We start from the raw sequence: 42,004 nt of genomic DNA on the forward strand, positions 1-42,004 counted from the left end.
CGCCGCCGCCCCCACACCCCCCCCGCCCCCCCCCCCCCCCCCAACCCCCCCCCCCCCCCCCGGGGGGCCCCCCCCCCCCCGCGGGGGCCGCGATGTGCTTTTCTTCCCTGGTGGTGCGGCCGGCCATGGCGTTGCGGCGGCCGCCAGGGAGGATGCCATGACGCTTGGGACCATCCTGATCATCCTGGTGATCATTTATCTCGTCGGCGGCTTGTCGGGCCGCATCGGTGGCTACGGCTACGGAATGGGTCATTCCGGCATGGGGATCGGCGGCCTCGTCCTGGTGGTGCTGCTCGTGCTGCTGCTCCTTGGCAAGCTATAAACCATCCAAGCAACTGATATTATTGCAATTTTCCGAGTTGCGGAGCTGCCATGCGCGGATTCATCATCTCGCATCGCGGGGGTCGCAATTTTGTCAAAACGAGCTATATTAGAGGACGAAAATGACATGTGCGGCGCCCACTCAATGGTGGCCTCTGCCCGTCCCAACCCCACGCGCTTAAAGCCCCAGAGAGATCACGAGGTCTTTGACCATGCGTCCATTGCGTCCGTTCAACTTCAACACTTCCGCCGAACTCTTCCCCGCTGCGATCCGCAAGAAGAAGCGTGCAGGCTTCACCTATCGCCGGTTCGGCACCGCGGCCGAAGCCGTGCAGTTCGCGATGGAGCAGTTGCCGACGGACTCGCTGAACGGCGCCTATCTTCAGGTCGAGGAAGCGCGCTTCGACCAGAACGGCATCCGCTCGCTCTATGAGAGCGAAGCCTTCCCGCTGCCCCGTCACCGCAAGCCGGTGGAAGCCAGCACCGACGCCGCCGACGCGGCGTAAATTTTCGTAAAGCACCTCCGATGTCCGCTGAAAGCGCGGTGGCCGAAAGGCCGCCGCGCTTTTTGCATTTTCGGGAGTGTCAGATGCGCGGCTGCTTGTCGAGCCAGCGGCGCAGCAGGCGCACGTTGCGCATGTTGGCCCGGAACATGACGTCAAAGGCGTCGCCCGCGAACGGGACGATGCCGACGACGCCGTCGAGGGCGACATTGCCGAGCATGCGCGCGGTGATGTACCAGGGCGCCCCGAGCGCCCTCGCCTCTCGCACCAGCCAGAGCGAGATCGCGGTGGTGATGATGTCACCGACGACGGGGATCAGTCCGATCAAGCCGTCGATGCCATAGCGGATATTGGTTCCGGGCAGCACGAAGGCCACGTCGAGCAGCTTTGCGATCGCCTCGATCCGCGCGATCCGCTGCTCGCGCGTCAGATTGCCGAACGGGTTGCCGGCGAAGGGACTGTCCTTGCCGAACTCGAAGCGAAACTCGCGAAAGCCCTGCTCCAGTGTTTCGGGCCGGATCTCACGACCGTCCTGATCGATGATCGGCCCACGCCCCTCGCTGCCCGAAGAGGCCGCACCCGGGCGGCTTCCCGAATGGGATCGACGCGGGGCAAGAATATCGTCATCGGACATGGTCATGGCCTGTAGGGAACGCACCAGCACGGCGGAGGTTGCTGCGGCGTGATCGAAGGTCGCGCCCTCAAGTCGGTGCCGCCGCCGGCTGCGGCTCCGCGACATATCTGTGCACGAGCCAGGATGAAATCACCGCCGGCACGAACCCGACGAGGCCGTACAGGATGAACTGCACCGCGCCCGAGTCCGGCCCGCGCGAGCTATAGGTCAACGAGGCCAGGATGAAGGCGAACACGCCGACCAGCAGCATCCGCAGCACCGGGCCGATCCGCCGGATGTGGACCAGGATGTCGTCGACCGCCCCGATCATCAGCGAGGGCAGGAAGCCGAACAGATAGCTGTATTGCAGGGATTTGAAGAACACCGCGAACAGCTTGCCGACCTCAGCGAGACTGGTCTGGGTCCAATAGCCGGACTGATAGGTCGTCGTCAGCAGCAGCAGGAACCCGCCTACGAACGGGCCAACCAGCGCAAACACGAGATAGCGTTTCATCAGGCACCCTCATCCTTCGCCCCGTTATAGCAGCGCCGCAGGAACCTTGAATAGCGGCGGCGCGGGCTCTGCCCTGGGAACAAGCCGCATAGCGACGAGTTCAGACAGGACCTGAAACTCACCTGTCAGATTTGGAGCCGCCGATGTCCCGCAAACTGTTCTTCCTGGCGACGATCGCGCTGACGGCCGTGAGCGGCCTGTCGAACGCGCCCGCTCTCGCACAAGGCCATATGGGTTCGCCGCAGGAGCAGCAAGCCTGTTCGCGGGACGCCTCGCGCTTCTGCCGCAAGGACCTCGGCAATGACGGTGCGGTGCAGAATTGCCTGCAAGCCAACCGAGCCAAACTGTCGCGGTCTTGCAGCAAGGTCTTTCAGAGTCACGGCATGTGAGGACCGGAACCATCCCCGGCGAACGGAGAGTGAAGCCATGTTGCGCGACGAACAGCTCTCGATCCTGAGGGACATCAGCCAATCCATCGCCTTTGCCGACGACCGGCACGGCAAGATAGGCGAGCTGATCGCCGACGGTTACGTAATGAAGGACGGCGATCTGTTCGAGCTCACGGCAAAGGGCGTTACGGCGGTCGAAGAGCACGCAGCCCTTGGCGCAAGCGATGCGGAACCAGCGAGCGCATCCTCCGATCGGTTGATCTGATCGCATGCGAGTCGCATTGTGCGTGACGTGCGCGCAACAATTGCGAATTCCTTTTCGCTTGGCATTGCGGCCGCGCGACAATGGCGCATACTTGATTCGGGCGGCGCAGCACTTTTCGATTCGAACATCACGAGAGATCGAGCAACCACATGCGGGATTGAGGTCCCGGCGTGATGGCTGAGACATGCGGCAGGTCAAGCCGCGTGCGGCGCCCCAAAATCAAGTGGCTCAAGCCCACGGAACTCGGGGACGCACTCTGCATGACACGCAATCAGATGATCGCAACTCTCTTCGCCCTCGCCACCACCATCGCAATCCCGACCTCGCCGGGCTTCGCGTTCTCGTCCGAAGCGCAGCAGATGTGCTCGGGCGATGCGATGCGGCTGTGCTCCAGTGAGATCCCCGACATCCCCAGGATCACCGCCTGCATGGTACGGAACAGGTCGCAGGTCAGCCCCGGCTGCCGCGCCGTGATGGACCGCGAGCACGCCGCCGCGACATCGCGCAAGCGGGAAGCCACGGCGCAGTAGAGAGAGAGCGTACCTGCGGCCATCCTTCGAGACGCCCGCCCAAGGGGCGGGCCCGCAGGATGAGGTCTCATTTCGCGGCGAGATATCAAACCCTCATGGTGAGGAGCCCGCCGAGGCGGGCGTCTCGAACCATGCAGAGGTCTCGCGGAGTAGAGATCTAGTCGCCCCACTGCGCGAAGGCGTCGTTGAAGGCGCGCTCGCCGGGAGCGCCCTTCTCGATGGCGATGATGGCGCGGCGCTGGTTGGCGTAGACCAGGGGCACGTCGAACCAGGAGCGCTCCTTCAGCAGCTGGACGTTGCGGCTGCGATCGGCGTCGACGTTGGAGAGGCCGACCAGGAAGAAGCCGTCGGTGACCTTGACCGCGAGGCCTGCGAGCGGCGTGCCGCGTGCCTGCTCGTTCGACTTCATCAGGATGCCCGGCACGTTGGCGACGCCGCCGCCTGAAAAGTCCGCCGGCAGGACGAAGGTCAGCTCCGCGGTGTGGCTCGCCGGCAGCGAGGAGTCGGTGTTGCGGCGGAACGACATCGTCATCCTGAACTTGCGATCGGGGATCTCGATGTCGGCGCGCACGGCGACGTCGGCCTTTTGGTTGCCCGACGCCTTGATCGGCTCGAGCCGCCACACCACCGAGCCGACATATTGCTTGCCCTTCGGATCGGATGGATCCTCGTCGTAGAGCACGACCTTCTGCGCCACCGGCGCGACCGGCTGGTCGCTGGCCGAGGGCTGGCCGACGCGATCCGGGATCTTGGGCTTGCTCTGCGGCTGAGACGAATCCTTGGGCGCCTCCACCACTTGCGTCGGCGAAGACTTCAACAGGTTGGTCGCGGTCTGGACCAGTTGCTTGCCCCACAGGATGCCGGCACCGACCAGGATCAGCACGATGCCGACGGCGATCGCGCTCTTGAACGGAAACACGGAGCCGGTGCGGGCGCGGGCGCGCTTCTTCTTCGGTTCGCGGTCGAGAACGGGGATGTGCGGACGCTGCGGCTGCGACTGCGGCGCGTAGCGCTCAGCTTCCTCGATCGATTCGTCGTAGGAATACGGCGCGTCCGCTCCGGCGGCGCGATTTTCCAGGCTCGGCTCGAGCCGATCGAATTCCGGCGAGGGCGAGGGCACGTTGGCGTAGGTCCGGCGCGCCGCGCGGTTGGCCTGCGCGGCGGCGCCGCCGAGATCGTTGGCGTCGGCCGTGATGTCGCGGAAGCCGCGCACGCCCGGTGCCGGAGGCAGCGGCGGCGGAGGTCCCATGTCGGGCGGACGGCGCCCACCGGCGCGATCACGTCCGGCCGGCGGAGGCTCTGGCATCGACGGCGGTGCCGACGGACCCGGCTGCCGCGGCGCGTCGAAACGCGGAGCCCGCGGCGCACGCGGGGCGTCGCCCTGGTCATCGACGTTGAAGGAGGGTCGGTCCGCGCGCGGCGGCGGCGGAGCCGGACGGGTGCGCGGCGGGGCAGCAGTTTGGGGCGCGGGCGCGTTGCCCTCGGTGGCGCGGGTGCTGGCGCGGCGGAAGGCATCGCCGCTGCCGCTGCTGCGGGCGCTGCCACCGGGGCGCGAGGCCTCGCGGGCACGCTGGGCAGCCTCTGATTCGACCTTGCGGACGGCCTCTTCCAGCGAAAGCCGCTCGCGGGTGATCTCGGATTCGGAGAGCGGCGGCTGCACGCTGCGGAGCTGCGCGATCAGCGCCGTGCGCGCCCGCTCGTAGAGCGCGCGACGGCTCTCGCCGGGAGCGTTGGGGTCCAGGGCGGCAATAGCGCGGGCGATCAGCGGATAGTAATCAGCCATTTCTACTCAATTATACGCGCGTCCCGGTAAGAGATCGTTAAGCCTCAAACGGATTTTGTACCAGGATAGTATCCTCGCGTTCAGGGCTCGTGGAAAGCAGTGCGACCGGGCACCCCACCAATTCCTCGATCCGGCGGACATATTTGATCGCCTGGGCCGGCAGCTGGGCCCAGGACCGCGCATTGGCGGTCGGCTCCTTCCAGCCCTCGATGGTCTCGTAGATCGGCTCGACCCGGGCCTGGGCCCCCTCGCCCGCCGGGAAATGATCGATCTCCTTGCCGTCCAGCTTGTAGCCGGTGCAGACCTCGATCGTGTCGAAGCCGTCGAGAATGTCGAGCTTGGTCAGCGCCAGACCGTTGATGCCGCAGGTCCGGACCGCCTGGCGAACCAGAACCGCATCGAACCAGCCGCAGCGGCGCGGGCGCCCGGTATTGGTGCCGAACTCGCGGCCGCGCTCGCCGATTTTGCGGCCGGTCTCGTTGTCCTGCTCGGTCGGGAACGGGCCCTGGCCGACGCGGGTCGTATAGGCCTTGCAGAGGCCGAGCACATAGCCGACCGCGGCGGGGCCGAGCCCCGAGCCGGTCGCGGCCTGCGCCGCCACCGTGTTGGACGAGGTGACGTAAGGGTAGGTGCCGTGATCGACGTCGAGCAGCGCGCCTTGCGCGCCCTCGAACAGCATGCGCTTGCCGGCGCGCCGTTCGATGTCGAGCAACCGCCACACGGTCTCGGCATAAGGCAGCAGCTGAGGTGCCAGCGCGGTCAATTCCTTCAGGATCTCCTTGCCGTCGAACTCCGGCAGGCCGAGGCCGCGGCGCAATGCGTTGTGATGCGCCAGCAGCCGGTCGATCTTGTGCGGCAGCGTGTCGAGATCCGCGAGGTCCATCAGGCGGATGGCACGGCGGCCGACCTTGTCCTCGTAGGCCGGGCCGATGCCGCGGCGGGTGGTGCCGATCGCGGTCGCCGCATTGGCGGATTCGCGATGCGCGTCGAGTTCGCGATGGAGCGGCAGGATCAGGGTGACGTTCTCGGCGACCCGAAGATTGTCCGGGCTGACCGCGACACCCTGCGACCGCAGCTTGGTGACCTCGTCGAGGAAGGCGGCGGGATCGAACACGACGCCGTTGCCGATCACCGACAGCTTCTGCTCGCGCAGCACGCCCGAGGGCAGCAGCGCCAGCTTGTAGGTCTTGCCGTTGATCACCAGCGTGTGGCCGGCGTTATGGCCGCCCTGGAAACGGACGACGATGTCCGCCTGCTCCGACAACCAGTCGACGATCTTGCCCTTTCCTTCGTCGCCCCACTGGGCGCCGACGACGACAACATTGGCCATTCGCGGGTAATCCCTATGCAATCTGTTAGATGCGCCCAGCCCAATCACGGCCGGGGCCGCTCGAACGCGAGGCAGCCAACCGGATAAAGGATGCAGCCTCTGTAAGCAAGCAAGAACGGGGCTTTTTCGGGGCCCAATGCGCTATCCAAGCCCTTGATATCCCCTAAAAATCCGCTTTGTCGGACGGGCTCTACGACGTTAGGCCCGGATGCGGCCGTCGACCACTTCGATGATGCGGTCGCAGCAATGGTCGAGCTCGAGGTCAATGCCGTGCAGCACGCCGTTTCAGTCGGCGGATGCCAACGAAGCCAGGCGCTCGCGGCCATCCAAATTGCGGTAGGTCAACAGGTTACACCGAATTTCGAGGCATTTGCCTGACGAGACAATTCGAATCGGGGGCCTTGCTTGTCGGACAGTCCAGCGCACGCCGACGACCGCTTCTGGCATCTTTCACCCGATCAATTATGCAAGCGACTGGGCTGCGGCCTCACCGGCCTGACCGCCGCGGACGCCTCCGAGCGCCTCGATCGCTTTGGGCCGAACAGCGACGCGCGGCCACGCGTCGAGGGGGCGGCGCGCGCGATCATGCGCCGGCTGCTGGAGCCGCTGTCTCTGATTCTGCTGGTTGCCGGCATCGTCTCGATGCTCACCGGCGACGATATCGGCGGGCTCATCATTGTCCTGATACTCGCGCTCTCGATCGGGCTCGACACCGTCCAGGAAGGCCATGCGTTGCAGGCCGCGGAAGTGCTCCGCCGATCGGTTGCGCTCAAGGCCGAAGTCAGACGTGACAACAACTTCCGCGAGATCGACGTCGATCGGCTGGTGCCGGGCGACATCCTGCGCGTCCGTTCAGGCGACATCATTCCCGCGGACGCGCTCATCCTGGAGTGCACAGCCTTCACCGCGGGCGAAGCGGCGCTCACTGGCGAACCCTATCCGGTACAGAAGCGCGCCGGCGCCACCACCGACCCAGACGACACGTCGAATGCACTGTTTCGCGGCGTCGTCGCGCAAACCGGCGAGGCGATCGCGCTCGTCGTCAGGACCGGACGCGACACAGTGTTCGGAGCGGCGGCCTCCGCGCTTGCCGAGGCCCAGACGCCTTCGCCGTTCGAACGCGACTTGCGCGAATTCGGCCTCGTGATCGCGCGCGCCACACTGGCGTTGGTGCTGGTCGTGCTCAGCGTCCGCGTGGTGTTCGGCCGCCCCGTGATGGACTCGCTGCTGTTTGCCGTCGCGCTCGCGGTCGGGCTGACGCCGGAACTGCTGCCGATGATCACCACGGTGACGCTGTCGCGCGGCGCGCGGCGCATGGCCGGCCGCAAGGTGATCGTCAAGCGCCTCGCCGCGATCCACGATCTTGGCGCCATGACCGTCTTGTGCACGGACAAGACGGGCACGCTGACCTCGGCCGAGATCACGCTGGCCAAGAGCCTCGATGCCGCCGGCAAGGACGATGCCCGCGCCGCGCGGCTCGGCGCCATCGCCGCGAAACTCGGCGGCGATCGCGGCTCGCTCGACGCGGCGCTGGTTGCCGGCCAGTCGAATGCCGCACAGGGCTGGACCCTCGCCGGCAGGCAAGCGTTCGACTTTTCACGGCGGCTGGGATCCGTGCTCGCGACCGGTCCCGAAGGCGCGCTGCTCATCGTCAAGGGCGCGCCTGAGGCGGTGCTCGAGCTGTGCGTGATGGATGACGGCGCCCGGACCCGCGCGATCGCCCGCGTGCACGAGCTCGCGAGCGAAGGGCTCCGCAGCATCGCGATCGCCTCGCGCCCGTGGACCGGCGCAACGCGCGAGGTCGAGACCGAAGACGAGACCGATCTCGTCTTCGAAGGTTTTTGCGCCTTCGCCGATCCGCCGAAGCCGACGGCCGCAGCCGCCATCGCACGGCTCGCGGCAACCGGCATCACGCTGAAGATCCTGTCAGGCGACGATCCGGTGGTGGTGAAGCGGCTCGCCGGCCTGGTCGGGCTGAACGCCGATCGCGTCCTATCGGGAGCCGACATCGCCGAGCTCAGCGACGAAGCACTGGCAGTCCAGGTTCAATCGACCGACGCCTACGGCCGGCTAGCACCCGATCAGAAGTCGCGCGTCGTGAAGGCCCTTCAGGCCGGCGGCGCGGTGGTCGGCTTCCTGGGCGACGGCATCAACGACGCTCCGGCGCTGAAGGCCGCCGATATCGGCCTGTCGGTCGAAGGCGCGACCGGCGTGGCGCAGGCCGCCGCCGACATCATCCTGCTCGCCTCGGATCTCGAAGTCGTCGCCGACGGCGTCGAAGAGGGCCGGCGCACCTTCGCCAACATCATGAAATATGTCCGGATGGGCGCGAGCTCGAATTTCGGCAACATGCTGTCGATGGCGATCGCCTCGATGGCGCTGCCGTTCTTGCCGATGCTGCCGACGCAGATTCTGCTCAACAACCTGCTCTACGATCTCTCCGAGCTCGGCATTCCCTTCGACCAGGTCTCGCGCGCGGCCACCGCGCAGCCGCAGGTCTGGAGCATGACTCGGCTGGTGCGTTTCGCCGCGATCATGGGGCCGCTGTCCTCGGTCTTCGACTTCCTGACCTTCGGCGCCCTCATCCTGCTGTTTCAAGCGTCGCCGGACGAATTCCGCACCGCCTGGTTCATCGAATCCATGGCGACGCAGATCCTCGTGATCTTCATCATTCGCACCAACGGCCGACCGTGGCGCAGCTGGCCCGATCCGGTGCTGTCCGTCTCATCGCTGGTCGCCTTGCTGGTCGCAATGGTGGTGCCTTTCACGCCGGTCGGCGCCTGGTTCGGCTTTGTTGCGCCGCCACCGCTCATGATGGCCGGCATCGCGCTTCTGGTTGTCGTCTATCTCGCCTGCGCCGAACTGTTGAAGCCGTTTGCGATCCGTGCCGGACTGAAGGGCTGAGCGGGTTCCGGCCGCCGCCGTGCATGGACGCGATGCGCCTCGCGCCATTGATATCGGCCGGATTTCCGTGTCTTTGAACGGGCCGGGTTTGAACCGGCCCGGATGCCGCCGGGCCGGAGGCTCGGCGCATGACGCGGGGCCACAACGATCACAATGTCCGCCACCGACGAGACCACCGGCACTGCGACGACCGGCCACAACTGGGTCGCCAATCAGCCTTACCTGCTGCTCAGCATCACCGCGCTGTGCTGGGCCGGCAATGCCATCGTCGGGCGGCTCGCCGCCGGTCACATCCCGCCGGTGACGCTGTCGTTCCTGCGCTGGTTCTTCGCCTTCCTGCTGGTGCTGCCGTTCGCCTGGAAACACCTTGCGCAGGACTGGCCCGCGATCCGCGGCAAGCTCGGCCTGATGGTCACGCTCTCGATCACCGGCATCGGCGCCTTCAACACGCTGCAATATTGGGCGCTGGAGCATACGCAGGCGCTCAACACGCTGCTACTTCAGTCAGCCGCGCCGCTGGTCGTGGCGCTGTGGTCGCTCGCCATCCTCGGTATCAGGCTCACCGCGGCGCAGGCCTTCGGCGTGCTGCTGTCGATGTGCGGCGTGCTGATCATCCTGCTGCATGGCGATTTCATCACGCTGTCGAATATCGATTTCAACAAGGGCGACCTCATCTTCGTCGTCGCGCTGATCATCTTCGCGCTCTATTCGGTGCTGACCTTGAAGCGGCCGCCGATGCACGGCCTGTCGTTCCTCGCCTTCACGTTCGGCTGCGGTGCTGCCTGTCTCATTCCCTTGGAGATCTGGGAGCTGTCCGCGCGCCCCATGATGAAGCTCGACGGGCCGAACCTCCTGACCCTGTTCTATGTCGCGGTGTTCCCCTCGACGCTCGCCTATCTCTGCTTCAATCGCGGAGTCCGGCTGATCGGCGCCAACCGCGCCGCGCCCTTCTTCCATGTCGTGCCGGTGTTCGGCTCGATCATGGCAATGGTGTTTCTGGGCGAGCACCCCCAGGCGTTCCATTTCATCGGCTTCGCGCTGGTGCTGGCCGGCGTGTTCGTGGCGTCACGGAAGCAGGCGGCATAGGTCCTCCTTCTCCGTCGTAGGAGAAGGAAAGCGCCGTGCCGCGCGGCAGCCAAGGCTACTTCACCTTGAACTTGCTGTACGCTTCGCTGGTCGCAATGATGACGTGCTCGGCGCAGGCGTTGACGCGGTGCGGATCGGCCTCGGTCTCGTAGGCCTCCGACGTCATCATGTCGATGAAAGCCGCAACCGTGGGATAATAGACCAGCGCCGCGAAATCCCAGTCGTTGCCCTGCTGCGGGCCGAGCGCGACCGCCTTGGCGTCGCCGGTCCAGAGCAGCGTGCCGCCGCGCGCCTTGATCATCGGCACTGTGACCGCACTGTAGCGCAAATAGGCGTCCCAGCCGGAACCGTCGCCGTCGCCCGAGCGCGCGTGGAAGCGCATCAGGTTCAACATCACCACCGGTGCATGCCGATCGAGCCGATCCAGGCCGTCGATGTTCAACATATTAACCGCCAATGCCGCCTCCTCTGGTCATGCCTGCATTGTAGCATTGCGGCCGCGTGACTTGTGTCACGACTTAAATCCGGCGCAAGCTCGCGTCGAACGCCAATGACGATCGCTTCGCCCGCGCCACCCGCCTCCAATCCGGCCAGCTGGCTCAACAACCAGCCTTATCTGCTGCTCAGCCTGAGCTCGCTGTTCTGGGCCGGCAACATCGTGCTCGCGCGCCACGTCGGTGCGCATGTGCCGCCGCTGACGGTGACCACGATCCGCTGGTTCGGCGTGTTCCTGATCCTGCTGCCGTTCGCCTGGCCGCATCTGAAGCGCGACTGGCCGAACTTGCGCAAGAGCCTGCCGCTGATGCTGTTCCTGTCGCTGGTGGGCTTTGCCTTCAACAACGCGATCTCGTACTGGGCGATGCAGTACACGGAGGCGCTGAACGCGCTGCTGATCCAGTCGGCCGGACCGCTGTTCGTGGCGCTGTGGTCGCTGGTGCTGTTCGGCGTGCGGCTGACCGGTGCGCAGCTCGCCGGCATCGGGATCTCGCTTCTCGGCGTGCTGATCATCATCCTGCGCGGCGATCTCGCCGCGCTCGCGAGTATCAGCTTCAACAGGGGCGACATCATGTTCGCCTCCTCGCTGGTGGCGTTCGGGATCTACTCTGCCTTCATCCCGCGGCGACCGAAGATCCACCAACTCTCATTTCTCTCCTTCACCACCTGCTGCGGCGCGACGATGCTGCTGCCGACCGCGATCTGGGAAGCCTGGAGCGGCCGCGTTCTGCAACTCGACGGGGTGACGCTGGCGACGCTGGGCTACATCCTGATTTTTCCCTCGACGCTGGCCTATCTGTTCTTCAACCGGGGCGTGGCGCTGATCGGCCCGAACCGCGCCGCGCCGTTCTTCCATCTGGTGCCGGTGTTCGGTTCGGCGATGGCGATCCTGCTGCTCGGCGAAAAGATCCAGCCGTTCCACCTGATCGGCTACCTGCTGGTGCTCGCCGGCGTCGTGATCGCCTCGCGCCAAGGGTCTGCGGTGAAGTAATTCCGCACCGCGAGACGAGGCGACAAACTCGCGCCTTCCGATTTCGACGAGGAGACGCTAGGTTCCCCGCCAACGAAAAAAGAGGGAACGACCAGACATGCTTTCAGCGTTGATCCGAAACTTGCGTGCCATCGGCACGGCCGCCCTTTGTCTCGCTGGCGCATCCGCTGCGCAGGCCGACAATTATCCGAGCCGCAACATCACGCTGGTGCTGCCGTTCGCGGCCGGCAGCGGCACCGACACCACGACGCGGCTGATCTCGCAGCATTTGTCGCAGGCCCTCGGCGTCGGCATCGTCATCGAGAACAAGGCGGGCGCCAACGGCATGATCGCCGCCACCTATGTCGCGCGCGCCGCGCCCGACGGCTACACGCTGCTGGTGACCACCAACACCACGCATTCGGCCAATCCCTATCTGCTCAAAAGCCTGACCTACGATCCGGTCAAGGACTTCACCCCGATCGCGCGCACCGGCGACCTGCCCTTCATGCTGGTGATCCACCCGGAGGTGCCGGCCAAGACCGTCGGCGAACTCATCGCCTACGGCAAGGCCAATCCCGGCAAGCTGAGCTACGCCTCGGGCTCGTCCTCGGCGATCGTGTCGGGCGCGACCTTTGCGCACAATGCCGGGCTCGACCTCCTGCACGTGCCCTACAAGAGCTCGCCGCCGGCGCTCAACGACGTCATGGGCGGCCGCGTCTCGATGATGTTCGTAGACATCCTGACCGGCCTGCCGCATGTCCAGGGCAACGCTTTACGCGCGCTTGCCGTCACGACAAAGGACCGCTCATCGCTGGTGCCGAACCTGCCCTCGATGCAGGAGGCCGGCGTGCCGGACTTCGACATCTCGTCGTGGCAGGGCTATTTCGGCCCCGCCGGCATGCCCAAGGAGATCGTGACGCGACTCAACGCCGAGATCCGGAAGATCGTCGAGAAGCCGGAGATCAAGGCCCAGCTCGCCACCCTCGGCATGGACGCGTTTTCAGGCACGCCGGAACAGCTCGGCACGTTCGTGAACGAACAGCTGGTGTTGTGGGAGAAGCTGATCCGCGAGGCGGGGATCGAGAAGCAGTAGGGCGGTCTCGTAGGGTGGGCAAAGCGAAGCGTGCCCACCGAGAAGTTACCGCGAACTCAAAAAGAAAAGGTGGGCACGACGCCTCGCGTCTTTGCCCACCCTACGAATTCAGTGCAAGCCTTACGCCGCGCGCACCTTGGCGAGGAAGCCGTCGACTGCGCTGCGCAGCGCGCCCGACTGGCTGTCGAGCTCGCGGGCGTTGGTGAGCACGTCGCTTGCCGCCGTGCCGGTCGCTTCCGCGGCCGAGGTGACGCTGCCGATATTGGCGTTGATCTCGTTCGATCCGGCCGCGACCGACTGAATGTTGCGGGCGATCTCGCGGGTCGCCTCACCCTGCTGCTCGATCGACGCGGAAATGCCCGCGGTGATCTCGCTCATCTCGGCGATGGTCTGGGTGATGCCGCCGATGGCGGCGACCGCATCGCTGGTCGAAGTCTGCATCGCCGCGACCTGGGCGGAGATTTCCTCGGTCGCCTTGGCGGTCTGGTTGGCGAGGGCCTTGACCTCGGAAGCGACGACGGCGAAGCCGCGGCCGGACTCACCGGCACGCGCCGCCTCGATGGTGGCGTTGAGGGCGAGCAGATTGGTCTGCGCCGCGATCGAGTGGATCAGCTTGACCACCTCGCCGATCTTCTCGGCGCCGGTGGAGAGTTCCTGCACCGTGGCATTGGTGCGCTCGGCGTCGTTGACGGCGCGGCTCGCCACTTCGGTCGAGCGGGTGACCTGGCGCGAGATTTCCGCAACCGAGCTCGATAGCTCTTCGGCAGCCGCGGCAACCGTGCCGACGTTGCCCGACGCTCTCTGCGAGGCCGCGCCGACCGTCGCCGCACGCGAAGAGGCGTCGCTGGCGGTCGCGGTCATCGATTGCGCCGTGGCTTGCATGCCCGTCGCGGCCGAGGAGACCGAGCGGACGATGCCGTTGACGCTGCGTTCGAAATCGCTGGCGATACCCTCCATCGCGCTGCGACGTTCCGTCGCGACACGATCCTTGGCATCGGCTTCGGTTTTCTCGAGGTCGCGAATGCGCAGTGCGTTGTCCTTGAAGATCTGGACGGTCGACGCCATTGCGCCGACCTCGTCGCCACGGCCGACGCCGGGAATGTCGCCCTCAAGCTTGCCCTCGGCGAGATCCTTCATGCGGGCGCCGAGCAGCGCCAAGGGACGGCTGATGCTGCGGCCAAGCCCCCAAGCGACGCTGCCCGCGACGACGACGATGCCGAGCATGGCAAGCCCGAGCAGCCAGTAGATCGGGACCATCTTGGCGTCGATATCGTCGAGATAGCCACCGGTGCCGAGATACATGTCGAAGCCGGGCACGGCCACCGCGTAGCCGATCTTGCGGATCGGCGTTTCCTGGCCGGGCTTCATGAACTCGTAGAAGAGCAGCAGTTCGCCGTTGGCCTTGACGCCATCCATCCATTCCTTGGAAAGATTGCGACCGTTGGTCAGATTGCTCATGCGGTTCAGGCCGACCTGCTTGGGGTCGGGCGCAAGCTGCGTGATGCCGTCATACGAAGTGCCGAAGAGGTAGCCCGCGCCCTTGTCGTAGGTCATCGCGTTGCCAAGCAGACGAAACTCGGCCATCGCCGCGTCCTTCGTCATCTCGCCGGCATCGACTCGTTTCTTGAGAGCGAGGGCCATGTTGCGGGCAACCTCGACGATGGCCTTGGTCTGCTCGACGCGTGCATTCACCATCTCGCGCTTCATCAGATAGCCTGCGAGAAATCCGGAGATGCACAGGCCGAACAAGGTGACGCCGACGAGAATGCCGAGCTTGGGGGCGATCTTCAGATTGCTCAATTTCACGGGATGGCTCCGGCAACAAAGGGACAAGGACGCACGAGCGAATCGATCGCAATTGAAACAACTTTTAGTGGCGACCCCTTAGCAACCTGTTACGGAGCGCCCCGTAAAGGCACGGAGGAAACGTCGGGGCCGTCGCACAATCGCCGTCACGGCAACCGCCGATTGTACGCACCCGCCCCGATTTCGCGTAAAAGACGCACAGGCCCGCGCAAAGTCCGGGTCACAACAAGAAACCAAATCGGGAGCTGGATATGCCGAAATACAGGGTGGTGACGCCGAAGGGCGCGAGCTTCACGGTCGCGAGCAGCGATTATTCCTACGAGCGTGAGGCGCTCGATCCGATCGACGCCGAGATCGTCGAGGCGCCGGCCGACGAGGCCGGGTTCATCGCCGCCGCCAAGACTGCGGACGCCATCTACGCCAAGGGCATCCCGATCACCAAGACCATTATCGACGCGCTGGAGACCTGCAAGGTCATTACGCTCGGCTCGGTCGGCGTCGACAGCGTCGACATCAAGGCCGCGACCGCGCGTGGCATTCCCGTCACCAACATCCCCGACACCTTCATCGAGGAGGTCGCCGACCACGCCATGATGCTGCTGCTCGCGGGCTTCCGCCGCCTGGTCGAGCAGGACCGGATGGTGCGCAGCGGCCGCTGGGCCGAGGGCCGGCCGGCATTGTCGAAGATTCCGCGGCTGATGGGCCAGACGCTTGGCTTCATCTCGTTCGGCCGCGTCGCGCGTGCAGTTGCGAAGCGCGCAGCTCCCTTCGGCCTGCGAATGATGGCCTACGATCCCTTCATCCAGGAAACGCTGATGTCCGACCACGGCGTGATTCCGGCGACGCTGAACGAGGTGTTGTCGCAATCCGACTTCGTCTCAATGCATGCCCCCGCCCGGCCCGAGGTGCATCACATGCTCACCGAGAAGCACTTCCGGCAGATGAAGAAGGGCTCGGTCTTCATCAACACCGGCCGCGGCGCCACCGTGCACGAGGAAAGCTTGATCAAGGCGCTTCAGGAGGGCTGGATTGCCCATGCCGCCCTCGACGTGCTGGAGAAGGAGCCGCCCTCGCACAACAACCCCATCCTCGGCATGGAGAATGTGACCCTGACCGCCCACGTCGCCTCCGCCTCGGCACGGTTCGACGAGGCGCGCAAGCGCCGGGTGGGCTACGAATTGTCACTGGTGCTTCAGGGCATGTGGCCGGTAAGCTGCGTCAATCCGTCGGTGCTGCAAGACACCGCGCTCCGCCGCTGGCAACCTGTCAGCATGGACCGCGGCCCGAACAGCTAGGCGGGCGGCCGCGAAGGCGCGCCGGCAACCGGAAAGACCCTTCACCGGCGATCAACGCCGGGAAGGGAAAAACATAGGGAGGAACCGATGAGGAACGACATCACACGTCGTGATGCCTTGGCGCTGGGCCTGTCCGCTGCGACAATCGCGGCAACCGGTGCTCCGGCGAATGCCCAATCCACGATCAAGGCCGCGGACGTCCCCGCACCGAAACTGCCGATCGAGAAAGGCGCATCCCTGCGCATGCTGCGACCGGTACGTTTCGTCCAGGCCGACGAGGATGTGTTCCGCGCCAATGCGGCGAAATTCACCAAGGAGACCGGCGTCGAGGTCAAGGTCGATTTCGTCGGCTGGGAGGACATCAACCAGCAAACCGCGGTGACCTCGAATTCCGGCGCCGGTCCCGACATCATCATCGGCTTCTCCGACGCACCGCACATTTACGTCGACAAGCTGATCGAACTGACCGATGTGGCCGACTACCTCGGCAAACGGTACGGCGGCTGGCTGCCGCTGGCGCAGCGCTACGGCAAGAAGAACAAGAGCCCCATTTGGATCGGGCTGCCGTTCGGAGCCACCGCGGGTCCCGTGATCTATCGCAAGTCGATCCTGCAATCGGTCGGCTTCGACAAGGTGCCGGAAGACCATGCCGGAATCCTCGACCTGTGCCAGAAGCTCCAGAAGGCCGGCAAGCCGGCGGGCTTCGCCCTCGGCAATGCCAAGGGGGACGGCAACGGATTCGCAAGCTGGGCGCTATGGTCGCACAACGCGGCCCTGCTGGACGAAGAGGGCAACGTCATCATCAACAGCAAGGAGACGATCGCCGCGCTGAACTGGGTCAAGCAGCTCTACCCCACCTTCATCGCCGGCACGACGTCCTGGAATGACGTCAGCAACAACCGCGCCTACGCTGCGCAGGAGATCGCGCTGACCGCCAACGGCGTCTCGCTGTATTTTTCGCTGAAGAACGATCCGGCGACCAAGGCGATCGCCGACGACAGCGAGCATCAGTTGCTGCCGAAAGGCTTGGCCAAGGTGTCGCCGATGGCGGGCCTGACGCTGAACGCCATGGTGTTCAAGCACAGCCAGTATCCTAACGCCGCAAAGGCCTTCCTGCAATACATGCTGGAAAAGGACCAGTACGAGCCGTGGCTCAACGCCAATTCCGGCTATTGGGCCCAGCCGCTCGCGGCCTATGCCGAGGCCGCGGTGTGGTCGCAGGATCCCAAAGTGAAGCTGTTCAAGAACACGATGAACAGCACCTATTACGACGGCTACGCGGGCCCGATCTCGACCGCGACCGGCGCCGTCAGCGCCGACTACGTGCTGATTCAGATGTTCGCGTCCGTCGCGACCGGCGCTGCCACGCCGGAAGCCGCGGCCGCGGAAGCCGAGCAGCGCTGCAAGCGGTACTTCCGGCGGCAGAAGTAGCGCCCGACGATAAAGCGACCGTCATGGCGAGGAGCGAAGCGACGAAGCAATCCAGACTGTAACTGCGGAGACAGACTGGATTGCTTCGCTTCGCTCGCAATGACGGATGTGGTGACAGCCTAAAACAGGACGCCTGATCGATGTCCGTGACCACACTTCCCACTCTCGCCCTCGCACGACGGCAGCCCTCCTGGCTGGCGCGCCTGTTCGACTACAAGCCGTTCCTGATCGTGATGTGCCTCGCACCCGCGATCGGGCTGCTTACGGTGTTCCTGACCTATCCGCTCGGCCTCGGCATCTGGCTCGCCTTCACCGACACCACGATCGGCAGAAAAGGCGTCTTCGTCGGCTTCGAGAATTTCCAGTATCTGCTCACCGATTCCCTGTGGTGGAACGCGGTGTTCTACAGCGTGGTCTACACGGCGATCGCGACCTTCGGGAAGTTCGCGCTGGGGTTCTGGCTCGCGCTGCTGCTCAACAACCATTTTCCATTCAAGAGCCTGTTGCGTGCGATCATCCTGATGCCCTGGATCGTGCCGACGGTGCTCTCCGCGCTGGCGTTCTGGTGGATCTACGATCCGCAATTCTCGATCATCTCCTACCTTCTGGTCGACGTGCTGCACTGGCGCACCACCAATATCGACTTCCTCGGCTCGCCCTGGCCGGCGCGCTTCTCGCTGATCGCCGCCAACATCTGGCGCGGCATTCCCTTCGTCGCGATCTCGCTGCTGGCGGGCCTGCAGACCATTTCGCCCTCGCTCTACGAGGCCGCGATGCTCGATGGCGCCAGCGCCTGGCAGCGCTTCCGCTACATCACCTTCCCGATGATGATGCCGATCCTCGCCATCGTCATGACCTTCTCGATCATCTTCACTTTCACCGACTTCCAGCTGGTCTACGCCATCACCCGTGGCGGACCCGGCAACTCGACCCATCTGCTCGCCACGCTGGCCTTCCAGCGCGGCATTGCCGGTGGCGAGCTCGGCGAGGGCGCGGCGATCGCGGTGTCGATGATCCCGTTCCTGGTGTTCGCGACGCTGTTCTCTTATTTCGGCCTGGCGCGCCGCAAATGGCAGCAAGGAGAGAGCAATGACTGATACAGTGGCGCAACCGGCCGTCGCCGACGCGAAGGCTGTGCCGGACACCATGGCCTGGGATTCCGGGCTGCGGCGACTGATGATGATCTATCTGCCGCTCGGCTGCTTCGTGCTGATCCTGCTGTTTCCGTTCTACTGGATGGCGATCACGTCGTTCAAGCCGAACGCCGAGCTGATGAACTACCGGGAGCACAACCCGTTCTGGATCTCCTCGCCGACGCTGGCCCACATCAAGCACCTCTTGTTCGACACCGCCTATCCGCGCTGGCTGTGGACGACGATGCTGGTCGCGATCGGCGCGACCACGCTGTCGCTGATCGCGAGCACGCTTGCCGCCTATGCGATCGAACGCTTGCGCTTCCGCGGCAGCCCCTATGTGGGGCTGGGCATCTATCTCGCCTATCTCGTGCCGCCATCGATCCTGTTCATTCCGCTCGCAACCGTGGTCGTGCAGTTCGGCCTGTTCGACAGCCCGCTCGCCCTCATCCTGGTCTATCCGACCTTCCTGGTGCCGTTCTGCACCTGGCTCCTGATCGGCTATTTCAAGTCGATCCCCTACGAACTCGAGGAATGCGCGCTGGTGGATGGCGCCACACGGCTCCAGATCCTGCGCCGGATCACGCTACCGCTGGCGGTGCCCGGCCTGATCTCGGCCGGCATCTTCTCCTTCACGCTGTCCTGGAACGAGTTCATCTACGCACTCGCCTTCATCCAGAGCGGCGCCAACAAGACGGTGCCGGTCGCGATCCTGACCGAGCTCGTCACCGGCGACGTCTACCAGTGGGGTGCGCTGATGGCGGGATCACTGCTCGGCTCGCTGCCGGTTGCGATCTTCTACTCGCTCTTCGTCGATTACTACGTGTCGTCGCTGACCGGCGCGGTAAAGGAGTAACTCGCGGCTGAGCGCAAGCGCAGTCGATCGTGCTATCGTGATAGACTGCTTGCTGCATTGGCCCCACGCTCCATCGTGACAGCGGGGTCGATCATTGGCGCCGTCGATTGTCGCTCGAGAAAGCGAAAATTGCATGCGTTCGCCAAAGCTCCCGTCGTTATCCCGACGCGGTTTCTGCCTGTGTTGCGTCGGCGCCGCAGCGTCCGCCGCTTCGGGATGGCTTAGCCCGAGGCAAGCCTACGCAGAAGCGCGAGGCATCGTCAGCCTGATCAAGGACAGTGCTGCGGTATCGCCGATTGTCACGCACAAGCTCCGAAACAACATCACCGTGCTGGAAGGCTCCGGCGGCAACATTGCCGTGCTGACCGGGCCCGACGGCAAAGTCCTGATCGATGCGGGCATCCGCGTCTCACGTCCACAACTCACCAAAGCGCTGGCTGATCTCGGCGCCGATCCCGTCACCCATCTCGTCAACACCCACTGGCATTTCGATCATGCCGATGGCAACGAATGGCTGCATGCAGCCGGCGCCAAGATCATTGCCCAGGAAAACACCCGTAAACATCTTGCCGAAGTGCAGCGGGTCGAGGATTGGGACTACAATTTCCTTCCGCTCGGCGCGGGCGGAATCCCCAGCGAAGTCTTTGCCGACAGCCGCGAGCTTAAGCTCAACGGAACCTCGATCGGCCTGAAGTATTACGGGCCCGCACACACCGACAGCGACATCTCCGTCACTTTCGCAGAAGCCAATATCATTCATGTCGCCGACATGTTCTGGAACGGCATCTATCCGTTCATCGACTATTCGACCGGTGGCAGCATCGACGGGATGATCGCTGCATGCGACGCCAATCTCGCGGCGATGGACAAGGACACGATCGTCATCGCCGGGCATGGCAAGCCGGTGGGCAACAAGGCCGAATTCCAGGCCTTTCGCGACATGCTCGTCGGGATCCGCGACAACGTCGCGCGCCTCAAGAAGGAGGGACGAACGCGCGATGAAACCGTTGCGGCGAAGCCGACCGCGGCGTTCGACGCGATATGGGGGCAATTCGTGATCGATCCCGGCTTCTTCACCAGGCTGGTCTATCAGGGCGTTTGAAAAATCCCTCTCGGCCGTCGACGAACTCATCGTATTGAAAGGACATTGACATGAAAATCGTAGAGACCACATCCAAGCCATCGCTCCTTGATCGTCGCCGTCTCGTTCTTGGGTTGTCCGGAGCGGCTGTCGCAGTTGCTTCCACGGCAGCATCCGCGAAGCCGGAGCGCGACGAACACGCCGCCGCTGCCTATCCGGTCACTTATCATCGAACCAAGACCGTCGACGGGATCAAGATCTTCTATCGCGAGGCGGGTCCGAAGGACGCTCCCGTTGTGCTGTTGCTGCATGGCTTCCCGACTTCCTCCCACATGTTTCGCAACCTGATCCCGGCATTGGCCGACAGGTACCACGTGATCGCTCCCGACTATCCCGGATATGGCCAGAGCGAGATGCCACCGCGCGCGACATTTAAGTACACGTTCGACCGTTTCGGCGAGCTTGTCGGCGGCCTGCTCGACCAGCTCGGCGTCACCCGCTACGCGATGTATGTCATGGATTACGGAGCTCCCGTGGGCTGGCGCCTGGCGCTCAAGAATCCAGAGCGCATCAGCGGCCTGATCGTGCAGAACGGCAACGCCTATGACGAAGGGCTGAAAGAGTTCTGGAATCCGATCAAGCAATACTGGGCCGACGGATCCGACACCAGCCGCCAAGCATTGATGAAGCTGGTGACGCTGGAAACGACGAAATTCCAGTACACCGACGGCATGTCCGACGTCAGCCGGATTTCACCCGACAACTGGGTGCAGGATCAGGCACTGCTCGACCGTCCCGGCAACAGCGAAATCCAGATGGACCTGTTCTACGACTATCGGACCAATTTGCCGCTGTATCCCGCGGTGCAGGCCTACTTCCGCAAGCACAAGCCGCCGACCCTGATCGTCTGGGGCAAGAACGATTTCATCTTCCCGGCCGATGGCGCCCATCCCTACAAACGCGACCTGCCCCAGGTGGAGTTTCACCTCATCAACACCGGCCATTTCGCGCTCGAGGACAAGTTCGACGAAATGGTCCCATTGATCCGCAACTTCCTCTCCCGCAAGATCGCCTGATCAGTCCGGAAGGAAACGGACATGTATGCCGCTCTCGACTGCATGGCCGTTCTGGCGGCCTCCACTTTGTTCGCAGCAGCCGCCGTCGCCCAAACCGCCAGAGACGTGCGCGGCCCATCGCCACTGGTCGCGATCGAAAATGAGGCGCCTGCGCGGTTGATCGTCGATCCGCCGCTCGCCGACCAGTTGGCGCAGGGTCTCGTCTTCATCCAGTACACCACGGAGAATCTCCGCGTCGTGCCGGTGTTTGGCAAGGGCGCGCTCGACGTATCGCCGCGCATTGGCCACGTCCATATCACGGTCGACGATGCGCCGTGGCATTTTGTCGATGCCAGTGGCGAGACCGTGATCGTGGTCGGACTGAAGCCAGGACCCCACAAGATCCTGTTGGAGCTGGCAGATCCGACGCACCACGTGATCGACAGCAAGTCCGTCAGCTTTGAGATTCCCACACCGCTAAAAAAATGACCGTCGGCCGCGGCGTTTGGCCCGGTTTCACAAAACTGCAATGCGCGATCCGCATAAGACGGCCTCCGTTAACAGGAGACGCACATGCGCGCGACTTTTCTTGGCACCGTCGCAACGATCATTCTCACCGCGAGCTCCGCGCTCGCGCAGAGCGAAGGCGAATTCCCGGCCAGGCTCGCCGGCCACGTCGTGATGCCGGCCGCCACGTTCATCGACGCGCCGGCTGATGCGCCCGCCGATCTCAAGACCTCCGGCAAATACACCACCGGAAAGCGCGGCGACGCGCTCGGCACGGTGATGGGCAAGTCCTATGAGCGGGCGACCGGCTTGTCGCTGCCGTTCAAGGGCCAGCCGCTGCAAGGCCATTCCGGCATCAAGTCGATGGGCGACGGCACCTTCTGGGTCGTCACCGACAACGGCATGGGCGCGCGCGCCAATTCGCCGGATTCCATGCTGTACCTCAACCGCTACAAGATGGATTGGGCCGGTGGCAAGATCGAGCGGCTGGAGACCGTGTTCCTGCACGACCCCGACAGACGCGTGCCGTTCCGCATCGTGCATGAAGATACCGAGAAGCGCTATCTCACCGGCTCCGACTTCGACACCGAAGGTTTTCAGATCATCGGCGACACCTTCTGGATCGGCGACGAATTCGGCCCCTATATCCTGAAGGCCGACAAATCAGGCAAGATCCTCGGGCTGTTCGAGACGGTTGCCGACGGCAAGCCGGTGCGCTCGCCGGATCATTGGGCGGTGACGACCCCGGGCGCGCCGGGCGCGACCTACACCAACGTCAACCTGCGGCGCTCCAAGGGTTATGAGGGCTTCGCCTCCTCGAAAGACGGCAAGTTTCTCTACGGCCTGCTCGAGGGGCCGCTGTGGGACGCCGACAAGAAAGACTGGGAGAAGGTCGACGGCAAGGAAGCCTCGCGCATCCTCGAATTCGACGTCGCCGCGGAAAAGTTCACTGGCCGCTACTGGCAGTATGTCTTCGAGCAGAACGGCAATGCCATCGGCGACTTCAACATGATCGACCGGGCGAGCGGTCTGATCATCGAGCGCGACAACGGCGAAGGCACGCCCGACAAGGCCTGCCCGCAAGGCACCCGCGGCGAGAACTGCTTCCCCGACGTCGCCAAGTTCAAGCGCGTCTACAAGATCGAGCTCACCGACGCCAATGTCGGCAAGCCCGTGCGCAAGATCGGCTACATCGACCTCCTGAAGATCAGAGATCCCGACAACAAGGCGAAGAAGCCGCTCAATGATGGCGTCTACACCTTCCCGTTCTTCACCATCGAGAACGTCGATCGTGTCGACGAAACCCACATCATCGTCGGCAACGACAACAATCTGCCGTTCTCGTCCATCCGCGATCCCAACAAGGCCGACGACGACGAGTTCATGCTGCTCGATGTCGCAGATTTCCTGAAGGCGAAGTAACCTGACGCTCTTTCAACACGGTCATCGCCCGGCTTCACCGGGCGATCCAGTAATCCGCGGCGCCGGCGATTGAATCGTGACGCCGCGGCGTACTGGATGCCCCGCCTTCGCGGGGCATGACAGGGAGTGAGCGAGCGCGAGCTAAGACAGCATCGCACTTCGGCGCCGCCCATCAACCCGCCGGCACGATCACCATGCTCTTGTCTTTCGGCCAGCGAATGCGCCAGGCGAAATTGATGTCCTTGACCTCACCGGGCTTGGCGTCGAACGACCATTCCAGCACGCCGCGCCGGTCGCGAATGTTGCTTGCGGTCGGCGGCGTGGTCGCAGGCAACATCTCGACGAGGATGTCCTCGTTCTCGCTGACCGGCAACTGATCCTCGATCGCGACCTTGATCGGGAAGTCGTGACCGTTGCGGATCGTCGTCTTGAACGATCGCTCGTCGGTCTTCGACGTCGTGACCAGGAGACCGGCCGAACCTTCGTTGCGCTTGAGCACCGCGCGCTCGATCCTGACCTTGTCGTCGGCGCCGAAGCCAAGCCGCACGATATCGTCCTTGGCCGAAGCCGAGAGCTTGCCGCGGCCGACGAAGGTTCCATCGCGATAGATTGCGACCTTGCCTGGCAACAGGCTCGTGTCGTCGGCCTGATTGAAGCTGGCTTCGAGGAAGGCGGTGGGATCCATCACCGGAGCCGCGCGCACCATGAGATCGGCGGGCACGGTCATCGAGGCGATGCGCAGGCTCTTGGCGCCCTCGGCGGCCCCGAGGCTGACGCGGCCGGGAATTTTGTAGGTGGCCTGGAAGTCGCCGATCTCGGCGACCGCCTGCTGTTCTTCGGCGCGTTCGGCAGTATCTTCCCTGGATCGGCTGGCATAAGCCGGAGCTTCCATCTTACGCTGCATTGGCGCCGCCGCAGGCGTTGCCGAATCCGAAAGCGAACCCAGCGCCCGCGGCTTCGGCACTTGCGGATACTGCGCGACCAGCGAATTCAGCTCCGGCGCGCTGCCGCCGCGGCCGATGCGGACCGTGGAGACGCCGAGCGTGACGTTGGACCAGTCCTCGCCGGTCGATTGCGTGACTTCGGCACGGCGAACCAATTCGAGCTGCGGTTTGCGATCCTTCGCGCCGGTGTCGAGCCGGGCGTCGTAGAGCGGCAGCCAGCGCGCATTGCGCACATTGTAGGTGACCCTCAACGTCGCCTTGGTTGCTGCCGGCGCGGCGATGTCCATGCGGACTTCGAGCTTGTTCGGCGGCTTGGCCTTGCGCTCGACTTCGAGCTGGCCGATCTGCCGATCGATCTCGCGCATCTTGCGCGTGGCGTCGCGAACGGCGGTATCGGCGCTCGCAATTTCCTCGCCGACGGTGGCAAAGGCCGTGCGCCATTCGGCAATCGGCCGCGCCTCGCCCTTGTCGCCGATGCCGGCGGGCGATGCTTCCGCAAAATGCTCCGCGAATTTGCGCCGCGCATTGGCCGAGTCGATCGCGCCTTGCAGGTCGGCGCGCTGGTCATTCAGCGCCTCGATGCGCTTGTCCAGCTCCGGCAGATTGACCGGCGCCGCACGTGGCGTTCGCGCATCGATCGTGCCGATGGTGAGCTTCGCTCCCCCCTCACCCTCCACCCGGATCGAGGAGGTGTCGAGACCAAGCGGGAAGTCCTTGGCAATGAGCGTCGAGTCACCAGACGGCAGGTCCACCGCGATGACGCGGGTGACGGTCGCGCCATCAGGGTAAACCGTGACGGTATCGATGGCCGATGTGGCGTCCAATTCGGCAGCCCATGACGACGACGCGAAGGCCGTGGTCACCAGAACCAGGCTCGTCGTTGCCAAACATCTTGCGGTGATGCGCATCAAGTCCCTCCTCCAAGTCATCGCCGCCGCCAGCCGGACGCGCGATCCAATGCCTCGCCAACATGGTTGGACGCGGCAGGGAAGGAACTGGTTCGATTGAGGTTTCCGTGGGGCGCCGCCGCGGCGGCAGCGGGGCCCGGAACGGGTCGTCGGCCGCGACAGAGCCCTTAATCCTGAGCGGACGACCCCTGCCCGAAGATGCGGCGAAGCAGGTCCGTCACGTTCTTCGCACCGGCCTTCCTCAGAATACCGGCGCGATAGCCTCGACCGTGCGCGCGCTCAGATGCATGCGCCGGGCGATCTCCTTGTTGGTCAGGCCGGCGGCGAGATGCTCGAGCACGTCACCTTCGCGCGCGGTCAGGGGTTCGCAGCCGGGCAACCAGCGCTGCCGGTTGGAGCCGGGCTGCGCGAACTCGTCGATGGCGGCATCGATCCGGTCGACGATGTCGCGGGTGCGGAACGGCTTCTCGATGAAGTCGGCCGCACCGCTCCTGATGGCATCGACCGCCATGGCGATGCTGCCGTTTGTCGCGGTCACCAGCACCGGCGCCATGCAGTTTTCCTCGCGCAGGCGCTTGAGCACGTCGAGACCGGAGCGATCGGGCGGCATCTCCAGCAGCACGCAGGCCGGCATCCGCGCCTTGGCCTCCGAGAGCAGAGACGCGCCGTCGGCGAAGCAGATCACGTTGTATGCGCTCTGTTGGAGCGCGGTGGAAAGTTGTTCGCGGGAGGCGGCATCGGTGTCGATGACGAATACCTCACCCTTGGAAAGCATGTTCCCAGGCATAATTCCGATCCAGCAATGTCTTTTGGTCAAATGGTCCGAGACAGCAGCGGGGCCTCGTCGCGCCGCGCCGTCATATGCACGGCATTCACGCCCGTGCTTCGGTTTCACTTATGTATGTTCCACCCGGTTCCCGGATTTGACGGATCGGGACATAAACTTTACATTTCGGGACATCTGCGGGAATGGCTGGCAGGAACGGTTCGCATGACCGACCTCATTCGCAGCGCGGGCTTGAGCTATTACCCGGAGGTCGCCCGGTCGGTCGGGCTCGACCCCAGACAGATGATGCGCAAGGTCAGGCTGCCGCTGGCCTGCCTCGACAAGCCCGATACGCCCATTGCCGTCACCGGCCTGCGACGTCTGCTCGAATTGTCGGCAGAGGCGTCCGGAGCCGAAGATTTCGGCTTGCGGCTTGCCGAGCGCGGCGGGCTGACCAATTTCGGCGCGGTCGGCCTGATCGTGCGCGAACAGGCGACGGTAGGTGAAGCCATCGAAGCCTTCTCGCGCTTCATCCCGATCCATCACGACGGCATGAAGCTGGACGTCACCCGCGACAAGCAGACCGTGACCGTCGCGCTGCACCTGCGCGGCCGACAGCCGACCGCGCCGCGCCAGTCGATCGACATGGCGCTCGGCAGCGTCCACCGCATCATCCAGTCGCTGTTCGGCAGCGATTGGCGGCCGCAGGAAGTGCACCTGCATTACCCACCGCCGCACGACCGCAAGCGCTACCGCGAGTTCTACGGCTGCCGCGTGACTTTCAATGCGGAGGACGATTCGATCCTGTTGTCGGCGCACGACATGGAGCGCCGGATCCCGAGCGCGCATCCGCTGATCGCGAGCTATCTGCGCAAGCGGATCGAGGCAATCGAGACGCGGCCGGCAAGCTGGGAGGAGAAGGTCGACGAGGTCGTGCGTCTCCTGCTCGCCGGCGGCGACTGCACGGTCGAGCGCGTCGCCGAGCACCTCGCCTGCACCCGCCGCACCGTCCACCGGCACCTCGCCGAAGCCGGCACCAGCTTCTCGGCGATTCTCGACGCGCAGCGCGCCGATCTCGTGGTCCAGCTGATCGATGATCCCGGCCGGCCGCTGGCCGACATCGCCGTGCAGCTCGGCTTCTCCGCGCAGAGCGCCATGGCCCGCTGGTTCCGCGGCCATTTCGGCTGCACCATCACCGCATGGCGCAAAGGCGTCAGGCCATTGAAATCGTCGACCGTGGCGACCGCAGCTTGAATCAGCGTGCCGGGACGGGCACGCCCATGATGGCGAGGGCGCGGCGAGGGCTGCCGGCGAGCAGCGGGCCGAACGCGATGGCAAAGCCGAGGAACGCAACGATCCACCCGCAGGCGGCAAGGTGCAGCAACGCATCGCTGTGCGCAGGCCAAACCACCGCCGCGACCCGCGCCAGCGCCGCGACGATGATCGCGGCATAGATGGCTTGTGTCGCCGGCGACGCCGTCAGCGCCTGTCCGGTATGGCCGAGACTCGCTCGGGTCATCACCGCGACCGTCATGGTTCCGGCCGCGCCCGCCATCCAGGCGTGGATGCCCGCGCTCGGCGGCAACGCGCCGAAGACGGCAAGAGCATGCAGGAGGAAGCCAAGCGGCACGAAGACATAGCCGACATGGAGAATCAGGAGCAGCCTCTCGCGGAAGGTGCGGTCACCGGCCCAGCGTGCGAGCCGCACCAGATGGAGCCCGCCGACAAGCGCCATCGCCACGCCGGTGAGGGTGCTCAACGGCGCCACAATCCACGCGATGATCGCAATTGCGCTGCACCCGATCACCACACCGTCAAAGCGTCCGAATGGCACCGGGAGGCGGCCGGGGTTGAACTTGACCAGCCAGTTGCGGATGAAGCTCGGGATGATGCGGCCGCCGATCAGCGAGATCATCAGCACGACCACGCCGATGCCGACGCGGATGCCGACATCGGCCGCACCCGCATAATGCGCTTCGAGATGGAAGCCGACATTGCCGGCGAGCAGCACGAGCACCAGCACCACCACAGGAAGGTTGCGCCAGTTGCCGCCGGCGATGATCTCGCGCGTTGCTGCAGCGACGACCAAGGTCAGGAAGGCGGCATCGACGGCAAGCGCAAACGCCCAGCCGATATCGGCGGACAGCGTCACGGCGACCCGGCCGGCGAGCCAGACCGCCAGCAGCGCGCCCAAGGACGTCCCCTGGATCGGCAGCCGCCCGGTCCAGTTCGGAATCGCCGTGAACAGGAATCCCGTGATCACCGCCGGCAGGAAGCCGTAGAGCATCTCATGGACGTGCCAATCGCGCGGCGCGAAAGCCGACGTCACCGACAATTCGCCGTAGAACATCGGCAGCCAGGCCAGGATCGAAAGCCCAGCCTGGATGGCGGCGAGCAGGAAAAAGGGCCGAAAGCTGTTCGCAAACAGCGGCCAGCCCTCAAAGTTGCGGGATCGGGCGCCAGCCATGGGTCAACTCCAGTCGATTCAAATCGTCGCCTGGAAAAATACTGCCGTCCGGCCGGCTCGTTTTTGAGCTATCGCAAACACCCTGACGATTGCAGGTGTCATCACACTTCCAGCGCCAAGGAGGCAGAATGGCCAAGGTCGACACATCGTTGGTTGCGCATTTGCCGCTGTTTGGGGGTGTCAAACCGGAGGACCTCGAGGAGATCCTGCGCGAGGCCCGCTCAGTGCGCTATCCCAAGAACAGCGCCATTTTCGAGCAGGGTGCGGACGCGCAATCCTTCTTCCTGCTGCTGCACGGCCATGTTCGCGCAGCCAAGACCACACCGAGCGGCGAGCAGATCGTGGTGCGCTACGTCGCGCCGGGCGAGACGTTCGGTCTCGCGATGGCGATCGGGGCCGCGCGCTATCCCGCCACGGCGATCGCGGTCGACGACAGCGTCGCCCTGATCTGGCCGACCTCGGCCTGGCCGCGGCTGGTCGAGCGATTTCCCTCGCTTGCCGCCAACACGCTCCAGACCGTCGGCACGCGGCTGCAGGAGAGCCACACCCGAATCCTGGAAATGTCGACCCAGCAGGTCGAGCAGCGCGTCGCGCATGCGCTGCTGCGCCTCGCCAAACAATCCGGCAAGAAGCTCGACCATGGCATCGAGATCGATTTCCCGATCAGCCGCCAGGACATCGCGCAGATGACCGGCACCACGCTGCACACCGTGAGCCGCATCCTGAGCGGCTGGGAACAGCGGGGGCTGGTCGAGAGCGGCCGTCAGCGCATCATCCTGCGCGATCCGCATGGCATCGTCGTGCTGGCGGAGCGGAGCCCTGACAGCGGCGCGGCTCAAGGCCAGGGGTGAGGGTCGCTTCCGCTTACGGCGAAAGCGCCCCTCACCCGGGAATCCGCGCGCAGCCCGCGCGAATTCCAGATCGGTTCACGCCGGCACGCGGTCACACAGCGCGGCGAGGAATTTGTCGCGATCGATGCCATGCTCGCGGCAGGCGTCATCGACCGTGTGGAAGGTTGCGATCGGACAGCCCACGCAGGCCATCCTGAAGGCGAGAAACACGCGGATCGTGTGCGGCGCCGTGCGCATGATGTCATCGACCAGATCGTCGGATCCAAAAGGCATGGACAACAACTCCGTTCCGAAACCACGATAGCAGAGCGGGCGGCGGTTTCTTTGTTGGAGCGCAAGCTGCTTGTCATTCCGGGGCGCGCGAAGCGCGAGCCCGGAATCCATCGGGCAGCAGACCAAGAGGTGAAATGGATTCCGGGCTCGCGCCAAGTGGCGCACCCCGGAATGACGGGACTACACCGCCCGGCTGTGCAACTGCTTCGCGGGATCCAGATGCGCGTCGAACGCGGCCGCGACGCTGCGCACGAGAAAGCGCGAGTCCTTTGCGACCGCGATGCGGTCGCCGTCGAGTCTCACGACGCCGTCGGAAATCAGCGGCTTCAGACGCGACGCCGATTTCAGCATTGCCCCGGCCTCTGCGCCATGACGCGCGCAGATATCGCCGAGATCGGCGCCGAACTCGCACATGATGCGTTCGATGATGTCGGCGCGCAGCCGGTCGTCGTCGGTGAGGCCATAGCCTTTCGCGGTGGCCAAATGGCCGACGGCGATGCTCTGCGCATAGGCACCGATCTGCACCTCGTTCTGGACATAGCCCTGCGGCAAATGTCCGATCGCGCTCGCGCCGAAGCCGAGCAGAACTTCGCCCTGGTCGGTGGTGTAGCCCTGAAAATTGCGCCGCAGCGTGCGTTGCTCGAAGGCCACGGCCATGGAATCGCCGGGTCGCGCGAAATGATCGAGCCCGATCTGCACGTAGCCGGCCTCCTTCAACGCATTGGCGATCGCGCAGGCTTGGTCGTGGCGCGCAAGGCCGTCGGGCAGCACGGCCTCGTTGATCATGCGCTGGTGCTTCTTGAAAGCAGGCACATGCGCGTAGCCGAACACCGAGAAGCGGTCGGGCCCAAGCTCGAGCGAACGTCGCACCGTATCCAGGCACGAGGCAACGGTCTGGTGCGGCAGACCGTAAATCAGATCGAAGTTGATCCCGTTGATGCCGGCGCGCTGGAGCATGTCGACCACGGAAGCCGTCTGCTCAAAACTCTGCACCCGGTTGATCGCGCGCTGCACGACAGGGTCGAAGCTCTGCACGCCCAGGCTCGCGCGATTGACGCCGGAGAGCCGCATCGCCTCGACCATGTCGGAAGTCAGCGTGCGGGGATCGATCTCGACTGCAATCTCGGCCGACGGCAGCACGAAGAACGATTGCCGCATCGCCGCCATCAACTCGGCAAAAGCCTCCGGCGCCATGATCGTCGGCGTGCCGCCGCCGAAATGGATGTGCTCGACCTTGATGCGCCGGCCGATCGTCTCGGACACCTGCGCGATCTCGCTGCGCAGCGTACGCAGATAGGCCGCGATGAGACCGTCTCGACGAACGATCTGGGTATGGCAGCCGCAATACCAGCACATCTCGCGGCAGAACGGCACGTGCAGATAAAGCGACGCGCTGGCCGCCGCCGGGAGCTCCGCCAGCCAGCGGGCGTAGGCCCCCGCGCCGATCTCCGGCGAGAAATGCGGTGCGGTCGGGTAGCTCGTGTAGCGCGGCAATCGTTCTTCGCCGTAGCTCGCCGCAAGATCGGCCCTCATATCTTACCCATTCGTCAATCAATGCTGCGCAGCGGGGCGGCGCATCCCGGATGGCACGAAATTACTCGTTTTCGGGTGCGAAACCTTGCGCTCGCTCAAAGTCCGAGCACGGGATCGGAGCCATGGTGACATTTGATTATTGCCCTCTGGAGATAGGTTATGGCGTCGTTCGCGCTCGATCTCGTTCTGTGGCTCACCGGCGTTCGCGGCCATATCCCGCGCTTTGACGATTTTCGTCCCGTCCCCACGACGCCCACCGTTGGCGCCAGCCACCTGGTACGCGTAATGGTCATCACGGCCGCCGTCTTCGCCGCGCTGTCGCTCGCGGTTTGGGGCACGGTCTGGATTGCGATCCAGTTGCTCTAATCGACGACAATCCATTCGCAATAAACGCAGCTGAACATGCGAACGATTTGCGGCCGACGCGACTGACGTCGCGAGTCGTCACGTCTTTCGTATCGCCGATGCGATCTTCGACAAACTCCTAAGGATTTTACCGGAGGCGAATTCGGCAAAAGCTTGTCGCAGCACAAACACACTTGCCGCGATCGGCGCACACTGCATTCCGTCATCAAAACCATTTCAGATGAAGGATGCTTCCGATGTTCACCCGCCGAGCCGCATTGATCAGCGCCGCCGCAACCGCCCTGATGCTGGCGACACCCGCCTTGGCTGCCGATGATCTCAAACTGCCGCGCCAGAAGGTCGAGCTGGTCGCTCCGCCCTTCGTGCATGCGCACGAGCAAGCGACCAAGCAGGGTCCCAAGATCGTGGAGTTCACGCTCACGATCGAGGAGAAGAAGGTCGTCATCGACGAGAAGGGCACCACGTTCCAAGCGATGACCTTTAACGGCTCGATGCCAGGTCCGATGATGGTCGTGCACGAGGGCGACTATGTCGAAACGACGCTGGTCAATCCCGCAACCAACTCCATGCCCCACAACATCGACTTCCATTCCGCGACGGGCGCGCTCGGCGGCGGTGCGCTCACGCTGGTCAATCCCGGCGAGCAGGTCGTCTTGCGCTGGAAGGCAACCAAAACCGGCGTGTTCGTCTACCATTGCGCACCGGGCGGCCCGATGATCCCCTGGCACGTCGTCTCCGGCATGAACGGCGCCGTGATGGTGCTGCCGCGTGACGGCCTCAACGACGGCAAGGGCCACGCACTGAAATACGACAAGATCTACTATGTCGGCGAGCAGGACATGTACGTGCCGCGCGACGACAAGGGCAATTTCAAATCCTATGAATCGCCGGGCGAAGCCTTCACCGACACCGAAGAGGTGATGAAGAAGCTGATTCCCTCACATGTCGTGTTCAACGGCAAGGTCGGTGCGCTCACCGGCAAGAATGCGCTGACCGCCAATGTCGGCGAGAACGTGCTGATCGTGCATTCGCAGGCCAACCGCGACAGCCGTCCGCATCTGATCGGCGGCCATGGCGACTATGTCTGGGAAACCGGCAAGTTCTCCAATGCGCCGGAGACCGGGCTCGAGACCTGGTTCATCCGCGGCGGCTCGGCGGGAGCTGCGCTGTACAAGTTCATGCAGCCCGGCATCTACGCCTATGTCACGCATAATCTGATCGAGGCCGCCGACCTCGGCGCCACCGCGCACTTCAAGGTCGAAGGCAAGTGGAACGACGATCTGATGACGCAGGTGAAGGCGCCTGCGGATATCCCGGCGCCCAACACCAACTAGACGCGACGAGGGGCCGGTGATGACCGGCCCCTTCTTCCCTGGGGGACGACCATGCTGATCGCATTCAAGCTGAAACTGCTACTCGCCTGTGCCGCCGGGTTCGCGGGGCCGATCGCGGTAGCGCCGCTGGTGTCGGACATCGGGCCCCGCAGCACCGCGACGGAGCCCGCCATCGTCAGGGTCGCGGCAGGCGGCCTGTCCTATCGCGAGGCCGGCGATTTCACGCGTGCCGGGCAGCAGGCGGAAGCGCCGCTGCGCACGATGCGCTTCGAGAGGCCGCTGTACATCATGCGGCATCAGGTCTCGTCATCCGACTATCAGATTTGCGTGCAGGAGGGCGCTTGCCGCGCGCTTGATCGCGGCGTGGCCATCGCCTCCGATCGACCCGCGGTGCAGGTGAGCTGGCACGATGCCGAGGCTTATGCGGGTTGGCTCTCGCGCAAGACCGGTCACAGTTACCGCCTGCCGAGCGACGTGGAATGGGCCTTTGCCGCGGGCTCGCGATTCAGGGACGACGGCTTTCCGGTGGACGCAACAGATCCATCGAAGCGCTGGATCGGCCGCTACGAGCGTGAATCCGAGCGTGACCTCTTCGACACGACAGCCTATCCGTTCGGCAGGTTCGGTTCGAACGAGCACGGCATCGAAGATCTCGCCGGCAATGTCTGGGAGTGGACCTCGACCTGCTTCGTGCGCTCGCGCACCGACGCGGCCGGCAATACCGGCAAACCGACCGTGAACTGCGGCGTGCGCGTCGCCGAAGGCGCGCACCGCGCCTATGTCACCGATTTCATCCGCGACGCCCGTGCGGGCGGCTGCGCACAGGGCGTCCCTCCCGCCAATCTCGGCTTCCGCCTGGTTCGAGAGGAAACGTCCTGGGTCGCAAGCGTGTCGGCGCGGTGGAGCAAGACGTGGGCAGCGAGGTCGTAGCGGATCTAAACGCGAGGGAAGATCGACGCCGGCGCCTCATATTCAGTCATTGCGAGCGCAGCGACTTGTCCGCCGAAGCCTCGGCGAAGGCGGAAGCAATCCAGAATCTTTCTGCGGAGACAGTCTGGATTGCTTCGTCGCAAGAGCTCCTCGCAATGACGAAATTGCGGCGCGCGCCCGGCGCTCAACCGTCACTGCACGCGCGGCGTGCTCAGATCGCCCGCACGAACATGCGAAAGCCCGGCGCACCGATGATCGCCTCGAAGGCAGGATCGCGCTTCTCCTCGGCAAGGACGAAGCCGGCCTTGGCATAAGCGCGCTCGGCGGGCTCGTTGCCGATCAGGAACGATATCGTCGCCCGGGCAAATCCAGCTGCCCGCCCCTTCTCCAGCGCATGCGCGATCAGTGACTGCACCAGGCCGCGGCCGCGATAGGCGGGATCAGTCGCGACATACTCGATCATCCAATCGCCCTCGCCGCCCTGAACCCAGCAGGCGCGCGTGTAGCCGGCGCGTTGACGAATGGCCTCCAGCTCTGCCGGGGCGAGCCCGGACGCGGCTGCGACTTCCTCGATCGCACGCCAAGCCGCTGGTCCCGTGCCGGCCGCCGGTAGCGCACACAAGGCGGCAGCAGACTTGCCATCGATCTCGGCGACCAGAAATTGCGAGACGTGCCACATCGACACTGCGCGGGCGACTGCGACGCGCGCGATGAAAGCGCGGCACTGTGTTTCAGGCCAACCGAGCGCAACGTCGAACCAGCCGCGCGGCCGGTAGCCGCGCTGCGATGACAGGATGGTTTGTGCGATGAAATCGGCGTCTTCGGGACGCGCAGACCGTATCGTCATGCGCGCCCCTTCGCGAAAACCTTACGTGTTCTTCAGCGCGACGCGGAATTCGGCTTCGGTCTTGGCCTTGACCTCGTCGAGCGAGACGCCGTCGGCGAGCTCGATCAGCGCCATGCCGCCGCTGCCGTGCTTGTCGATGGTGAAGACGGCCAGGTCGGTCACGACCATGTCGACCACGCGCTCGCCGGTCAGCGGCAAATTGCATTGCTTCAGGAGCTTTGGACCGTCCTTGGCCGAATGCTCCATCACCACGACCACGCGCTTGACGCCGGCGACGAGATCCATCGCGCCGCCCATGCCCTTGACCATCTTGCCGGGGATCATCCAGTTGGCGAGATCGCCGTTCTGGGCCACCTGCATGGCGCCGAGGATCGACAGATCCATGTGGCCGCCACGGATCATGCCGAAGGAATCCGCGCTCGAGAAGTACGAGGTCGACGGCAGCTCGCTGACGGTCTGCTTGCCGGCGTTGATGAGATCGGCGTCCTCTTCACCCTCATAGGGGAACGGGCCCATGCCGAGCATGCCGTTCTCGCTCTGAAGGCTGACGTCCATGCCGTCGGGGATGTAATTCGAGACCAGCGTCGGGATGCCGATGCCGAGATTGACGTAATAGCCGTCACGCAGTTCCTTCGCGGCGCGCGCAGCCATCTGTTCACGGGTCCAGGCCATCTTAGTCTCCTGATCTCAAGCTGCCGTGCGCGGGCGGGTGTTGCGGAATTCGATGCGCTTCTTGGCCGTTCCGACCTCGACGATGCGCTTGACGAAAAGACCGGGTGTGTGGATGTGGTCGGGATCGAGTTCGCCGGCCGGAACCAGATGCTCGACCTCGGCCACCGTGACCTTGGCGGCCGTCGCCATCATCGGGTTAAAGTTGCGCGCGGTCTTGCGGTAGATGAGGTTACCTGCGGTGTCGCCCTTCCAGGCGTGGACGATGGCGAGGTCGGCGAACAGGCCGCGCTCCATCAGGTATTTCTGCCCGTCGAATTCCTTCACTTCCTTGCCTTCGGCGATCAGCGTGCCGACGCCGGTCTTGGTGTAGAAGGCCGGAATGCCGGCACCGCCGGCGCGGATGCGCTCGGCCAGCGTGCCCTGCGGATTGAATTCGAGTTCCAGCTCGCCGGCGAGGAATTGCTGGGCGAACAGCTTGTTCTCGCCGACATAGGACGAGATCATTTTCTTGATCTGGCGGGTTTCGAGCAGGCGGCTGAGGCCAATGCCGTCGACGCCGGCATTGTTTGAGACCACCGTCAGGTCCTTGACGCCGGAGTCGCGGATCGCGTCCGACAGCGTCTCGGCGATGCCGCAAAGGCCGAAGCCGCCCGACATGATCATCATGCCGTCTTTCAGAACACCCTCGAGAGCCGACTTGGCGTCGGGATAGACCTTGTTCATGCAAATTACCTTCGAGTGAACCTTCGGCTTGCAGGCGTCGCGCCTTAGTGGCGGCGATTATTAGGCGAAATCGTCCGAAGCCGTCAATGATACGGGGTTCTCCGCTCCACCCCTGGGTGATAGAAGCTGCCCAAGCCGTGGGCGCAACCGTTCCCGCGGCCTTGAAAGCGACAAGAAAACCCATCAAGTTGCGGCACTTAACACAATAGGTCTTGGGCGTGGGGCGCGCAGGTTTCCCGGCCCGCCTTCTGGCTCCAGCGACCAACTCGATCAGGACATGCCATTGACCATGGCCCAAGGAATGAAGCGCCTCGGGACGCCGATCGCGGCGCTGCTCGGCGTGGCGCTGATCGCCCTGATCGCGACCTCATGGCTCATCAACCGCGACGCGCTGCGCAAGGCGGTGGAAACGCAGATCCGCGACGTCACCGGGCTCGAGGTCAATGTCGCGGGCGCGATCGACATTTCGGTGCTGCCGGCAAGCTACATCTCCTTCCATGACGTCGGCCTGAAGGGCGGCGGCACCAGCGATCCCGCGCTCCATGTCGACGTGCTCACCGCGAACCTGCGGCTGCTGCCGCTGCTGCTGCAACGGTTCGAGATCGCCGACCTGACGCTGCTGCGGCCGCGCATCCATGTCAGCCTGAAGCCGGACGGCGAAAGCAACTGGACGCCGTTCATCCAGACCATCGCGCGCACCATGAAGCCCGGCGCCGAGAATCAAGTGTCGTTCTCCGAGATCCGGATCCAGGACGGCGTGCTCGATTACGAGGACGCCGCCATGCACGGCACCGAGAAGTTCGAGGACATCGACCTCTCGCTGGCCTGGCCCTCGATCTCGCGCTCCTTCGCTGCGACCGGACAATTCGACTGGCGCGGCGAACGGGTCGACGGCTCGATCAGCTTTGCCGATTTCGTCGCCGCGCTCTCCGGCGAGCGCTCGGGATTGAAGGCGCGGATCGCGAGCGCACCGCTCAAGCTCGCCTTCGACGGCAGCGTCGCCAACCGCACCAGCCCGATGATGGAGGGCACGCTCACCATCGACAGCCCGTCCTTGCGCAACGCGCTACGCTGGACCGGCCAGCCGCAGCCCGCCAGCGGCGGCTTCGGCCGCTTCGCGTTGAAGGCGCGGGCCAATGTCGTCGGCGCGTCGATCGCGCTCACCAATGTCAATGTCGAGCTCGACGGCAACACCGCCGAGGGCGTGATGACCTACGCCAATAACGGCCGGCAGACGCTGCAGGCGACGCTCGCAGCCGACGCGCTCGACTTCACACCCTATATCTCGACCTTCCGCCTGCTCGCGAGCGGCGCGCGCGACTGGAACAGGCAGCTGTTCGATCTCAACGCCTTGTCGACCACCGACCTCGACATGCGCCTGTCGGCCGCCAAGCTGACGGTCGGGGCGTCGAAACTCGGCCGCACCGCGATCGGCGCAAATCTGCGCAACGGTACGCTGGCGCTCTCGGTCGGCGAGGCACAGGTCTATGGAGGCATCGCCAAGGGCTCGTTCGGCATCGCGCGCTCCGACACCGTGGCCGACATCAAGGCGCAATTCCAGTTCACCGACGTCGACCTTCAGGCCTGCGCCTCCGAGCTGTTCGGTATCAACAAGCTGTCCGGGCGCGGCAACATCAACGTCTCGCTCGTCGCGTCCGGCTCGAGCCCGTTCGGCCTCGTACAGTCGCTCGACGGCAGCGCCACCGTGACCGGGCATGATGGCGCGATCGCGGGCTTCAATGCCGAGCAGCTACTGAAGCGGCTCGAGCGGCGGCCGCTGTCCGGCGGCGGCAATTTCCGCAACGGCTCGACCCCTTACGACAATCTCACCATCGCGGTGAAGTTCTCCGACGGCGTCGCCACCGCCGAGGACATCCGCGTCGAAGGACCGGCGGCGAAGATCACGATGACCGGTACCGCCTCGGTGCCGACACGCGAATACGACATGAAGGGCGTGGCCAGCCTCAACAGCGCGTCGGGGTTCGAATTGCCCTTCGTGGTGCAGGGCCCCTGGGACGACCCCCTCGTCTTCCCCGATCCGGAAAGCCTGATCCGCCGCTCGCCGGCCTCTGCGCCCCTGCTCGACATGCTGAAAGACCGCAAGCCGGGCGACGCGGTGCGCTCCGCGATCGAGCGCATCACCGGCACCGGAAAACGTCCCGCACCGGCCGAAGCGCCGACAGCGGAGAACGCCAAGGAAGGCGCGAAGTCGAACTAGTCCTGAGCGGATCGCGGACGCGGAACGCCTCCGCCAACGCATAAGAGCCGTCCGTATTTCGCCACGATGGTCTCATACCTGAGGTTGAAGCAGGAGGAGACATCGCCCAATGGGAAGCTTTGGAAGATGCCGGGTGGCCGCCGTTATTGCGGCACTCGCGCTGGTCACCGTCGCGAGCGCCCCGCATGCGCAAGACGTTTCACGACCGGAGTCTGTTGATCGCCCCTCCGCTCTTCTCCTTCCTGCCGGGAAGGTCATTTTCGACGCCGCGGTGGCTCGTGCGAACAGGGGCACAAACGGCTTCGGCCTGCCCCCTTCGTTCCCACTGCCCTCGTGCGGATTTCCTGATGGGCTTTGCGGCGCGGTGAACCGCGACGGCACGCTTGCTGTGCCGGCCGAATACGATTGGGTCGATACCTTCCATGAAGGGCGCGCGCTGGTGCGATCGAATGGTCGCTATGGCTATGTCGACACAAGCGGTCATGTGATCGCAAAGCCGCAATATCCGATTGCAGATCGCTTCTCGCACGGATTTGCGCAGATCGACGTCGGCGGCCGATCCGGTCTGATCGACCTCGACGGCAACACCGCGCTCGAGCCGAAGTTTGGCTACGTCATTCCCTTCACCGAGAAGGTCTTCTTTGCCACCGAGGGCCGGACCACGTCAGGAGGCATCGCGGGCACGGAGCAGTTCAGCCATGGGATTTTCGAGTTCGTCGGCGCGATCGCCGACAGCAGAGCGGTCACTGCGACAGGCAAATGGGGCCTCGTGGACCGCTCCGGCGCCTGGCTTGTTCCGCCGTCTCCCAACGCGATCCTGCCTTTTGACACCGAAGGTACGGCGCTCATGCTGGCGAGGGTCGATTCAGGATGGGGTGTGATACGTCCCGACGGAAGCTGGGAGATCGAACCAAAATTCCAGCAGCTTGGTTCGTTTGTTGATGGGATGGCCCCCGCAAAGGTCGATGACCATTGGGGTTTCATTGATCGCGCGGGACGCCTCAAGATCGAGCCGAAATTCGAGAACGTCCATCAATTTGTACACGGCGCGAAATTTACCCCAGCCCGCCTGAACGGCCGATGGGGCCTGGTAGATCGCACCGGCGAATGGGTCGTCCAGCCCCAATACGAAAACATATCTCTGAAGGGGACTGCGCCATGGTCGTGGGACATTCAGAACGAGAAGAAGCATGGCTATCTCGATGAAAACGCCAAGGTCATTGTCCCGCCCCTATTCGATTTTTCGGTCGGGCGATGCGCCAATGGACGCATTGTCGGGGAGATCGACAGGCAGCCACGAATTCTTGATGAGAATGGCAAGTCGATCGAGCCGCAGGAGGGTGAGCTATCGAGGCCGGTGACCTGCGACGGACCTTATATCCTCAAGATTAGCGGTAAATTTGCCTATGCGGCAGCCGATCTCACGCCGATGACGGCACAGCGGTTTGACCGTGCCGGCCCTTTCGTCGGCTCTCTTGCTGTCGCCGGTTTTGGGGACAAATTCGGATTGTTGAGAACTGACATCACCTGGGCCATAGAACCCACGCTCGATGCGATCTCTCCAGGCTTGCCGAATGGTTCGGTTCTAGCGCGGCTGGACGACAGGAACGGCATCATCGATGCCTCGACCGGTGCATGGATCACCAAGCAGCCTTTCGAACGCGTCTGCCACATCAGGCCTGATATGGCCATGGCATTCGAGTGGGGTAAACGCGGCATCCTTGATGCCCATGGCTCCTGGCTAATCAAACCTCGAGAGGGACGGATGGGCATTCGCCTCGAGGATGGCCTGGTCCCGGCCCAATCGGGCGGGCATTGGGGCTTCATGGATGTGGAAGGAAAAATGGTGATCGAGGCGAGATTCGATGCACCGACGTTTTTTGATCGTGGCATCAACTGGACCAGTACCGACGCCTCTTGGTGTCCGATCGATCGCAGGGGACAGCCGATCGAAGGCCTTCAATGCCAGCCGTCGGACCCGCTAAAGAGACAGTTTGGCGTATTTGCATGTCAGCTCGGGCCCTGAGACCTCACGCGAATTGATCAGGGCGAATTGATGCGGCGATTGGATCGATGCCGCACATTAAGCATCTCCTCTCGCCCGACACCCCACGACCTATGTCTGACAAGAAGCCGCTAGATCGGATAGCGGCCATGCGCTAGTGTTTTATACGACCGGTTAAAAACACCGGCCGTTTGAGGGAGAAAAACGTGAAATCCAAGGTTATTGGCGCAGTATCACTGGCGGTCGCTGCGGCCGGGCTGTTCGCAGCCGCTGCACCCGCATTTGCGCAGCAGAAGACGATTACGGTCTGGTGGGGCAAGGGCTTCTACCGCTCCGAAGACGACGCGCTGCTCGAGACGATCAAGAAGTTCGAAGCCAAGACCGGAATCAAGGTCGAATTGTCGCAGTACGCGATCCAGGACATGATTCCGAAGACGGTCGCCGCGCTCGATGCCGGCACCGTGCCCGACGTCGCCTATTCCGACTCTTATGACGTGCAGGCCCAGGGCAAGTGGGCCTACGAGGGCAAGCTCGAGGATCTCACCGACGTCATGGAGCCGATCAAGGGCCGGTTCGTGCAGAACACGCTGGACGCCTCGATCCTCTATAACGACGTCACCAAGAAGAAGGCCTATTACGGCTTCCCGCTGAAGCAGCAGAGCATGCACGTCCAGATCTGGAACGACATGCTGGAGAAGGCCGGCTTCAAGCAGAGCGACATTCCGACCGACTGGGCGGGGTACTGGACGTTCTGGTGCGACAAGGTGCAACCGGGAATCCGCAAAGCCACTGGCCAGCGCATCTACGCCGTCGGCCAGCCGATGGGCGTAGAATCCACCGACGCCTTCCAGTCGTTCTACACCTTCATGGATGCCTACCACGTCAAGCTGGTCGACGACGACGGCAAGCTCACGGTCGACGATCCCACGGTCCGCGAGAACCTGATCAAGGCCATGAAGGACTACACCGACACTTATATCAAGGGCTGCACGCCACCGTCCTCCACGACCTGGAAGGATCCGGACAACAACGTCGCGTTCCACAACAAGACCATCGTGATGACCCACAACTTCACGATCTCGATCGCGGCTAAGTGGTATGAGGACTCGCAGAACCAGGCGCTCACGCAAGAGCAGCGCGACGCCGGCAAGAAGGCTTATGAGCAGGACATCATCACGGCGTCCTTCCCCAAGGCGCCGGATGGGTCGACCATCCGCTACCGCTCCGACGTCAAGACCGGGCTGGTCTTCAGCGTTGCCAAGAACAAGGCCGAGGCCAAGCAGTTCATCAGCTTCCTGCTCCAGGAAGAGAACGTTCGCCCCTATATCGAGGGCGCGCTCGGCCGCTGGTTCCCGGTGACGAAGGAAAGCCAGGCCAGCCCGTTCTGGCAGGCCGACAAGCACCGCAAGGCGGTGTACGCCCAGTTCACGGGCGGCACCGCGCCGTTCGATTTCACTAAGAACTGGAAGTTCACGATTCTCAACAACGAGAACGTGTGGGCCAAGGCGATGAACCGGGTGGTGAGCGAGAAGGTTCCGGTCGACAAGGCCGTCGACGAACTGATCGCCCGCATCAAGCAGGTCGCGGGTTAAGTCATCATCCCCTCGCCCCGCCCAGCGGGTGAAGGTATAAGAACAGTACCGGGCGCGGGGGGGGGGGGGGCGCCCGGGGGGGGGCGGGGGGGGGGGGCCCCCCCCCCCCCCCCACCACATGAAATGTAGTGCGCCGCTAATGCTTCTGCCCGTACAGCACCGGCACCGCCGAATCCACGATGACCTCCAC

Annotated in this window: 38 protein-coding genes and 1 pseudogene; 25 read left to right on the plus strand and 14 right to left on the minus strand. The window is 64.2% G+C overall.

The annotated features are described in order from the left end of the window. Nucleotides 1-157: 157 nt before the first annotated feature. Together AC0L3K_RS17785 and AC0L3K_RS17790 are read left to right on the plus strand one after the other, a co-directional pair. Nucleotides 158-322: a DUF3309 family protein gene (locus AC0L3K_RS17785; RefSeq protein WP_007596187.1), complete on the plus strand. Its 165-nt coding sequence runs from the start codon at nt 158-160 to the stop codon at nt 320-322. 211 nt (nt 323-533) lie between these two features. Continuing rightward, a complete protein-coding gene (locus AC0L3K_RS17790; protein WP_007596188.1) occupies nt 534-827 on the plus strand; it encodes a hypothetical protein in 294 nt (97 codons plus the stop codon). Between the two features lie 79 nt (nt 828-906). On the opposite strand, the gene AC0L3K_RS17795 is transcribed toward AC0L3K_RS17790, so the two are convergent. Both AC0L3K_RS17795 and AC0L3K_RS17800 read right to left on the minus strand, forming a co-directional pair. After that, a complete protein-coding gene (locus AC0L3K_RS17795; protein ID WP_088941332.1) occupies nt 907-1,464 on the minus strand; it encodes a DUF4112 domain-containing protein in 558 nt (185 codons plus the stop codon). A 61-nt stretch (nt 1,465-1,525) separates the two neighbouring features. Beyond that, a complete protein-coding gene (locus AC0L3K_RS17800; protein WP_007596190.1) occupies nt 1,526-1,951 on the minus strand; it encodes a DUF5413 family protein in 426 nt (141 codons plus the stop codon). Nucleotides 1,952-2,094: 143 nt separating this feature from the next. Here AC0L3K_RS17800 and AC0L3K_RS17805 point away from each other — a divergent pair, with 143 nt between their 5' ends. The 3 genes from AC0L3K_RS17805 to AC0L3K_RS17815 all read left to right on the plus strand — a co-directional run bounded on the left by AC0L3K_RS17805 (nt 2,095) and on the right by AC0L3K_RS17815 (nt 3,135). Next, nucleotides 2,095-2,340 (plus strand): cysteine rich repeat-containing protein, encoded by a 246-nt coding sequence (locus AC0L3K_RS17805; RefSeq protein ID WP_007596191.1) that lies wholly within the window; start codon nt 2,095-2,097, stop codon nt 2,338-2,340. A gap of 37 nt (nt 2,341-2,377) precedes the next feature. Continuing rightward, the gene (locus AC0L3K_RS17810; RefSeq protein ID WP_007596192.1) at nt 2,378-2,605 is read left to right on the plus strand and encodes a hypothetical protein; all 228 of its coding nucleotides are present in this window, start codon (nt 2,378-2,380) and stop codon (nt 2,603-2,605) included. 260 nt (nt 2,606-2,865) lie between these two features. Continuing rightward, the gene (locus tag AC0L3K_RS17815; RefSeq protein ID WP_473366531.1) at nt 2,866-3,135 is read left to right on the plus strand and encodes a hypothetical protein; all 270 of its coding nucleotides are present in this window, start codon (nt 2,866-2,868) and stop codon (nt 3,133-3,135) included. A 157-nt stretch (nt 3,136-3,292) separates the two neighbouring features. Here the strand turns inward: AC0L3K_RS17815 and AC0L3K_RS17820 are convergent, their stop codons facing one another. Both AC0L3K_RS17820 and AC0L3K_RS17825 read right to left on the minus strand, forming a co-directional pair. Next, entirely contained in the window at nt 3,293-4,918 is a 1,626-nt protein-coding gene (locus tag AC0L3K_RS17820; protein WP_473366532.1) for a hypothetical protein, read from the minus strand. A 37-nt stretch (nt 4,919-4,955) separates the two neighbouring features. Then, nucleotides 4,956-6,248, minus strand: coding sequence for an adenylosuccinate synthase (locus AC0L3K_RS17825; RefSeq protein WP_007596197.1), 1,293 nt, complete (start codon nt 6,246-6,248; stop codon nt 4,956-4,958). Nucleotides 6,249-6,653: 405 nt separating this feature from the next. On the opposite strand from AC0L3K_RS17825, the gene mgtA reads away from it, so the two are divergent. Both mgtA and AC0L3K_RS17835 read left to right on the plus strand, forming a co-directional pair. After that, complete coding sequence (mgtA, locus tag AC0L3K_RS17830; protein WP_473366533.1) at nt 6,654-9,152, plus strand: magnesium-translocating P-type ATPase; 2,499 nt, start codon at nt 6,654-6,656, stop codon at nt 9,150-9,152. Nucleotides 9,153-9,305: 153 nt separating this feature from the next. After that, nucleotides 9,306-10,238: a DMT family transporter gene (locus AC0L3K_RS17835; RefSeq protein WP_473366534.1), complete on the plus strand. Its 933-nt coding sequence runs from the start codon at nt 9,306-9,308 to the stop codon at nt 10,236-10,238. A gap of 55 nt (nt 10,239-10,293) precedes the next feature. On the opposite strand, the gene AC0L3K_RS17840 is transcribed toward AC0L3K_RS17835, so the two are convergent. Next, complete coding sequence (locus AC0L3K_RS17840) at nt 10,294-10,683, minus strand: DUF1330 domain-containing protein (protein WP_007596202.1); 390 nt, start codon at nt 10,681-10,683, stop codon at nt 10,294-10,296. A 105-nt stretch (nt 10,684-10,788) separates the two neighbouring features. Here AC0L3K_RS17840 and AC0L3K_RS17845 point away from each other — a divergent pair, with 105 nt between their 5' ends. Beyond that, the gene (locus tag AC0L3K_RS17845; protein ID WP_007614154.1) at nt 10,789-11,724 is read left to right on the plus strand and encodes a DMT family transporter; all 936 of its coding nucleotides are present in this window, start codon (nt 10,789-10,791) and stop codon (nt 11,722-11,724) included. Between the two features lie 97 nt (nt 11,725-11,821). Next, nucleotides 11,822-12,799 (plus strand): Bug family tripartite tricarboxylate transporter substrate binding protein, encoded by a 978-nt coding sequence (locus AC0L3K_RS17850; protein ID WP_354160071.1) that lies wholly within the window; start codon nt 11,822-11,824, stop codon nt 12,797-12,799. Between the two features lie 120 nt (nt 12,800-12,919). On the opposite strand, the gene AC0L3K_RS17855 is transcribed toward AC0L3K_RS17850, so the two are convergent. Beyond that, on the minus strand, nt 12,920-14,605 hold the full coding sequence (locus AC0L3K_RS17855) for a methyl-accepting chemotaxis protein (protein WP_473366535.1): 1,686 nt from the start codon (nt 14,603-14,605) through the stop codon (nt 12,920-12,922). Nucleotides 14,606-14,856: 251 nt separating this feature from the next. Between AC0L3K_RS17855 and AC0L3K_RS17860 the strand changes: the two genes are divergently transcribed. The 8 genes from AC0L3K_RS17860 (at nt 14,857) to AC0L3K_RS17895 (ending at nt 23,385) form a co-directional block, all read left to right on the plus strand. Beyond that, entirely contained in the window at nt 14,857-15,900 is a 1,044-nt protein-coding gene (locus tag AC0L3K_RS17860) for a C-terminal binding protein (RefSeq protein ID WP_473366536.1), read from the plus strand. 87 nt (nt 15,901-15,987) lie between these two features. Then, the gene (locus AC0L3K_RS17865) at nt 15,988-17,331 is read left to right on the plus strand and encodes an ABC transporter substrate-binding protein (protein ID WP_007596211.1); all 1,344 of its coding nucleotides are present in this window, start codon (nt 15,988-15,990) and stop codon (nt 17,329-17,331) included. A gap of 140 nt (nt 17,332-17,471) precedes the next feature. Next, nucleotides 17,472-18,428, plus strand: a complete 957-nt coding sequence (locus AC0L3K_RS17870; protein WP_473366537.1) for a carbohydrate ABC transporter permease — start codon at nt 17,472-17,474, stop codon at nt 18,426-18,428. Continuing rightward, the gene (locus AC0L3K_RS17875; RefSeq protein WP_219681670.1) at nt 18,421-19,320 is read left to right on the plus strand and encodes a carbohydrate ABC transporter permease; all 900 of its coding nucleotides are present in this window, start codon (nt 18,421-18,423) and stop codon (nt 19,318-19,320) included. The genes AC0L3K_RS17870 and AC0L3K_RS17875 overlap by 8 nt, the downstream gene beginning before the upstream one ends. 133 nt (nt 19,321-19,453) lie before the next feature. Continuing rightward, nucleotides 19,454-20,422 (plus strand): MBL fold metallo-hydrolase, encoded by a 969-nt coding sequence (locus tag AC0L3K_RS17880; protein ID WP_219681671.1) that lies wholly within the window; start codon nt 19,454-19,456, stop codon nt 20,420-20,422. Between the two features lie 50 nt (nt 20,423-20,472). Then, nucleotides 20,473-21,477, plus strand: a complete 1,005-nt coding sequence (locus AC0L3K_RS17885) for an alpha/beta fold hydrolase (RefSeq protein WP_473366538.1) — start codon at nt 20,473-20,475, stop codon at nt 21,475-21,477. Between the two features lie 21 nt (nt 21,478-21,498). Next, nucleotides 21,499-21,945, plus strand: a complete 447-nt coding sequence (locus AC0L3K_RS17890; RefSeq protein ID WP_219681673.1) for a DUF6130 family protein — start codon at nt 21,499-21,501, stop codon at nt 21,943-21,945. 84 nt (nt 21,946-22,029) lie between these two features. Further along, nucleotides 22,030-23,385 carry an esterase-like activity of phytase family protein gene (locus AC0L3K_RS17895; protein ID WP_473366539.1) on the plus strand — a complete coding sequence of 452 codons (1,356 nt, stop codon included), beginning with the start codon at nt 22,030-22,032 and terminating at the stop codon, nt 23,383-23,385. A gap of 172 nt (nt 23,386-23,557) precedes the next feature. Here AC0L3K_RS17895 and AC0L3K_RS17900 read toward each other — a convergent pair whose 3' ends face one another. After that, nucleotides 23,558-25,237, minus strand: a complete 1,680-nt coding sequence (locus AC0L3K_RS17900) for a mucoidy inhibitor MuiA family protein (RefSeq protein ID WP_473366540.1) — start codon at nt 25,235-25,237, stop codon at nt 23,558-23,560. 167 nt (nt 25,238-25,404) lie between these two features. After that, nucleotides 25,405-26,024, minus strand: a pseudogene (locus AC0L3K_RS17905) (response regulator transcription factor). 204 nt (nt 26,025-26,228) lie between these two features. Here AC0L3K_RS17905 and AC0L3K_RS17910 point away from each other — a divergent pair. Then, nucleotides 26,229-27,257, plus strand: coding sequence for an AraC family transcriptional regulator (locus AC0L3K_RS17910; protein ID WP_473366541.1), 1,029 nt, complete (start codon nt 26,229-26,231; stop codon nt 27,255-27,257). A 1-nt stretch (nt 27,258) separates the two neighbouring features. Here AC0L3K_RS17910 and AC0L3K_RS17915 read toward each other — a convergent pair whose 3' ends face one another. Next, nucleotides 27,259-28,470 (minus strand): NnrS family protein, encoded by a 1,212-nt coding sequence (locus tag AC0L3K_RS17915; RefSeq protein ID WP_473366542.1) that lies wholly within the window; start codon nt 28,468-28,470, stop codon nt 27,259-27,261. Nucleotides 28,471-28,598: 128 nt separating this feature from the next. Here AC0L3K_RS17915 and AC0L3K_RS17920 point away from each other — a divergent pair, with 128 nt between their 5' ends. Further along, nucleotides 28,599-29,321, plus strand: a complete 723-nt coding sequence (locus AC0L3K_RS17920) for a Crp/Fnr family transcriptional regulator (RefSeq protein WP_473366543.1) — start codon at nt 28,599-28,601, stop codon at nt 29,319-29,321. Nucleotides 29,322-29,396: 75 nt separating this feature from the next. Here AC0L3K_RS17920 and AC0L3K_RS17925 read toward each other — a convergent pair whose 3' ends face one another. Together AC0L3K_RS17925 and hemN are read right to left on the minus strand one after the other, a co-directional pair. Next, complete coding sequence (locus AC0L3K_RS17925; protein WP_007596228.1) at nt 29,397-29,594, minus strand: DUF1858 domain-containing protein; 198 nt, start codon at nt 29,592-29,594, stop codon at nt 29,397-29,399. 180 nt (nt 29,595-29,774) lie between these two features. Then, nucleotides 29,775-31,127, minus strand: coding sequence for an oxygen-independent coproporphyrinogen III oxidase (gene hemN, locus AC0L3K_RS17930; RefSeq protein WP_473366544.1), 1,353 nt, complete (start codon nt 31,125-31,127; stop codon nt 29,775-29,777). Nucleotides 31,128-31,286: 159 nt separating this feature from the next. Between hemN and AC0L3K_RS17935 the strand changes: the two genes are divergently transcribed. The 3 genes from AC0L3K_RS17935 to AC0L3K_RS17945 all read left to right on the plus strand — a co-directional run bounded on the left by AC0L3K_RS17935 (nt 31,287) and on the right by AC0L3K_RS17945 (nt 33,757). Beyond that, nucleotides 31,287-31,493 carry a hypothetical protein gene (locus AC0L3K_RS17935; RefSeq protein WP_219681678.1) on the plus strand — a complete coding sequence of 69 codons (207 nt, stop codon included), beginning with the start codon at nt 31,287-31,289 and terminating at the stop codon, nt 31,491-31,493. 236 nt (nt 31,494-31,729) lie between these two features. Then, nucleotides 31,730-32,827 (plus strand): copper-containing nitrite reductase, encoded by a 1,098-nt coding sequence (gene nirK / locus AC0L3K_RS17940; protein ID WP_354200716.1) that lies wholly within the window; start codon nt 31,730-31,732, stop codon nt 32,825-32,827. Between the two features lie 51 nt (nt 32,828-32,878). Next, on the plus strand, nt 32,879-33,757 hold the full coding sequence (locus AC0L3K_RS17945) for an SUMF1/EgtB/PvdO family nonheme iron enzyme (RefSeq protein ID WP_473366545.1): 879 nt from the start codon (nt 32,879-32,881) through the stop codon (nt 33,755-33,757). Nucleotides 33,758-33,968: 211 nt separating this feature from the next. On the opposite strand, the gene AC0L3K_RS17950 is transcribed toward AC0L3K_RS17945, so the two are convergent. The 3 genes from AC0L3K_RS17950 to AC0L3K_RS17960 are packed head-to-tail and all read right to left on the minus strand — an operon-like array spanning nt 33,969 to nt 35,999. Next, on the minus strand, nt 33,969-34,604 hold the full coding sequence (locus AC0L3K_RS17950; protein ID WP_473366546.1) for a GNAT family N-acetyltransferase: 636 nt from the start codon (nt 34,602-34,604) through the stop codon (nt 33,969-33,971). A 21-nt stretch (nt 34,605-34,625) separates the two neighbouring features. After that, the gene (locus AC0L3K_RS17955; RefSeq protein WP_007596236.1) at nt 34,626-35,276 is read right to left on the minus strand and encodes a CoA transferase subunit B; all 651 of its coding nucleotides are present in this window, start codon (nt 35,274-35,276) and stop codon (nt 34,626-34,628) included. Nucleotides 35,277-35,291: 15 nt separating this feature from the next. Next, nucleotides 35,292-35,999, minus strand: coding sequence for a CoA transferase subunit A (locus tag AC0L3K_RS17960; RefSeq protein ID WP_007596238.1), 708 nt, complete (start codon nt 35,997-35,999; stop codon nt 35,292-35,294). 289 nt (nt 36,000-36,288) lie between these two features. On the opposite strand from AC0L3K_RS17960, the gene AC0L3K_RS17965 reads away from it, so the two are divergent. The 3 genes from AC0L3K_RS17965 (at nt 36,289) to AC0L3K_RS17975 (ending at nt 41,814) form a co-directional block, all read left to right on the plus strand. Then, entirely contained in the window at nt 36,289-38,217 is a 1,929-nt protein-coding gene (locus tag AC0L3K_RS17965; protein ID WP_219681730.1) for an AsmA family protein, read from the plus strand. 109 nt (nt 38,218-38,326) lie between these two features. After that, a complete protein-coding gene (locus AC0L3K_RS17970) occupies nt 38,327-40,243 on the plus strand; it encodes a WG repeat-containing protein (RefSeq protein WP_473366547.1) in 1,917 nt (638 codons plus the stop codon). Nucleotides 40,244-40,428: 185 nt separating this feature from the next. Then, entirely contained in the window at nt 40,429-41,814 is a 1,386-nt protein-coding gene (locus tag AC0L3K_RS17975; protein ID WP_354160035.1) for an ABC transporter substrate-binding protein, read from the plus strand. Nucleotides 41,815-42,004 lie beyond the last annotated feature (190 nt).

The organism is Bradyrhizobium sp. MI1.10 (assembly GCF_055811035.1).

Bases quoted from the DNA above. Each gene is read 5' to 3' on its own strand.
- AC0L3K_RS17785 (WP_007596187.1), top strand. From the start codon at position 158: ATGACGCTTGGGACCATCCTGATCATCCTGGTGATCATTTATCTCGTC.
- AC0L3K_RS17790 (WP_007596188.1), top strand. From the start codon at position 534: ATGCGTCCATTGCGTCCGTTCAACTTCAACACTTCCGCCGAACTCTTC.
- AC0L3K_RS17795 (WP_088941332.1), bottom strand. From the start codon at position 1,464: ATGACCATGTCCGATGACGATATTCTTGCCCCGCGTCGATCCCATTCG.
- AC0L3K_RS17800 (WP_007596190.1), bottom strand. From the start codon at position 1,951: ATGAAACGCTATCTCGTGTTTGCGCTGGTTGGCCCGTTCGTAGGCGGG.
- AC0L3K_RS17805 (WP_007596191.1), top strand. From the start codon at position 2,095: ATGTCCCGCAAACTGTTCTTCCTGGCGACGATCGCGCTGACGGCCGTG.
- AC0L3K_RS17810 (WP_007596192.1), top strand. From the start codon at position 2,378: ATGTTGCGCGACGAACAGCTCTCGATCCTGAGGGACATCAGCCAATCC.
- AC0L3K_RS17815 (WP_473366531.1), top strand. From the start codon at position 2,866: ATGACACGCAATCAGATGATCGCAACTCTCTTCGCCCTCGCCACCACC.
- AC0L3K_RS17820 (WP_473366532.1), bottom strand. From the start codon at position 4,918: ATGGCTGATTACTATCCGCTGATCGCCCGCGCTATTGCCGCCCTGGAC.
- AC0L3K_RS17825 (WP_007596197.1), bottom strand. From the start codon at position 6,248: ATGGCCAATGTTGTCGTCGTCGGCGCCCAGTGGGGCGACGAAGGAAAG.
- AC0L3K_RS17835 (WP_473366534.1), top strand. From the start codon at position 9,306: ATGTCCGCCACCGACGAGACCACCGGCACTGCGACGACCGGCCACAAC.
- AC0L3K_RS17840 (WP_007596202.1), bottom strand. From the start codon at position 10,683: ATGTTGAACATCGACGGCCTGGATCGGCTCGATCGGCATGCACCGGTG.
- AC0L3K_RS17845 (WP_007614154.1), top strand. From the start codon at position 10,789: ATGACGATCGCTTCGCCCGCGCCACCCGCCTCCAATCCGGCCAGCTGG.
- AC0L3K_RS17850 (WP_354160071.1), top strand. From the start codon at position 11,822: ATGCTTTCAGCGTTGATCCGAAACTTGCGTGCCATCGGCACGGCCGCC.
- AC0L3K_RS17860 (WP_473366536.1), top strand. From the start codon at position 14,857: ATGCCGAAATACAGGGTGGTGACGCCGAAGGGCGCGAGCTTCACGGTC.
- AC0L3K_RS17865 (WP_007596211.1), top strand. From the start codon at position 15,988: ATGAGGAACGACATCACACGTCGTGATGCCTTGGCGCTGGGCCTGTCC.
- AC0L3K_RS17870 (WP_473366537.1), top strand. From the start codon at position 17,472: ATGTCCGTGACCACACTTCCCACTCTCGCCCTCGCACGACGGCAGCCC.
- AC0L3K_RS17875 (WP_219681670.1), top strand. From the start codon at position 18,421: ATGACTGATACAGTGGCGCAACCGGCCGTCGCCGACGCGAAGGCTGTG.
- AC0L3K_RS17880 (WP_219681671.1), top strand. From the start codon at position 19,454: ATGCGTTCGCCAAAGCTCCCGTCGTTATCCCGACGCGGTTTCTGCCTG.
- AC0L3K_RS17885 (WP_473366538.1), top strand. From the start codon at position 20,473: ATGAAAATCGTAGAGACCACATCCAAGCCATCGCTCCTTGATCGTCGC.
- AC0L3K_RS17890 (WP_219681673.1), top strand. From the start codon at position 21,499: ATGTATGCCGCTCTCGACTGCATGGCCGTTCTGGCGGCCTCCACTTTG.
- AC0L3K_RS17895 (WP_473366539.1), top strand. From the start codon at position 22,030: ATGCGCGCGACTTTTCTTGGCACCGTCGCAACGATCATTCTCACCGCG.
- AC0L3K_RS17900 (WP_473366540.1), bottom strand. From the start codon at position 25,237: ATGCGCATCACCGCAAGATGTTTGGCAACGACGAGCCTGGTTCTGGTG.
- AC0L3K_RS17910 (WP_473366541.1), top strand. From the start codon at position 26,229: ATGACCGACCTCATTCGCAGCGCGGGCTTGAGCTATTACCCGGAGGTC.
- AC0L3K_RS17915 (WP_473366542.1), bottom strand. From the start codon at position 28,470: ATGGCTGGCGCCCGATCCCGCAACTTTGAGGGCTGGCCGCTGTTTGCG.
- AC0L3K_RS17920 (WP_473366543.1), top strand. From the start codon at position 28,599: ATGGCCAAGGTCGACACATCGTTGGTTGCGCATTTGCCGCTGTTTGGG.
- AC0L3K_RS17925 (WP_007596228.1), bottom strand. From the start codon at position 29,594: ATGCCTTTTGGATCCGACGATCTGGTCGATGACATCATGCGCACGGCG.
- hemN (WP_473366544.1), bottom strand. From the start codon at position 31,127: ATGAGGGCCGATCTTGCGGCGAGCTACGGCGAAGAACGATTGCCGCGC.
- AC0L3K_RS17935 (WP_219681678.1), top strand. From the start codon at position 31,287: ATGGCGTCGTTCGCGCTCGATCTCGTTCTGTGGCTCACCGGCGTTCGC.
- nirK (WP_354200716.1), top strand. From the start codon at position 31,730: ATGTTCACCCGCCGAGCCGCATTGATCAGCGCCGCCGCAACCGCCCTG.
- AC0L3K_RS17945 (WP_473366545.1), top strand. From the start codon at position 32,879: ATGCTGATCGCATTCAAGCTGAAACTGCTACTCGCCTGTGCCGCCGGG.
- AC0L3K_RS17950 (WP_473366546.1), bottom strand. From the start codon at position 34,604: ATGACGATACGGTCTGCGCGTCCCGAAGACGCCGATTTCATCGCACAA.
- AC0L3K_RS17955 (WP_007596236.1), bottom strand. From the start codon at position 35,276: ATGGCCTGGACCCGTGAACAGATGGCTGCGCGCGCCGCGAAGGAACTG.
- AC0L3K_RS17960 (WP_007596238.1), bottom strand. From the start codon at position 35,999: ATGAACAAGGTCTATCCCGACGCCAAGTCGGCTCTCGAGGGTGTTCTG.
- AC0L3K_RS17965 (WP_219681730.1), top strand. From the start codon at position 36,289: ATGGCCCAAGGAATGAAGCGCCTCGGGACGCCGATCGCGGCGCTGCTC.
- AC0L3K_RS17970 (WP_473366547.1), top strand. From the start codon at position 38,327: ATGGGAAGCTTTGGAAGATGCCGGGTGGCCGCCGTTATTGCGGCACTC.